Source organism: Mycobacterium sp. E796 (assembly GCF_001672815.1).
Taxonomy (GTDB): domain Bacteria; phylum Actinomycetota; class Actinomycetes; order Mycobacteriales; family Mycobacteriaceae; genus Mycobacterium.
This window is the reverse complement of the sequence record NZ_LZKK01000083.1, coordinates 1-44997: the sequence shown is the minus strand read 5'-3', so window position 1 is coordinate 44997 and position 44997 is coordinate 1. Positions and strand designations below refer to the sequence as shown.

The following is a 44997-nucleotide window of genomic DNA, read 5'->3' as shown; positions in this document are numbered from 1 at the left end:
CGGGCCCCAACCGGCGCCCGGCCAGCCCCAGCAGCCCGCGGGCGCCTCGGCCGGCGGCTTGGGCTGGGCGGCCTGCGCCGGCATCGAGTTGAGCACCGGCCGGATGTACAGCCGCGCGGTCTGCCCGAGGTTGCGGGCCTCGCTGCCGTCACTGCCGGGCACTGTGATGACCAGGTTGTCGCCGTCGACCACGACCTCCGAACCGGAGACGCCCAGCCCGTTGACCCGCGCGCTGATGATCTGCTGCGCCTGCGCCAGCGCCTCCCGGCTCGGGCGCGAGCCGTCGGGGGTGCGCGCGGTCAGGGTGACGCGGGTGCCGCCCTGCAGGTCGATGCCGAGCTTGGGCGCGGCCTTCTTGTCGCCGGTGAGGAACACCAGCAGGTAGACGCCGATCAGCAGCAACAAGAACACCGACAGGTATCGGGCAGGGTGCACCGGCGCCGAAGACGATGCCACTTTCCTCGTATCTCCTTGAGAATCGGTTTCTTGTGCCGGGAGAGCCTAGAAAAGCCTACGTGCCCCTCACCTACCGGCCCGGGTCGGTCAGCCCGTCGGATTCCTCCAAGTCGTCGGCGGCGTCGTCGTCACCGAGCTCCGCCGGGTCCTCGGGCAGGATCTTGTCGCGGATGGCCAGCTTCATCCACGTCGTGACCACGCCGGGCGCAATCTCCAGGTCGACGGTGTCGTCGGTGATGGCGACGACGGTGGCCTGAAGCCCGGACGTGGTGTGCACCCGGTCCCCGGGACGCAACGAGTCGTGCAGGTCGATGGTGGCCTGCATCGCCTTCTTCTGGCGGCGCCCCTGCAAGTAAATGAAGCCGACCATGATGAGCACGAACGGCAAAAACATGACCAAACTATTCATTGCGCCTATCTTTCGTATTCGCCCGTTCCGGGGCTCGAAACGACCAGTAACGGCCAGTCTGCCAGCACCACAGGGGGCCAACGACTGGCCCCGCTGACTCGCGCGGAACCAGATAGGCTTGACGCGCGACGTGACACGCGCGCCGCGGTGAGGAGGACGTCGTGGCCAGCCTCGAGCAGACTCGCCACCTGGTCACCGAAATCCCCGGTCCCACATCGCTGGAACTGAACAAGCGCCGGGCCGCGTCGGTGTCCCACGGCGTCAACGTCTCGCTGCCGGTCTTCGTCGCGCGCGCCGGCGGCGGCATCGTCGAGGACGTCGACGGCAACCGGCTCATCGACCTGGGTTCGGGCATCGCGGTCACCACGATCGGCAATTCGTCGCCCCGGGTCATCGACGCGGTGCGCGCGCAGGTCGCCGACTTCACCCACACCTGCTTCATGGTGACGCCGTACGAGGAGTACGTCGCCGTCGCCGAGGAGCTCAACCGGATCACCCCCGGCTCCGGCGAAAAGCGCTCGGTGCTGTTCAACTCCGGCGCCGAGGCCGTCGAGAACGCCGTCAAGGCCGCGCGCGCCTACACCCGCAAGCCCGCGGTGGTGGCGTTCAACCACGCCTACCACGGGCGCACCAACCTGGCGATGGCGCTCACCGCCAAGTCCATGCCCTACAAGAGCGGCTTCGGGCCGTTCGCGCCGGAGATCTACCGGGCCCCGCTGTCCTATCCCTATCGGGACGGCCTGCTGGACAAGGAGTTGGCCACCGACGGCCAAAAGGCCGCCGAGCGGGCGATCCGGGTCATCGAGAGCCAGGTCGGCGCGGACAGCCTGGCCGCCGTCCTGATCGAGCCGATCGCCGGCGAGGGCGGATTCATCGTCCCGGCCGAAGGATTTTTGCCCGCCCTGCTGGATTGGTGCCGCAAAAACGACGTGGTGTTCATCGCCGACGAGGTGCAGACCGGGTTCGCGCGCACCGGCGCGATGTTCGCCTGCGAGCACGAGGGCCCGGCGGGCCTGCAACCCGACTTGATCTGTACCGCCAAGGGCATCGCCGACGGGCTGCCGCTTTCCGCGGTGACGGGCCGCGCCGAGATCATGGACGCCCCGCACGTCGGGGGTTTGGGCGGCACGTTCGGCGGTAACCCAGTCGCGTGTGCGGCGGCGCTGGCCACCATCGAGACCATCGAGAGTGACGGACTGATCGAGCGGGCCCGGCAGCTGGAACGGCTGATCACCGAACCACTGTTGCGGCTGCAGGCGGCCGACGACCGGATCGGGGACGTTCGTGGCCGCGGCGCAATGATCGCGGTAGAGCTGGTGAAGTCGGGCGGTTCGGAGCCCAATCCCGAACTGACGGAAGCGCTTTCGAAGGCGGCCCACGCGGCCGGGGTCATCGTGTTGACGTGTGGGATGTTCGGCAACGTCATCCGGCTGTTGCCGCCGCTGACCATCAGCGACGAGCTCCTGACCGAGGGCGTCGCCACCCTGACCGGCCTGCTGGGCGAGCTCTAGATCCGGTGTGCAAGATCACACCCACGGCGAGTCCATTGAGGAATACCGTTAGTTTTGCTAACGTTTTTGGCATCAGCGCAACGTCGCGCGACCCATTCATCTAGTGCTTATGCGTTAAAAGGGAATCGTTTATGTCGACTACTACTACTCAGGAACAGTGGCTCGCACGCCGCGTCGACGACCTCACCGCCAACGACGCCCAGTTCGCCGCCGCCCGACCGGACCCGGCCGTCGCCGAGGCCCTTGAGCAGCCTGGACTGCGACTGCCGCAGATCATCCAGACCGTGCTCGAGGGTTACGCCGACCGCCCGGCTCTCGGGCAGCGCGCGGTCGAGTTCGTCAAGGACGCCAAGACCGGCCGCACCGTGCTCGGAGTGCTCCCCCGCTTCGACACGATCACCTACCGTGAGCTGGGCGAACGCGTGGACGCCGTGGCACGCGCGCTGGTCCAGGACGGCGTGCAGATCGGCGACCGCGTGACCGTACTGGGCTTCACCAGCGTCGATTTCACCACCATCGACATCGCCCTCGGGCAGATCGGGGCCGTGGCGGTCCCGCTGCAGACGAGCGCGTCCATTTCCGGGCTGCAGCCGATCGTGGTCGAGACCGAGCCCACCGTCTTCGCGGCCAGCGTCAACCAGCTGCCGGGCGCCGTCGAGCTGATCCGCAGCGCCAAGCACCAGCCCGCCAAGCTGGTGGTATTCGACTACCACCCCGAGGTCGACGACGAGCGCGAGGCCGTGGAGAGCGCCCGGGCGAAGCTCGCCGACGTGCCCGTCGAGTCGCTGGCCGACCTGATCGAGCGCGGCAAAACCCTGCCCGAGGTGCCCGCGGCGGATGTCGCCGACGACGAACTCGCCCTGCTGATCTACACCTCCGGCAGCACCGGCGCCCCCAAGGGCGCGATGTATCCGCGGCGCAGCGTCGGCAAGATGTGGCACCGGTCCAGGCACAACTGGTTCGGCGAGACCGCCGCGTCGATCACCCTCAACTTCATGCCGATGAGCCACGTGATGGGACGCGGCAACCTGTACGGCACGCTCGGCAACGGCGGCACGGCGTACTTCGCCGCCCGCAGCGACCTGTCGACGCTGCTCGAGGACCTCGAGCTGGTCCGGCCCACCGAGATGAACTTCGTGCCGCGCATCTGGGAGACGCTGTACGCCGAATACCTGCGCCAGGTGGATCGCGGCGACGACCCGGTCCGAGTTATGGACGACATGCGCCAGTACCAGCTGGGCGGTCGGTTCATCTTCGCGATGACGGGATCTGCGCCCACCTCCCCCGAGCTGAAGGCCTGGGTCGAGGAGCTGCTCGAGATGCACCTGGTCGACGGGTACGGCTCCACCGAAGCCGGAATGGTGCTGCTCGACGGCGAATTCCAGCGGCCGCCGGTCATCGACTACAGGCTGGTCGACGTCCCGGACCTGGGCTACTTCTCCACCGACCGGCCGTATCCGCGGGGCGAGCTACTGCTCAAGACCGAAAATATGTTCCCCGGCTACTACAAGCGGCCCGAGATCACCGCTGACGTCTTCGACGCCGACGGCTTCTACCGCACCGGAGACGTCGTCGCCGAGGTCGCGCCCAACAAGGTGGTCTACGTCGACCGCCGCAACAACGTGCTGAAGCTGGCGCAGGGCGAGTTCGTCACCGTCGCCAAGCTGGAGGCGGTGTTCGGCAACAGCCCGCTCGTCCGGCAGATCTACGTCTACGGCAACAGCGCGCACCCGTACCTGTTGGCCGTCGTGGTTCCTACCGAAGAGGCGCTGGCGCGTTTCGATTCCGACGCGCTCAAGCCGGCGATCGCCGACTCGCTGCAAGATGTCGCCAAAGCGGCCGGGCTGCAGTCCTACGAGGTGCCGCGCGACTTCCTCATCGAGACAACGCCTTTCACTGTGGAGAACGGTCTGCTCACCGGCATCCGCAAGTTGGCATGGCCGAAGCTGAAGCAGCACTACGGCGAGCGCCTCGAACAGCTCTACGCCGAGCTGAGCGAGGGCCAGGCCAACGAGCTGAGCGAGCTGCGCCGCAGCGGCGCCGACGCGCCGGTGCTGCAGACGCTGAGCCGCGCCGCGGCCGCCCTGCTGGGCACCGCGAGCAGCGAGGTGTCGCCGGACGCACACTTCACCGACCTGGGCGGAGACTCGTTGTCGGCGTTGACATTCGGCAACCTGCTGCACGAGATCTTCGACGTCGATGTGCCGGTGGGCGTGATCGTCAGCCCGGCCAACGACCTGGCCGCTATCGCCACCTACATCGAGGGCGAGCGCAAGGGCACGAAGCGGCCCAGCTTCGCCTCGGTGCACGGGCGCGAAGCGACCGAGGTGCATGCCGCCGAGCTGACGCTGGACAAGTTCCTGGAGGCCTCGACTCTGGAGTCCGCGCCCGAGCTGCCCAAGCCCACCTCCGAGGTGCGCACCGTATTGCTCACCGGCGCAACCGGATTCCTCGGCCGCTACCTGGCCCTGGAATGGCTCGAGCGGATGGACCTGGTCGACGGCAAGGTGATCGCGTTGGTGCGGGCCCGCTCGGATGAAGAGGCCCGCGCGCGGCTCGACAAGACCTTCGACAGCGGGGACCCCAAGCTGCTGGCCCACTACCAGGCGCTGGCCGCCGACCACCTGGAGGTCATCGCCGGCGACAAGGGCGAGGCCGACCTCGGCCTGGACCGGCAGACCTGGCAGCGGCTGGCCGACACCGTCGACCTGATCGTCGACCCCGCGGCGCTGGTCAACCACGTGCTGCCGTACAGCGAGCTGTTCGGGCCGAACGCGCTGGGCACCGCCGAGCTGATCCGGCTCGCGTTGACGACGAAGATCAAGCCGTACACCTACGTTTCGACGATCGGGGTGGGCGACCAGATCCAGCCGGGCAAGTTCACCGAGGACGCCGACATCCGCGAGATCAGCGCGACGCGGGCGATCAACGACAGCTACGCCAATGGCTACGGCAACAGCAAGTGGGCCGGCGAGGTGCTGCTGCGCGAGGCCCACGACCTGTGTGGGCTGCCGGTCGCGGTGTTCCGCTGCGACATGATCCTGGCCGACACCACCTACGCCGGCCAGCTCAATGTCCCGGACATGTTCACCCGGATGATGCTGAGCCTGGCCGCGACCGGGATCGCGCCCGCCTCGTTCTATGAGCTGGACGCCGACGGCAACCGGCAGCGCGCGCACTACGACGGGCTGCCCGTGGAGTTCATCGCCGAGGCGATCTCCACGCTGGGTGCCCAGAGCGCGGACGGCTTCCGCACCTTCCACGTGATGAACCCGTACGACGACGGCATCGGGATGGACCAGTTCGTCGACTGGCTCATCGACGCGGGCTGCGCAATCCGGCGCGTCGACGACTACGGCGACTGGCTGCAGCGGTTCGAAACCAGCCTGCGCGGGCTGCCCGAAAAGCAGCGCAACGCCTCGCTGCTGCCGCTGCTGCACAACTACCAGAAGCCCGAGCGGCCGATCAACGGCTCGATGGCGCCCACCGACCGGTTCCGTGCCGCGGTTCAGGACGCGAAAATCGGCCCGGACAAGGACATTCCGCACATCTCGCCGCGGATCATCGCCAAGTACGTCAGCGACCTGCAACTGCTCGGTTTGCTGTAAGCACGCACAGAAAATCGCCGGCCCCGCGCGGGTCGGCGATTTTCTGCGTCAGCTCTTCCTGCCTCAGCCCTGCGGGTGGGGCCAGCGCAGGTACGCCGCGTTCGGCGAGCCCGCGGCCTCGCGCTGGCGGCGCCAGCCGCGCTCCATCCGGGGCTTGGTCACCGCGCCCGACGACACCGCCGGCGACTCGTCGAGCCCGGACACGTACGCCGGCTCCCCGACCGGCGCAGCTGCCTCGGGACCCGCGTGGCCCAGGGGTGCCACGTCGCGCGCGAGCCGCACCGCCGTACGAGCCAGGACGACTCCGCCGACGAAGATGATCAGCGCGCCGAGGCCGGAGAAATAGGAGACCTCGAGGGCGGCGCGCTTGCGTTCGGTCGCCGCGATGGGGTCGCCGGCAGATCCGATGCCCAGCAGAGGAGCGATTTGGCCGCCGACCACGAACCATGCGCCGGACAGGACCGCGAGCCAGCCGCCCAGCATGGCGGCGATGCGGTTGCCGGCGACGATCAACAGCAGGCCACCCACCACCGTGCCGGCCCCCGGGAGCACCTCGAGCCAGCCGCGCGCCGTCGTCCACGCCCAGTCGCGGTCGGGCGTGTAGGCGAAGTTGAAGCGGGGGCCGACGAACGGGATCAACGCCCCCCAGGCGCCAAGGAGCACCAGGATCAATCCGCTGATCGCGCCGCGCGAGCGCGGCATGGTCAACGCGCCTGGATAGTCCCTATCTGCGTATTTCATTCCATCTCCTCAATTGAAGCCGGGCCCATTTCCGGCCCCCCGGGAGTACCCGACCCGGCCGCGATGTAACACTCGCGGCCGCAAGGAGCGGCTTTCCGTGACCAGTGAGGCTGATGTTGCTGGTGTTACCAGGACAGGCCGAGCACCACCAGCACGATGGCGATCACCGGAAACGTGCCCTGGATGACTGCCGCCCGCGCCTTGTCCCGCGCGGAGAACACCAGCACGATCGCGGCGGCGGCCATGGATCCGACTCCGGCGAGAACGAGCGCGACGCCGACCGCCTTGTCGCCCATGATCACCGGGGGAATGCCGAGCAGGGTGACGATGGCCAGGAACAGGTTGTAGAACCCCTGGTTGAAGGCGAGCAGCCGGGTGGTCTCGGCTTCCTCGGCCGTCATGCCGAAGACGGCGCGGGTGCGCTCCGAGGTCCAGGTCAACGACTCCATCGTGAAGATGTAGACGTGCAGTAGGGCTGCCAGTCCGGCGAACACCAACCCGGCGGTGAGCATCGCTCCTCCTCGGTAAGTCGAACGACCCAAGAACCATACCGAGCGGCGCTTCGCCCGGGCGCGCAACAGCACCGGCGGCCCGCTGGGACTACCGGTGCTCTCGCGCGATCAGGCCAGATGGTGCCGACCCGCGGCGCCCGGCGCCAGCGCCGCGCTTGCGATCGGCACTAGACGCCGGCGTGATGGTGGCGGCGGAACAGGCCGCCCCCGGCGCGCCGGTGGAACAAGCCGCCCCGGGCGCGCTCGTCAGCCCGCACGTCGCGTGGCGATTCGTCGTACATCGCCGGGTCCTGCGCCGGCGTGGCGGCCATCGGCGCCGGTTCGGTTACCACGACGTCGCGGGCGTGTCGCACCGCGACGCGCCCCAGGGCGACGCCGCCGAGGAACACGATCAGCGCACCGAGGCCGGTGAAGTAGCTGACCTCGAGCAGGGCCCGCTTCAGGTCCGTCGCGGCCACCGGCTGGCCGACGTCCCCGATATTCAGCATCGGCGCGAACGCCCGGCCGACCACGAACCAGGCGCCGGCGACGACGGCCAGCCAACCGCCGAGCACCGCGCTGGCGCGATTGCCGGACACGAGCAAGATCAGCCCGCCCACCGCGGCGACGACGCCGGGGAGCACCTCCAGCCAGCCTTTCGCCGTCGTCCACGTCCATGCCGGGTCGGCCATGTATGCCCAGTTGACGTTGGGTCCGAAGAACGGGATCAGCGCGCCCCACGCACCCAAGAGGATCAGCAGCAGCCCGCTCAGCGCGCCGCGGCTGCGAGGCATGTACGCCGCGCGAGCGCGGTCATAGTCGGGGTTGGTTCGCCTCATCAGAATCTCCTTCAACAGTGATTGCTGTTGCAAGGCGGGTACCCGCGGCGCCAGTGACGTAACCCACACCCGGAAGGCGGCGCCGACCGCCCTAGTCGAACAGGCCCGGTTGCCCGAGGCCGGTCGCCCCGGCCGGCGGCGTCAGGCCGAGGTGCGTCCAGGCCTGGGCGGTGGCCACCCGGCCGCGCGGGGTGCGCGCGACCATGCCGGCCCGCACCAGGAACGGCTCGCACACCTCCTCGACGGTCGCCGCCTCCTCGCCCACCGCCACCGCCAGCGTCGAAACCCCGACCGGGCCGCCGCCGAAGCCGCGGGTCAGCGCCGACAGCACCGCCCGGTCCAGGCGGTCCAGCCCCAGCTCGTCGACGTCGTATACCTCCAGCGCGGACTTGGCGACGTCGCGGGTAATCACGCCGTCGGCGCGCACCTCGGCGAAGTCGCGGACCCGGCGCAGCAGCCGGTTGGCGATCCGCGGGGTCCCCCGCGAGCGTCGCGCGATCTCGGCGCCCGCGTCGGCGCCCAGCTCGATGCCCAGGATCCCGGCGGACCGGGCCAGCACCCGCTCCAGCTCGGCGGGCTCGTAGAAGTCCATGTGCGCGGTGAACCCGAACCGGTCGCGTAGCGGGCCGGTCAGCGCGCCGGACCGGGTGGTCGCGCCGACCAGCGTGAAGGGCGCCACCTCCAGCGGGATCGACGTCGCCCCGGGCCCTTTGCCGACGACCACGTCCACCCGGAAGTCCTCCATCGCCAGGTAGAGCATCTCCTCGGCGGGCCGCGCGATGCGGTGGATCTCGTCGATGAACAACACGTCGTGCTCGACCAGGTTGGACAACATCGCGGCCAGGTCGCCGGCGCGTTCCAGCGCCGGACCGGACGTCACCCGCAACGACGACCCGAGCTCCGCCGCGATGATCATCGCCAGCGAGGTCTTGCCCAGGCCCGGCGGACCGGACAGCAGGATGTGATCCGGGGTGCCGCCGCGGTTCTTGGCCCCCTCGATGACCAGCTGCAGCTGCTCGCGCACCCGCGACTGCCCGATGAACTCCCGCAGCGAGCGGGGCCGCAGGCTGACGTCGATGTCGCCCTCGCCGACGGTCAGCGCCGGCGAGACGTCGCGGTCGGAGAAGTCGTCGTCGGTCATCGCGACTTACCCAGCAAGGACAGGGCGGCCCGCAGCGCGCTGGACGTCGTCGCGTCGTGATCGGTGGCCAGCACCTTGTCGGTGGCCTCCTCGGCCTGCTTGGCGGCGAAGCCCAGACCGACCAGCGCCTCCACCACCGGGCTGCGCACCGCGTGGCCGTTGACGAGCGGCGCGCCGTTGGTCGCGGCCACGGCCCCGACCTTGTCGCGCAGCTCCAACACCATCCGCTCGGCACTGCGCTTGCCGATGCCGGGCACGCGGGTCAGCGCCGCGACGTCGCCGTCGTGCAGCACCTGGCGCAACGTGGCGGCGTCGTGCACCGCCAGCGTCGCCATCGCCAGCCGCGGCCCGACGCCCGAGACCGACAGCAGCGTCAGGAACAGGTCGCGGGTCTGCGCGTCGGTGAACCCGTACAGCGTCATCGAGTCCTCGCGCACGATCATCGCGGTGATCAGCCGGGCCTCGCTGCCCTGCCGCAGCGTCGCCAGCGTCGACGGCGTCGCGTTCACCCGGTAGCCGACACCGGCCGCCTCGATCACGACGTGGTCGAGCGCCACCTCGAGCACCTCACCGCGCACCGACGCGATCATCGGGCGACCGCCTTGCGCTTGGCCGCCAGCTTGGCCCGGTAGGCGTGCCGTTGCTGGGCGGCGAGGGCCTCGGCCGCGGCCATCCGGGCGATCATCGGCGCGCGCCAGCTGTGGCAGATCGCCAACGCCAACGCGTCGGCCGCGTCGGCCGGCGTCGGTTTGGCCTGCAGCGCAAGGATTTTGGTGACCATCGTGGTGACCTGCGCCTTGTCGGCGAACCCGTTGCCGGTGACCGCGGCCTTCACCTCCGTGGGGGTGTGGAAGTGCACGTCGATGCCGCGCCTGGCCGCCGCCAGCGCGACCACGCCCCCGGCCTGCGCGGTGCCCATCACGGTCGACACGTTGTGCTGGGAGAACACCCGCTCGATGGCCACCACGTCGGGCCGGTGGGTGTCCAGCCAGTGCTCGACGGCATCGCTGACGGCCAGCAACCGCTTGGTCAGCGGCGCATCCGACCCGGTGCGCACCACGTCGACGTCGAGCGCGACGACCTTGCGCCCCCCGCCGGTCTCCACGACCGCCAGGCCGCATCGGGTCAGCCCGGGATCGACGCCCATCACGCGCATTGCCGGCTCCTTCGTACGAACAGCTGTTCGAGAGCCTAACCGGCGACACCGACGGCGTCCGGTAGGACACGCTGCCGCCGGTGAAATGCTGTTAACTTAAAGCCCACGTTCGCTCTAGCCCTGTGGCAACGGAAGGTTCAGCGTGGGAACAGTCCTGCTCGTCCTGGCGGCGGTGCTGTTCATCGCGTCGATCGTGGTGCTGGTCATCGCTTTGCGGCGGCCCAAGAAGGCGGCCCCGCCGAGCGGGCGTTCCGACCCGCTGTCGTTCAACGCCATGCCGCAGTTCGGGCCCCGCCAACTCGGCCCCGGGGCAATCGTCAGCTACGGCGGCGTCGACCTCGTGGTGCGCGGCTCGGTCACGTTCCGCGAGGGGCCGTTCGTGTGGTGGGAGCACCTCCTGGAGGGCGGTGACCAGCCGATCTGGCTGAGCGTCGAAGAGGACGACGGGCGCCTGGAGCTGGCCATGTGGATCACCCGCAAGGACCTCACTCTGCAGCCCGGTGACCAGTACGTCATCGACGGCGTGGCCTTCCACGAGACGGAGCGCGGCCGGGCGTCCTACACCACCGAGGGCACCACCGGCCTGCCCGCCGGCGGCGAGATGGAATTCCTCGACTGCACCAACGCCGACGAGAGCGCCTTGCTCTCGTTCGAGCGCTGGGCCCCGGACATGCCCTGGGAGGTTTCGACGGGCAAGTCCGTCGTGCCCGGGGAGCTGACCGTCTACCCCGCTCCCCCACCCTCCTCCCCATAGGACCGCCTCGGTGCCCCTCCATCAGCTCGCCGTGACTCCGGCGGACGTGTCCGGGGAACGGCTGGGGCTCGCGCTCAACGCGCCCGCGCCGGCGCCGCTGGCCGCCTGTTCGCTGCAGCATCCCGACGGCGGCGCGCTGCTGCTCGGGGTGCTGGGCGCATCGCACGTGGTCGCGGTCGAGCACGCGAAAGGCCAGTTCTCCGAACAGGTTTCGTGCACCGCCCGCGACATCGGCGGCGACCTGCCGCGGCGCACCGACGCCCCCGGCTACCGGCTGCGCTCCCGCACCGAGACGCACGAGGAGGCGAGCTTCCGCCGGCTGGCCGGCGAGCTGCGCGAACGCTGCGCGCGGCAACCGGGCTGGCTCGGCGGCGCGTTCCCCGGCGACGACGCCGCGCTGACCGCCCTGGCCGCCGAGCCCGACGGCGCCGGATGGCACTGGCAGACCTGGCATCTGTACCCGCTGGAGTCGGGCGGCGTGGTGGTGCACACCGAGAGCCGGTGGCGCCCGTGAGCCGCAACCGCCTGTTCCTGATCTCCGGGGCGCTGGCCGTCGCCGCCGTCGCCTGCCTGGTCTTCGGAATCATCTTGGAGCAGAAGGACATCGGGTCCTACATCGCGAGCCATTATCACGAGTACTCCCGGGACGTGAACGGCACGCGCTACCAGTGCACCGGCTCCCCCGACCAGGTCGCCGACGCGCTGGCCGACTATCAGGCCCCCGAGGCGCGCGCGTCCAACGGCGACAGCGAGTACCTGCGCTACAGCAACAACATCGTGATCGTCGGGCCCGACGGCAACAATCCGTGCAGCATCCGCGTCGAACCCCTGAGCGCCGGATACAGCCACGGCGCGTTCGTCTTCCTGGGCCCCGGCTTCTTCCCCGGCTCCCCGTCGGGCGGCGCCGGCGGCACCCCCGGCGGCCCCGGCGGAACCAAGTGATGGCCTAAGGCAGTAACCACCCCTAGTCCAAGGAGACAACCATGAACCTCGCCGTCGAGATCGGCAACGTCGACGTCAATCCCGTCCTGAAGGGCGCGGTCGCGACGATCCTGTACTTCGCCGTCGGGATGGCGGTGCTGTTCGTCGGCTTCTACATGGTCGACTGGCTGACCCCGGGCAAGCTGCGCCAGCTGGTGTTCATCGACCGCCGCCCCAACGCCGTCGTCGTCGCCGGCGCCATGTACATCTCGCTCACCGTCGTCATCATCACCGCCATCGCCAACAGCTACAGCCAGCTGGGCCAGGGGCTGCTCGGCGTGGCGGTGTACGGGCTGATGGGCGTGATCCTGCTGGGGATCGCGCTGCTGGCAATGCACCTGCTGATCCCCGGCGACTTCCACGAGCACATCGACGAGCCCACGCTGCACCCCGGGTCCTTCGCGGTCGCCTTGATATTGCTGGCCGTGGGAGGGGTGACCGCCGCGGCGGTGTCATGACGTCCCAGGGCCGTTGGCGCGCCGTCTTGTTGGCCGCCGTGGCGGCGTGCGCGGCCTGCGGCATCATCTACGAACTCGCGCTGCTCACGCTGTCGGCCAGCCTCAACGGCGGGGGCATCGTCGCCACGTCGCTGATCGTCGCGGGCTACATCGCGGCGCTGGGCGCGGGCGCGCTGCTGGCCAAGCCGCTGCTGGCGCACGCGGCGATCGCCTTCATCGCCGTCGAGGCGCTGCTGGGAATTGTCGGCGGCCTGTCCGCGGCCGCGCTGTACACGGTGTTCGCGTTCCTGGACGGCTCGGTGGGCTCAACGTGGGTGCTGGCGGCGGGCACGGCCCTGATCGGCGGCCTGGTCGGCGCCGAGGTGCCGCTGCTGATGACGCTGCTGCAACGGGGGCGGACCGCGCGCGCCGCCGATGCCGGCCGGACGCTGGCCAACCTCAACGCCGCCGACTACCTCGGCGCGCTGCTGGGCGGGCTCGTCTGGCCGTTTCTGCTGCTACCGCACCTCGGGATGATCCGCGGCGCGGCGGCCACAGGCATCATCAACCTGGCGGCGGCGGGGATCGTGGCGGTCTTCTTGTTGCGCCGCATCGTTTCCGCGCGGCAACTGGCGACGGCGTTGTGCGCGCTCGCCGCCGCGCTCGGGCTGCTCGCCACGCTGCTGGTGCGCTCGGCAGACATCGAAACCACAAGCAGGCAAAGGCTTTACGCCGACCCGATCATCGCCTACCGGCACACCGCCTATCAGGAGATCGTGGTGACCCGGCGGGGCAACGACATGCGCCTCTACCTCGACGGGGGCCTGCAGTTCTCCACCCGCGACGAATATCGTTACACCGAAAGCCTGGTCTACCCCGCCCTCGGTGCCGGCGCACACTCGGTGCTGGTGCTCGGCGGCGGCGACGGCCTGGCCGCCCGCGAGTTGCTGCGCCAGCCCGGCGTCGGCAAGATCGTGCAGGTCGAGCTCGATCCCGCCGTCATCGAATTGGCGCGCACCACCATGCGCGAGGCCAACGGCGGCGCGCTGGACAACCCGCGCGTCAAGGTCGTGATCGGTGACGCGATGACCTGGCTGCGCGCCGCCTCGGACACCGGATTCGACGCGGTGATCGTCGACCTTCCCGACCCCGACACACCCGTGCTGGGCCGGCTGTACTCGACCGAGTTCTACGCGCTCGCCGCCCGCGCGCTGGCGCCCGGCGGGCTGATGGTCGTGCAGGCGGGCAGCCCGTTTTCCACCCGGACCGCGTTCTGGCGCACGGTCTCGACGATCGGGGCCGCCGGTTATGCCGTCACGCCCTATCACGTGCACGTGCCCACGTTCGGGGACTGGGGGTTCGCGCTTGCGCAACGCGGCGGCGCCGCGCCGGTGCCGCGGGTGCCGGCCGATGCTCCCCCGCTGCGGTTCCTCAACCAGCGGGTGCTCGACGCGGCCACCGTCTTCGCCGGCGACATCGGGGCCCGCCCGCTCGAGCCGTCCACCCTGGACAACCCGCGCGTCGTCGAGGACATGCGGCACGGGTACGACTAAGCACTTGGGCGGCGACCCGCTTCGCCCGGCTCCGCCGCGCTTGCGATCGCCGACTAGGGACTAAGAGGGCTGGTCCGCCCGCACCACCCACACCGCGCCGCGGCCCTTGGGACGCTGGTCCACGCGCACGTCGACCAAGCCCGCCTCCCGGCACTGCGCGGCGAACGACTCGGCCTGCCGCTCGGTCCAGCCGTGACTGGCCAGGCCCGTCGCCCCCGGCTGCACCCGGCGCTCCATCACCAGCAACCGGCCCGACGGCGCGAGCACGCGACGCAGCTCGACGAGCCCGTCGGTGACGTCCTTCCAGTGGTGCACCGTCTTGAGCGACCACGCGACCGTCGCCCAGCCGTCGGAAACGGGCAGCGCCTCGGCGCCACCCTGGGCCCAGGTGACCGCCGGGCGGTCACGCGTCGCGGCGCGCGCCAGGCCCAGCATCACCGGGGACGGGTCCACCCCGACGACCCGCGCACCTCGTCCGGCGGCGGCTCGCGCGGCATTGCCTGGGCCACAACCGATGTCGACGACGCGGTCGGCGCCCGACACCCCGGCCAGGTCGACGGCCAGGCGCGCGTTGCCGCGACCCATGACGAGCATGCCGAGGGCGGTCACCATGCCCATCGGGCCGCCGAAGCCCGGGTGGTCGGCGTGATGGTTGACGACGGGCGGCTCGGTCATCGATCCCCGCCGTTCACTCCTCGTCGAGCGCGGCCAGCACCTCGTCGGAGACGTCGACGTTGGTGTAGACGTTCTGCACGTCGTCGCTGTCCTCCAGCGCATCGACGAGCTTGAACACCTTGCGGGCGCCGTCGAGGTCGACGGGAACGCTGACCGACGGCTGGAAACTGGCCTCCGCCGACTCGTAATCGATGCCGGCGTCCTGCAGCGCGGTGCGCACCGCGACCAGGTCGGTCGGCTCGGAGATGATCTCGAAGCTGTCGCCCAGGTCGTTGACGTCCTCGGCGCCGGCGTCGAGCACGGCGGTCAGCACGTCGTCTTCGGTCAGGCCGTTCTTCTCCAGCGTGACCACGCCCTTGCGGGAGAACAGGTAGGCCACCGAGCCGGGGTCGGCCATGGTGCCGCCGTTGCGCGTCATCGCCACCCGCACCTCGCTGGCGGCGCGGTTGCGGTTGTCGGTCAGGCACTCGATCAGCACCGCCACGCCGTTGGGCGCGTAGCCCTCGTAGGTGATGGTTTGCCAGTCGGCGCCGCCGGCCTCCTCGCCCGCCCCGCGCTTGCGGGCGCGCTCGATGTTGTCGTTGGGCACCGAGGTCTTCTTGGCCTTCTGGATCGCGTCGTAGAGCGTCGGGTTGCCGGCCGGGTCACCGCCGCCGGTACGGGCCGCGACCTCGATGTTCTTGATCAGCCGCGCGAACTCCTTGCCGCGGCGGGCGTCCTTGACGGCCTTCTGATGCTTGGTGGTGGCCCACTTGGAATGGCCGCTCATCGGTGTTGCTACCTCTTCTTTTGCATTCTGGTGCTCGATAACTCGCCCAACGAGTCTACGTGGACGATGGATGCCGATGGCCCCGGTGCTCCCCGCCGTCTCCGCAGTCACAGCCGTCACAAGAAAGCGACCGGCACCCTTGTTGTCCGCCTCATAGCGACAACGGCTGTCGCTGTGAGGTGGACAAAAAGCCTCATGCCACCCGGCGCGGGACGGAAGTGACCGATGGGACTACGCCTCGCCCCTGACGATGTCGACGAACATGTGGTGGATGCGACGGTCGCCGGTCATCTCGGGGTGAAACGCGGTCGCCAGCACCGGGCCCTGCCGGACCGCGACGACGTGCCCGGCCGCGCTGGCCAGCACCTGCACCCCGTCGCCGGTCCGCTCGACCCACGGCGCGCGGATGAACACCGCGCGCACCGGCCCGTCGAGCCCGGCGAACGGAATGTCGCCCTCGAACGAGTCGACCTGTCGCCCAAAAGCGTTGCGCCGCACCGTCATATCGATCGCGCGCAGCGGCAGCGCCTGCCGGCCCCGCGCGCCGGCATCGAGAATGTCGGTGGCCAGCAGGATCATGCCGGCGCACGCGCCGTAGGCGGGTAGCCCCTCGGCCAGCCGCCGCCGCAACGGCTCGAGCAGCTCGAAATCCAGCAACAGGTGGCTCATCGTGGTGGATTCGCCGCCTGGAATGACCAGCCCATCCACCGCATCCAGCTCGCTGCGCCGACGCACCGGCATCGACTCCGCTCCCGCCTCGCGCAGCGCCGCCAGGTGCTCGCGGGTGTCGCCCTGCAGGGCCAGGACCCCGATCTTCGGCGCGCTCACGGGGAAATCATTGCGTGTGCGGCTGGTATCCGCGCGGGAAGCGGGTCAGACCCTCCTGCATCACCGCCGCGACCATCTCGCCGTACTGGTTGAAGATCTTGCCCTGGCACAGCGCGCGACCGCCGCAGGCCGAGGGCGAGGACTGGTCGTAGAGCAGCCACTCGTCGGCCCGGAACACCCGCATGAACCACATCGCATGGTCGAGCGACGCCACCTGCAGGTGCGCGCGTTCGTCGAGGTGGGTGACCTGCGCCGAGCCCAACAACGTGAGGTCGCTCATGTAGGCCAGCGCGCAGATGTGCAGCACCGGGTCGTCGGGCAGCGGGTCGCGGTGGCGAAACCACACCTGCTGCTGCGAGGCCTTGCCGGGCAGCCGCTCCACCCGCTCCCGCGGCACGATGCGGACGTCCCACTCCTCGAACTGGCGGAACCCGGCGTCGTCGAACACCTTCATGGAGCTCAACCCCGGCAGCCCATCCGGCGGCGGTGCCGCGGGCATCGCGTCCTGGTGGTTGATGCCCTCCTGGTCGGTCTGGAATGACGCCGACATGGAAAAGATGGTTTCGCCGTGCTGGATGGCGTTGACGCGGCGGGTGCAGAACGAGCCGCCGTCACGGATGCGCTCGACGATGAAGACCGTCGACGCCGTGGCGTCCCCGGGCCGCAGGAAGTAGCCGTGCAGCGAGTGCACCAGGAAGTGCGGGTCGACGGTGCGCACCGCCGACACCAGCGACTGCCCGGCGACGTGGCCGCCGAAGGTGCGCTGGAAATATCCCGAGTCCGGGCTGAACACGTTCCCGCGATAGATGTTGACCTCGAGTTGTTCGAGATCAAGGATCTTCTCGATCGACACAGGTTGTTCTTACCAGCCGCGTTCGGCCAGGCGGTGCGGCTGCGGGATCTGCTCCACGTTGATGCCCACCATCGCCTCGCCCAGCCCGCGCGACACCTTGGCCAGCACGTCCGGATCGTCGTAAAAGGTGGTGGCCTTCACGATCGCGGCGGCGCGGTGCTCGGGCGCACCGGACTTGAAGATGCCGGAGCCGACGAACACGCCCTCTGCGCCGAGCTGCATCATCATCGCCGCGTCGGCGGGGGTAGCGATGCCTCCGGCGGTGAACAGGGTGACCGGCAGCTTGCCCGCCCGGGCCACTTCGAGGACCAGCTCATAGGGCGCCTGCAATTCCTTTGCGGCGACGTACAATTCGTCCTCGGACAGCGACGTCAGCCGGCGGATCTCGCCGCTGATCGCCCGCATGTGCGTGGTGGCGTTGGAGACGTCGCCGGTGCCGGCCTCGCCCTTGGAGCGGATCATGGCCGCGCCCTCGCCGATGCGCCGCAGCGCCTCGCCGAGATTCGTCGCGCCACACACGAACGGCACGGTGAACTTCCACTTGTCGATGTGGTGGGTGTAGTCGGCCGGGGTCAGCACCTCCGACTCGTCGATGTAGTCCACTCCGAGGCTCTGCAGGATCTGCGCCTCGACGAAGTGCCCGATCCGCACCTTGGCCATGACCGGGATGGTCACGGCGGCGATGATGCCCTCGATCATGTCGGGGTCGCTCATCCGCGACACCCCGCCCTGGGCGCGGATGTCGGCCGGCACCCGTTCCAGCGCCATGACCGCGACGGCGCCGGCGCCCTCGGCGATGCGGGCCTGCTCGGGCGTGACGACGTCCATGATGACGCCGCCCTTGAGCATCTCGGCCATGCCGCGCTTGACGCGCGCGGTGCCGGTCTGGTTGGCCTGGCCACCATTCGCCTGGGCGGTGTCCACGTCTCTCCTTCGCTCCGTCAATGCCTGCACCAGTCTAGTGGTGGCCAACAAACCGGTTTTTCCAGCTCGGGCGCGGGACCTGTCATAGGGTCGGTCACCTAGCCAGAAAGAACGTAGCGATGAATTTCGCCGTGTTACCGCCGGAACTGAACTCCGCGCGCATGTTCGCCGGCCCGGGCCAGGGCCCGATGCTGGCGGTGGCCTCGGCCTGGGACGGGCTGGCCGAGGAATTGCGCGACGCTGCGGGCTCCTTCGCGTCGGTGACCTCCGAGCTGGCGGGCGAGGCCTGGGCCGGCCCGGCGGCGGCGGCGATGGCGAGCGCCGCCGGCCCGTACGCGGCCTGGCTGAGCGCGGCGGCGGGCCAGGCCGAGCAGACCGCCGCCCAGGTCCGGTTCGCCGCCGAGGCCTTCGAGGCGGCGCTGGCGGCCACGGTGCACCCAATTGCGGTGGCCGCCAACAGGAGTCAGCTGATCTCGCTGGTGGGTTACAACCTGCTGGGCCAGAACGCCCCGGCGATCGCGGCGGCCGAGGCCGAATACGAACAGATGTGGGCGCAGGACGCGGCCGCGATGTCGGACTACTACGCCGGCGCCGCGGCGGCGGTCGCGCAACTGGTGCCGTGGCAGGGCCTGCCGCAGAACCTGGGCAGCGGAAACGTCGGCGTCGGCAACGTCGGCATCAACAACGTCGGCAACGGCAACATCGGCATCGGAAACCTCGGCAACGCGAACTTCGGCATCCAGAACACGGGCAACCAGAACATCGGCATCGGGAACACCGGCAATCAGAACATCGGCTTCGGGAACCCGGGCAACGGCAACGTCGGGGCGCTGCTGATCAACGAGAACCAGGTGGGTGCCGGCGGACCGACGGCGCTGATCATGGGCGGCACCGGCCTCGGCCCGCTGCCCCGGCTGCACAACGTGCTGGCTTCGGAGCTCTTCATCAATCCGACTCATCCCGCGTACAACGCGCAGTTCCTGGTGACGCCCGAGAAGTTGTTCCCGTTCACCGGGCTGGACAGCCTGACGCTGGACCAGTCCGTGGCCCAGGGTGTGCAGAACCTGAACACGGCGATCAACACGCAACTCGCGGCGGGAAACCACGTCATCGTCTTCGGCGGCTCGCAAAGCGCCGTGATAGCGACCGTCGAGATGCGCTACCTGGAAACGTTGCCGGCGGGCGTGCGGCCGGCGCTGGACCAGCTGTCGTTCGTGCTGATCGCCAACCCCGACCGGCCCGACGGCGGGCTCTTGGCGCGCATGCCCGGCTTCTCCATACCGGGCCTGGGCTTCACGTTCTACGGCGCGACGCCCACCAACGCGTATCCCACCATCGACTACGCCGTCCAATACGACGGTGCGGCCGACTTCCCGCAGTACCCGATCGACATCCTGGCCGACGCGAACGCCATCGCCGGGTTCCTTTTCGTGCACCCGGCCTACAACACCGTGACCACCGCCCAGCTGGCGTCGGGGGTGGTCCAGCCGGTGTCGCCGGGCGACACCATGACGACCTACATCCTGATTCCCAATCCGAACCTGCCGCTGCTGGACCCGCTGCGCGCCATTCCCCTGGTGGGGAACCCGCTGGCCGACCTGGTCCAGCCGGACCTGCGGGTGCTGGTCGAGCTGGGCTACGACCGCGCCGCCTACCAGGATGTGCCCACGCCGTTCGGGCTGTTCCCCCAGATCGATCCGGCGACGCTCGGCGCCGAGCTGCAGCAGGGGGCGGTGCAGGGAGTCACCAACGCGCTGGCCGACGTGGGGTTGCGGCTTTAGCGACCTCAGAGGATGGGCTGCGGCACCCCGGTCGCGGCGCTGTCGGCGCCGTCCGCCAGCCGGTTGGCGACCGGCAGCAGCTCGCCCAGTTGGCGCGGGTACACCTCCTCGCCCGCGGCGGTCAGCTCGGCGATGTCGTTCGCGTCACACCAACGGGCGCCATGGATGTAGCTGCGTTCCAGCTCGGTCCGCCCCGCCAGGGACGGCGCGAAACGGCGGGTGCGGTGCAGGAGGTAGAACTCCTCGCTCTCGATCAGCGATCCGTTGAACTCGAAGACCTCGTCGCGCCGCCAGACGGGTCCGATCATGTCGGCCGGCTCGACCCGCAGGCCGGTTTCTTCGGCCAGCTCGCGCACGGCGGCCTCGACCAACCGCTCGCCATCGCCCACTTCGCCGCCCACGGTGAACCACCACCGGGGCGCGGCCCCGTCACCGAACGCCGGGTTGGCCGGGTCCGACCCGCACAACAGCAGCACGGCGCCGGACTCGTCGAGCAGCACCACCCGCGCCGACGTGCGGTGGTTGGGCACTCCGCGCTCGGGGTGCGCCAGCGCGTGCGGCCGCTCGAGGATCTCGAAATAGCTTGGCAGCGCGGCGGTTCCGCCGAGCCGAAGGGTGCGGACCAGGAATCGCTCGCGCAGCGCCAGGGTGTCGCGAACGGCGTCGTTGTGGAAGCGGCGGGCCAGCACCACGCGGGCCTCCGCGTCGGCCAGCTCGGCGATCAGACCCGCCGGCAGTGACGCGGGATCGACCATTGCGAGCGCGGCCGACAGCTCGTTCTCCGCGTTCTCGCGGGCCGGGCGGGGCGCGTGTTCGGCCGCGTCGGCCAGCGCGGCCAGCCGCCTGCCCTCGGCGGAACCGCCGTACCCGTCGATCGCCACGGCCCGAGCCACCACCGCGCGCCGGGCCAGCGCGCCGTCGAGCGCCTGCCAGGACAGGTCGTAGCGGACGTGCAGCCGGTCGAGCCGGTGGGCGGTCTGGTATGCCCAGCCGGCAAAGGCGACCAGCGCTACCAACACCACCAACGCCACGACGGCGATGACGAGCCACGTCATCAACTGGCCACCTGGACCTTGGCGCCCGACCCTGCGACCGTCTCGTACACCCGCATGATCTGGCTGGCCACCACCGACCAGTCGTAGCGGCGGACCGCCCTCGAAGCGGCCGCCACGTAGCGTTCGCGCAGCGCGTCGTCGGCCAGCACCTCGACCAGCGCGTCGGCCAGCGCGGCGCCGTCATCGACGGGCACCAGCCGCCCGCAGTCGCCGTCGCACAACACGCGCCGGAAGGCGTCGAGGTCGCTGGCCACCACCGGCGTGCCGGCGGCCATCGCCTCGACCAGGACGATCCCGAAGCTCTCCCCTCCCGTGTTGGGCGCGCAGTAGACATCGGCGCTGCGCATCGCCGACGCCTTTCCGGCGTCGTCGACCTGGCCAAGGAAGCGAATGTGGTCCACCAATTCGCCTGCCTGCTCGCGCAATTCGTCCTCGTCGCCGCGCCCGACGATCAGCAACTGCAGATCCGGGTGGCTCTCGACCACCCGCGGCAGCGCCTCGAGCAGCACCGTCATGCCCTTGCGGGGCTCGCCGTAGCGGCCCAGGAAAAGCACCGTCTTGCCGGGCCGCGGATACCCGTCCAGCCGCGGCGCCGAGGCGAACGAGTCCACGTCGACCCCGTTGGGGATCTCCACCGCGTCCGTGCCCAGCGCCTCCATCTGCCAGCGCCGGGCCAGGTCGGACACCGCGATCCGGCCGACGATCTTCTCGTGCATGGGGCGCAGGATGCCCTGAAAGACCGTCAGGGTCAGGGATTTGGTGGTCGACGTGTGAAACGTCGCGACGATCGGGCCCTCGGCAATGTTCAGGGCCAGCATCGACAGGCTCGGCGCGTTGGGCTCATGCAGGTGCAAAACGTCGAAATCGCCTTCGGCGAGCCACTTTTTCACCTTGCGATGGGTGGCCGGGCCAAACCGCAGCCGGGCCACCGACCCGTTGTAGGGAATCGGGACGGCCTTGCCGGCGGAGACGACGTAGTCGGGCAGCGCGGCGTGCGGGGACACCGGTGCCAGTACGCTGACCTCGTTCCCGCGGGCGCGCATCACCTCGGCCAGCTGCAAGACATGGGACTGCACCCCGCCCGGCACGTCGAACGAATACGGACAGACCATCCCGATTCGCATCAGGCTTCCTTCAGCCTCGCCTGCTTGGCCTCCGACAGATCCGCGAGCCACTGCGGCTGCATCATGTGCCAGTCCTCGGGGTGCGCGGCGATGTTCTCGGCGAACTGGTCGGCCAGCGCCTGAGTGATGGTCCGGACGTCGCCGCTGGAGGTATCCAGCGGCGGGTGTATCGATACGGGCCAGCCGTCGGGCTCGTTCCAGCAGTGCGCGGGCAGCAGGGCCGCCCCGGTTTCGATCGCGAGCTTCGCCGGCCCGGCCGGCATCCGGGTGAGTTCGCCGAAGAATTTCACCTCGACACCCGTGCGGGTCAGGTCGCGCTCGGCCATCAGGCACACCGCCCGGTTGGCCCGCAGCCGCTCGCACAACGTCTCGAACGGCGGCCGTTCGCCGCCGGACAGCGGGATGACTTCGAAGCCAAGCCCTTCCCGGTAGGCGATGAAACGCCGGTACAGCGATTCGGGTTTGAGGCGCTCGGCGACGGTGGTGAAGGTGCCGCGCGTCTGCGCCAGCCAGACCCCGGCCATGTCCCAGTTGCCGCTGTGCGGCAGCGCCATCACCACTCCGCGGCCGGCGGCCAGGGCCGCGTCGATGTGGTCGGCCCCGCGGAACGTCTCATCGATGCGACGGGCCAGCACGCGGTGGTCCATCGTGGGCAGGCGGAAGGCCTCCCGCCAGTAGCGGGCGTACGACGCGAGCGAGGCCCGCATCAGCTGGTCCGGCACCTGATCGGGCGGCACGCCGATCACCCGGGCCAGGTTCTTGCGCAGCTGGTCGGGCCCACCGCCGCGGGCCGCGTAGCGCGCGCCGGCGTCGAATACGTTGCGGGCCGCGAACTCCGGCATCGCTCGCACCGCCATCCACCCGGTCGCGTACGCCCAGTCTGCGGCCGCACCACGGGTCCTTCGCCCCAAGTCCTTGATCACGGCATCGGCTCCGTCGCGCCGCGGGAAGTGCGCACCGTGTGCAACCGCTGCACGCAGGTGACCACGCTGGCCGCCGCCAGCAGCCACATCGCCACCGACAGCGCGGGCGGCCAAGCGATGTAGGGGAAGTCGGAGATGCCGGCGCCGACCAGCACGATGATCAGCCGCTCCGGACGTTCGATGATGCCGCCGTCGCCGCGCAGCCCGCTGGCTTCGGCCCGTGCCTTGATGTAGGAGATCACCTGCGAGGTGACCAGGCAGATCAGGGTCGCCACCACCAAGAGCTTGTCGTGCAGGCCGAAGGCAGCCCACCACAGCAGCCCGCAGAACACGGCGCCGTCGCTGATCCGGTCGCACGTCGCGTCCAGGACCGCGCCGAAACGCGTTCCGCCGCCTCGTTCCCGGGCCATCGCCCCGTCGAGCATGTCGAAGAGCACGAAGAACCAGACCACCAGCGTGCCGGCGAAGAGGCGGCCCGTCGGAAACAGCGTCAGTGCCCCCGCGACCGCGACGACCGTGCCCAGGATGGTGACGGCGTCGGGCGTCAATCCGACTTTCAGGCATGCCCGCGCCGTCGGAGTGGTGAGCCGCGCGAACGCCGCCCGCGACAGGAACGGCACTTTACTCATGCGCGCCGCTCCTCCTCATCGCTGCGCTCTGCATCGTCGCTGGCGCGACTCACTGTCGGGCCCACTCCGTGGCCAGCAGCCGGCGGGTGTCGCGCAGCAGCTGCGGGATCACCTTGGCGCCACCGACGATGGTGATGAAGTTGGCGTCGCCGCCCCAGCGCGGCACGACGTGCACGTGCAGGTGCTCGGCCAGCGAGCCCCCGGCCGACGTGCCCAGGTTCATCCCGACGTTGAAGCCGTGCGGCCGCGACACGTTCTTGATCACGCGAATCGCCTTCTGCGTGAAGGCCATCAGCTCCGCGCTCTCCGCATCGGTCAGGTCCTCGAGCTCCGAGACCCGCCGGTAGGGCACCACCATCAGGTGCCCAGGGTTGTAGGGGTAGAGGTTGAGCACGGCGTAGACGAGTTCGCCGCGCGCGACCACCAGCCCGTCCTCGTCGGGCAGCTGCGGGATGTCGGTGAAGGGCTGCTCGGTCTTGCCGTTGTCGCGCTTCATCGGCGCCTCGGCCAGGTAGGTCATCCGGTACGGCGTCCACAGCCGTTGCAGGTGGTCTTGCTCACCGACGCCCCGGTCCAGGATGGTGTCGTCGCGCTCGGAGTCACTCACCGCCGGTTACCTTCACCAGTTCGGCTGTAGGAGTAGCGTTTTCGCGGTCGGCGATCCACTTCACGATCGCATCGACGGCGCTGTCCCGGCCCACGCCGTTGATCTGCGTGCGGTCGCCGAAGCGGAAGCTCACCGCGCCCGCCTGCACGTCGCGGTCACCGGCCAGCAACATGAACGGCACCTTCTGGTTGGTGTGGTGGACGATCTTCTTGGCCATCCGGTCGTCGCTGGCGTCCACCTCGACCCGCACGCCGTGCGACTTCAGCTGCGCGGCAACGCTTTCCAGATACTCCACGTGCTCGTCGGCGACCGGGATGCCGACCACCTGAACCGGCGCCAGCCACGCCGGGAACGCGCCCGCATAGTGCTCGGTCAGGATGCCGAAGAACCGCTCGATCGACCCGAAGAGCGCGCGGTGGATCATCACCGGGCGCTGCCGGGTCCCGTCCGGGGCGGTGTATTCCAGCTCGAAACGCTCCGGGAAGTTGAAGTCCAGCTGGATGGTCGACATCTGCCAGGTGCGCCCCAGCGCGTCCTTGACCTGGACGGAGATCTTCGGGCCGTAGAACGCCGCGCCGCCCGGGTCGGGCACCAGGTCCAGCCCGGACTCAGCGCCCACCTCGGCCAGCACGTTGGTGGCTTCCTCCCACACCTCGTCGGAGCCGACGAACTTCTCCGGGTCCTTGGTGGACAGCTCGAGGTAGAAGTCGGTGAGGCCGTAGTCGGCGAGCAGGTCGAGCACGAAGCGCAGCAGCGAACGCAGCTCGTCGCGCATCTGTTCGCGGCTGCAGAAGATGTGCGCGTCGTCCATCGTCAGGCCGCGCACCCGGGTCAGCCCGTGGATCACGCCGGACTTCTCGAGGCGATAGACCGTGCCGAACTCGAAGAGCCGCAACGGCAATTCGCGGTAGGACCGCCCGCGCGCCCGGAAGATCAGGCAGTGCATCGGGCAGTTCATCGGCTTGAGGTAGTAGTCCTGCCCCGGTTTGCGCAGCGACCCGTCCTCGTTGTGTTCGGCGTCGATGTGCATCGGCGGGAACATGCCGTCGGCGTACCAGTCCAGGTGCCCCGACGTGTGGAACAGCTGGGCCTTGGTGATGTGCGGGGTGTTGACGAACTCGTAGCCGGCCTCGGCGTGCTTGCGCCGCGAATAGTCCTCGAGCTCGCGGCGCACGATCCCGCCCTTGGGATGGAAAACCGCCAGGCCCGAACCGATTTCGTCGGGAAAGCTGAACAAATCCAGCTCGGCGCCGAGCTTGCGGTGGTCGCGGCGCTGGGCCTCCTCGATCAGCTCCAGGTGCTTCTCGAGCGCCTCCTGCGACTCCCACGCGGTGCCGTAGATGCGTTGCAGGCTTGCGTTTTTCTGGTCGCCGCGCCAATAGGCCGCCGAGCTCCTGGTCAGCTTGAACGCGGGGATGTGCTTGGTGGTGGGGATGTGCGGTCCGCGGCACAGGTCGCCCCAAACGCGTTCGCGGGTACGGGGATTGAGGTTGTCGTACGCGGTGAGCTCGTCGCCACCGACCTCCATTATCTCCGCGTCACCGGACTTGTCGTCGACGAGCTCGAGCTTGTAGGGCTCGTTGGCCAGCTCGGCGCGCGCGGCATCCTTGGATTCGTAGACGCGCCGTTCGAACAGCTGGCCGTCCTTGACGATCTGGCGCATCCGCTTTTCCAGCTTGGCCAGATCCTCCGGCGTGAACGGCTCCGCCACGTCGAAGTCGTAGTAGAAGCCGTCGGTAATCGGCGGCCCGATGCCCAATTTGGCTTGCGGGAAAAGGTCTTGGACGGCCTGGGCCAGCACGTGCGCGGCCGAGTGCCGGAGCACGCTGCGGCCCTCGTCAGTGTTGGCCGCGACCGGGACGACCTCGGCGTCGGCTTCGGGCACCCAGCTCAGATCGCGCAGCTTGCCGTCGGCGTCACGCACCACCACGATCGCGTCGGGCGCGCCGCGCCTGGGCAGCCCGGCCTCACCGACGGCGGCGGCCGCGGTGGTCCCGGCCGGCACCCGGATCGGGTTTGCCGGGGTGGGCTGTGCGGCGGCGCTCATCGGGTTTGGTCTCCAAGGCTGGGGTGCGGTGATTGGTCGTGCCCATGCTATCGGGGCCGAGCAGGCTTAGGGCTGGCCAGGCTTGAGCCGGACGAACAGCGCGTCGGCCTCGGTGAGCAGGGTGTCGCCGTCGCAGAGCCGGCCCGACACGAAGATTTTGCGCCCGTCCACCCGGTCGATGCCGGCCTCGAACTGCAATTCCTTCTCGATCGGCACGATGTGGCGGTAATTGATCTTGAGATAGGCGGTGCGCTGGCGGGGGCCGCCGGTGATCACCGAGGACGTGAGCCCAAGCACGCTGTCGAACAGCATCCCCAAAGCCCCGCCGTGCACGGCGCCGTTGCGCCCTAGGTGAAACCGCGCGAAACGGGCCCAGCCGTGGATGCGCCCGTCGTCGCCCTTGCTCGCCTTCATCGGAATGGACAGGATGTTGCCGCGCATCGGCAGGTCCATCCGGCGCCCGGACGGGGACTCCCACTCGTCGGCGTCGTAGGGGCTCAGCAGCGCGGAGAGCTTCTCCAGCTGGTCCGCGGCCTCGGTGATCACCGCGTCGGGCGCGTCGACGGCGCGGGCGTGGTCCTGCAGCCTGCGCACCGCCTCGATGAACCGGCCATAATCCGGCCCGCCCTTGGTGGTCGGATCCGGGGGGTTGAATCCGCCGCCGGGATGTTGCTGATCTGCACCGGCCACCTGAACACCGTATTCGGCGCCGCCCGCGAGGGTGCAACCACCGACGCGTTCACTCGCGAAACGCGTCGTTAATCGCACTTTCGCGGCGGTTACACGGTCCGCTGGGCTCCCGCGGTCGCGAGCGTCTCGAACTCCTCGTCGGTCAAGGTGATCTCGGCGGCGGCGACGTTCTCCTCCAGGTGCGCGACGCTGGACGTGCCCGGGATCGGCAGCATCACCGGCGAGCGCTTCAGCAGCCAGGCCAGCGCCAGCTGCGACGGGCTCGCGTCGTGCTCGGCGGCGATGCGCTGCAGCGGGCCGTCGGGGGCGGCCAGCGGCCCGGCGGCCAGCGGGAACCACGGGATGAAGCCGATGCCCAGCCTGGTCGCGGCGTCCAGCAGCGGCTCGGCGCCGCGGGAGGCCAGGTTGTACATGTTCTGCACCGACACGATCTCGGTGATCTGCTGGGCGGCGGTGAGCTGGTCGACGTCGATCTCGGACAGGCCGACGTGGCGGATCTTGCCCTCGTTCTTCAGCGCGACCAGCTCGCCGATCTGGTCGGCCATCGGGAATTTCGTGTCGATGCGGTGCAGCTGGAACAGATCGATGGTGTCCACGCCGAGGCGCCGCAGGCTCATCTCGCATTCCTGGCGCAGGTAACTCGGGTAGCCCAGGGGGTCCCAGGCGTCGGGGCCGGTGCGCAGCAGCCCCGCCTTGGTGGCGATCACCAGGCCGTCGTAAGGGTGCAGCGCGTCGTGGATGATCTCCTCGGAAACGTAGGGCCCGTAGGAGTCCGCGGTGTCGATGAAGTTCACCCCGAGCTCGACGGCGCGGCGCAACACCCGCACGCACTCGTCGCGGTCGGCGGGCGGGCCCCACACGCCCTTGCCTGTCAGGCGCATGGCGCCGAAACCGAGCCGGTGGACGGTCAGGTCGCCGCCGAGGGTGAACGTTCCGGATGCTTGGGCAACAGTCTGAGTGGTCACCTCTACGACCGTACGCTGAACCCGTGGACCTACAAGCGCTCGAAGAACTTCCACTCACCTACAAAGAGATAGGCGCCACCGCGGACGGCGAGCTGCCCGACGGCTACGACCACCAGCACAACGAGCGTCAAATCGGCACCGGCCGAACGCGTTTCGATCAGGCCGGCGACGCGGTCATGCGCTGGGGCATGCAACGCGGATCCGGCCTGCGGGTGCAGGCCAGCTCCGAGGTCGCCGAGGTCGACACGGTGTTGGTGGTGCGCCTGGGTTTTCTGCCCGCGCCGTGTCGGGTCGTCTACGTCGTCGACGAGCCCGACATCCGCGGGTTCGCCTACGGCACGCTGCCGGGGCACCCGGAGTCGGGCGAGGAGCGATTCGTCGTGCGCCGCGACCCGGCCACCGACGCGGTGTACGCGGAGGTGTCGGCGTTCTCCCGGCCCGCCGCCTGGTGGAGCAGGGCCGGCGGTCCGGTCGTCAGGGCGGCCCAGCGCGTCATCGCCCGGCGCTATCTGCGCGCCGTGTAGCCGCTACGAGCCCCAACCGGTCAGCAGCTTCTCCGCACCCGCGCACATCTGCGCGATGACGTCACCCACCGGCGCGTCGTCGAGGATCATCCCGACACCCTCGCCGGCGTCGACGGGCGCGACGCGGCGATCGTCGGCGGCGACGGCCGCGGCCAGTTCGTCGCACGCCGACACATCGAGCGCGTCCTCGCGGCCCGTCCAGCGCGCGACGAAGTCGTTGGCCAACACGCGCGACGGGAACTTCGCCGGCCAGGGCAATCCCCCGGCGACGTCGAAGGCCCGGGTGACGGCCGTGTCGGTGGCCCGGGCGGCGATCAGCGCGCGGCGGCTGCCGTCGCCGGGAGCGCCTCCGGACACGCCGCCAGCCGGGTGCCCACCCACGCCCCGCTCGCACCGGCCGCCAACACCGCGGCCAGGCTTCGCACCGAGGCGACGCCACCGCCCGCGAGCACGGGCACCGTGACGGCGTCCAACACCTCGTCGAGCAACGGCAGCGTCGCGAGTTTGATCTCGCCGTGCCCGCCGCCCTCGGACCCCCGCGCGACCAGGATGTCCACGCCGGCGTCGACGGCCTTAACGGCGCCCAGACGGTCGTAAACCTGTGTGGCGGTGGGGATTCCGGCGTCGTGCGCCTTCACGGCCCATGACCAGTCGGTGCCGAAACTGACCGACAACAGCGCGGGCCCGGCAGCCAGCGCATCCTCGAGCAGCCCATCGCGGGTCCGGATCACCCAGTCCACCAGGCCGATTCCGAATCTCCCGCGCGCGTGCGACAACTGGGCTTGCAGCGACTCCCGGCTGCCGTCGCTGCCCATGCCGACCATGCCCAGCCCACCGGCCGCGGTGACGGCAGCGGCCAGCCGGCCACCGGCGACCCCACCCATCGGGGCGTTGACGATCGGTACCCGCAGCCCGAAATCCCTTGACCAGGGTGTGGATAGCATCCGGCTAGTGCGCGCCGGGCTGGCTCTTCAGCACGGTCTGCCGAAGCTCGGCCAGCTTTTCGGAGGCCAGGCCGGTCAACGAGATGGATTCCACAGTCGTCCCCTTCCGTCGTGCACGCCCGCAATCAGACGGTCAGTAGCAGTATCCCCGCCACCAGCAAGGCCACCGCCTTGACCGCCTCCAGGCCGACGTAGGCGTAATGGGCGTGGGACCGCGGACCCTCCGACCCGGCGAGTACCGCATCGGAGCGGCGGGTCAGCGCCGGGCGCACCGCGATCAGCTGGATCGCCAGGGCGGCGACGGCGACGGCGAAAGCCACGGTGGTCCGCGCCGGCGTCGGCTCCGACACCACGATCGCGACGACGACGAGGGCGAAGACGACCTCAACGGTGTTGAGCGCGCGAAAGACCAGGCGCCCGATGCCGAGTCCGATCTGCAGCGTCACGTCGGGCGCGCGAAACTTCAGCGGGGCTTCGAGGAACGAGATGGCCAGCACCATGCCCAGCCAGACGAAGGTGACCGCGACGGCGACCGCCGAGCCGGTGCTCACCGGGCCGAACCGGCCGGCGCGATATGGGCCAGGCACAGATCCGGTTCGACGAACGCGTCGAGGCGATCGACCGAGACCGGTGCCCCCCACGCCTCCAGGGCTCCCTGCATCAGCCCGAGGTGGATGGGGCATACGACCGCACCATGGGTTTCGGCCAGTTCCAGGAAGGGGCAGTGCCGCAGGCCCACCAGTTGCTCCCCGTCCGACGTCCGCCGCTCCGGGGCGAAGCCGAGGTCGTCGAGCACACCGACCAGCCGGTCGACCGCCTCGTCGGCGCCTCGGGCCTTCGGCGCCTTGGCGCGTGATTCCAGGCTTCGCCCCCATTTCCTGCCCGCGGCCACCGCCTTTGCCCGCGGATTCCGCTCGGCGGCCAGCGCCTCGGTCAGGACTTCGGCCAGCGTGCGGTAGTGGCGCGTCCCGCCGCGATCCATCTGCCGCACCGCGGAGAACATCAGGGGCGGGCGCCCGGGGCCCTTGCGGTCGTGCTCGACCTGCTCCACTTGGCTGGCCGCCAGCAGGCTGTCGAGGTGGAAACGCACCGTATTCGGGTGCACGCCAAGCTGTTCGGCGATCGCAACGATGCTCAGCGGATCGGGCGACGACCGCAATAGCCGCAGCACCTCGCGGCGGCGGCGTCCGGTGTTCTCTCCCACTGACGTAATGCCGCTCACGCTCCTTTGGTCTCGTCGGCCCTCGACTGGGCGGCGACCAGCGATGTGTCGACATCGCGGGCCTCATTATCGGCCAGGTGGGGGGCGAGCTCCGCGGGCAGGTCGCACGTCACGTCGCTCGACTTTACACAACAGCTCTTGTGAAAAGATGACGGTCGCCGAAAACTTTTGTGCGCGCGCGGTCTTGTGACAAACGCCCCTGCTGAAAAACACCCGGCCCCGATACGGTCGTGCGTGAACGGCCACGCCGACGAATCGAGGACTGGGAATGTCATCGCAGAACGCACGTTTGGGAATCGTCGTCGGCATCGACGACTCGCCGGCCGCCAGGACAGCGGTGCAGTGGGCTGTGCGCGACGCCGAGCTGCGCAACGTTCCGCTGACCCTCGTGCACGCTGTTTCTCCCGAGGTTCGGTCGTGGCTGAGGACGCCCGTGCCCGCCGGGGTGATGCGCTGGCAGCAGGAGCACGGTCGCCGGCTGGTCGACGAGGCGCTCAAGGTCGTCGAAGCGGCCTCGCGGCGCGGCGGCCCGGCCGGTATCCAGACCGAAATCCTTTCCTCGGCAGCGGTTCCCACGCTGATCGACTTGTCCAAGGAGGCGGACATGCTGGTCACGGGGGCGCTGGGAAGCGGCCGCTGGCCCGGCCGGCTGCTGGGCTCGGTCAGCTCGGCCCTGCTGCGTCACGCGCACTGCCCGGTTGCGATCATCCACGAGGACCCCGCGACCCCGGGCGCCGGTCAAGGCCCGGTGTTGCTCGGCGTCGACGGCTCACCGGCATCCGAGCCCGCAACCGCGATCGCCTTCGATGAGGCCTCCCGCCGCAACGCGGATTTGGTGGCCCTGCACGCGTGGAGTGATCTCGACCGATCGGAGTGGCCCGAAATTGATTGGCCCACAACCCAATCGGCGGCCGAAGAGGTGTTGGCCGAGCGGCTGGCGGGCTGGCAGGAGCAGTACCCCGACGTGAGGGTGACCCGTGCCGTCGTGCAGGCCCAGCCGGCACGACGGCTCGTTGAGCAGTCCGCGGGGGCACAGCTGGTCGTGGTCGGCAGCAGGGGCCGCGGCGGTTTCGCCGGAATGCTGGTGGGATCCGTCGGGGAAGCCGTCGCCCAGATGGCGCAGGCGCCGGTGATCGTGGCGCGGGATGCACTTGCGTAAGTCGATTCAGTTCGGCGGCGACAACACCGGATCCACTGGGCGGGCGCGTCAGGGTGTCCGCTTCGGGCTCGCGCGCAATATCAGCTCGTCGGCGCTCGGGTCGCGACGGACCAAGGCGTCGGCCACGTCGGTCAGTTTGCGGCCGCAACCGTGCGCATACGCCCGCATCAGTCCGAACGCCTCGTCGACCGTGACGTCGGCACGTTCAGCGAGGATCCCTTTGGCTTGCTCGACAGTCAGACGGTGCTTGAGCGTGGTCTGTAGTTGCTCGATCAGCAACTCGCGCTGGCTGATGGCGCGTTCCTGCAGCAGCCCAATGGTGGCCACGTCGGTCAACGCCTGCCCGACGGCGAGCAGGTCGGCATCGAGATCGCCGCGAGTGACGGTAAACAGGTTCATGCCACCAATGACCTGCTCACGCAACCGCATAGGCAACGCATGCACGGCGGCGAACCCGGTATCGAGCGCTTTGGGGACGAAAAGCGGCCAGCGCTCGAATTCACTGGAAAGATCGGGACAGCTGACGGGCCGCCCCGTTCGGTAGCAGTCCAGGCACGGGCCTTCCGCGTGTTGCAGCTGAAACAACTCGAGCACGCGGGCCTGTTCGCTGGATGCGGCGACGACGTTGAGGCCACCGTGATTGTCGGCCAGCAGGAGCCCGACCGCCTCGACGCCGAGCGTCTGCTGGGCACGCACCGTTACCAAGTGCAAAAAATCAACCAGGTCGAAGTCGTCGACCAGCGAGTCGACCAGTTCGACAAACGATTTGGCGACAACGGGCTGCGGGCTGTTCATCGCCGTCCCCTTCCAACGTGGTCTGCCGCGGGTTCCGCGTCATCCGGATGGAATCGCAGCCGTCGTTCCACCACGGCACGTGCGACATCCGTGAGTGGCCTGTCATGGGAATAGGCGTACGCGCGCAGACGGACCAATGCGTCCAGCGCCGAGACTCCCAGTTGCACCGAGATCATGCCGGCGGCCTGATGAACCTCCGCATGCCAAAGCACTGGACCGAGTCCGTCGGGGCCATCACCATCCGCCGACGTGGCGATGCCACTTTGGACGTCGAGCACCAGCAGCAACGCGGTGTCTGCATAGATCAGTGCGTCCATCAGCTGGCTCTCGTCGAGGTGGCCGGGGGTGTCTTGGTAGAGGTCTAGCACCCCTACGCGGATCGCGCCCAGCGCCAGCGGAAGGCTGTACATGGCGCATACCCCGAGTCGACCTGCCTCGGGCGCGAACATCGGCCAACGACGGTTGCTGATCGGTGCGGCCAAATCCCCGACGAGGGTCGGCCGGCCCGACTCCAGCGCATCGATACCCGGCCCCTCGCCCACCGTAGCTTGCAGTTCTTCCACCTCACCGGCGTGCGAATCCGTGACGAACACCGGCTCGAGCGACCCCATATGGTCGGCCAGAAGGAGGCCGGCACCACGGACGCCCACCGCCTCCGTGCAAGCCAAACATGCATGTCTCGGCGACATCGATGCCCCTTCGCGCCGCGCGAGCAACGCGATCGATGTCCATATCCGGGAGGTACGGCCACCGCTCACCGCTGATAACTCTCTCTGATAGGGCACGCTGGTACCCGGTGATCATTGCCTCGTGACGGGCGGGGCGTAAGTGCCAAACGTCACCTCCTGCGAGCACATTATGACGTTTGCTAGCGCACGACGAGCACCGAGCACTCGGGGTGGTGGAATAGGGGGTGCCCGTGCGGCCCGACCAGCCGCGCCAACTGGCCGGCCTCGCCGCCGCTGATGACCGCGAGCAGAACTCGCTCGTCGTGGGAGGCCAGGAAATCGGCGATGGCTTCCCTGGTGGTGATCGGGTAGACGCGCACCTCAGGGTGACGCTGGCGCCAGTCCTGCACCCGGTGTTGGAACCGGCAGTCAGCGTGGTCGGTGAGGTCCTCCGGTCGTCCGCCCAGGACGAGCATGGGCGCCCGACGCAATTTCGCCTCTCCCACAGCGTGTTTCAAGACGACATCGGCATCGGGTGCGTCGGTCATCCGGACCACGATCCAGTTGATGTCCGGCGGTGGCTGGTCGACATCCGTACGCAGGATCGCCACCGGGCAATGCGCCTTCTCGGCCAGCTCGGTTGCCGTCGAACCCAGGATCGAGCGGGCGTAGCGCCCGATTCCGGTGGACCCGGCGCAGATCATCTCGGCATCGGAGGACGCCTCGACCAGCAGCGCGCCGGCCGGTCCGCGACCGATTTCGGTTTCAACGGCGACGGGTTTTCCGCTGGCCTCGATCGCCGATCGGGCCGCCCGAAGCGAATTCTCGGCATGGGTGAGGTCACGGGCGTAGTCGTCCGGGGATAGATGCGTCGGCTTCATGACCGCGACGAGGCGCAGCGGCACGTGGCGGCTGATGGCCTCGTCGACGCCCCACAGCGCGGCCCCGACCGCCGCCGGCGAGCCGTCGATCCCCACGATGATCGATTTCATAATCTCCCAACACCTTTCGGCCGCTAGACGGGAGACGTCACGGCCGGTCCACGGTGGGCGAGCCGGTAGACGTCCATCAGCCGGGTGAGGTCGCTCGGCGTGACGATGCCGACCACCTTGCCGCCGTCGGTCACCAGGGCACGACTGCGCGGACCGACCGGTGCCATTCGCTCGAGCAGCGTGGTCAGCGGTTCCTGTGGTGCGGCGGTGGGCACCGCGTGCATGGGGAGGGCGATGTCGGCCACCCGGGTGCTGCCGCGCGCTTCCGGCGCGACGTCGCGCAGCTGGGTCAGCGTCACCAGGCCCACGATCGATCCGTCCGGATCGGCGACGGGGTACGCCGAGTGACGGTCGCCCAGGACATAGCGCTGGATGAAATCCTCGACCGTGAGCCAGCTGGGCGCGGTGTGCGGGTGCGCGGTCATCGCGTCGGAGACGCTCACTCCGGCGAAGAGCTGCTGGGTCGTAATCCGGGCCTCTTCCTCGCGGCTGGCGGCGAAGATGAACCAGCCGATGAAGGCCAGCCAGACGCCACCGACCACGCCGCCCGCGACGAATTCGGCCAGGCCCAAACCGATCAGGACGAACGCGACCACCCGTCCGGCATGCGCCGCTCCGATGCCGGCGCGCACGATGTCGCCGTGGCGCCGCCACAGGTAGGCACGCAGGACGCGGCCGCCGTCGAGCGGTGCGCCGGGCAACAGGTTGAACAGGCCCAGCAGCAGATTGATGCCGGCCAGCCACGAGGCGACGCCGACGACCATGGGGGCGGCATGCAGGGCGCGCAGCGCCGCGACCAGGCCGCCGAACGTCGCCGCCAGGGCCAGGCTGGTGGCCGGGCCGGCGATCGCGATCCGAAAGGCCGCCTTGGGGGTCTTGGCCTCGCCCTCGAGGCTGGTCACTCCGCCGAACAGCCACAGCGTGACGCTCTCCACTGCCACCCCGGCCCGGCGGGCGACGACCGCATGGGCGAGCTCGTGCGCCAGCAGCGACGCCAGCAGCACCAGCGCGCCGCACGCTCCGGCGAGCCAATAGGCCAGGGACGTATGCCCTTTGACGGTGCCTGGCAGCGTGCTGGCGAGGCTCCACGTGAACAACCAAAGGATGACCAGGACGCTCCAGTGCACCTTCACCGGAAAACCGGCGACCCGTCCTAACGGGATCGCATCGCGCACTCTTCAACCTCCAAAGTCGCGGGCCGACAACGCCTGCTGCCGAAATTAGGACCGCACCGTGCCCCGCCACTAGGGTCGTTGGACCTCCCCTGGCGGCCAATGGACCTGCCCTACGGAGTCTGCTGAGTAACCAGGTTGTTCACCCAAATTCAGCTTCGAGAAATCCGATGGGGACTTGAGTCCCTATCGCCGCAACGGGCTTGGTGGTCGGATTTAAGCGTCGTTTCAACAACTCACAACACTTCAGGAGAGCACAATGACCACCACCCTTCCCGCGCCCCAGAAACCGCAGCATTCGCTGTTTCCCGAGTTTGCCGAATTCTTCGCGGGGTTCCCGTCGTTCGCCGGGATCCGCCCGATGTTCGACACCCGGCTGATGCGGCTGGAGGACGAGATGACCGACGGTCGTTACGAGGTTCGCGCCGAGATCCCCGGCATCGACCCGGCCAAAGATGTCGACATCACGGTCCGTGACGGGCAGCTCACCATCAAGGCCGAACGCAGCGAGAAAAAGGAATTCGACGGCCGTTCGGAGTTCTCGTATGGCTCGTTTGTCCGCACCGTCTCGCTGCCGACCGGCGCCGACGAGGACGACATCAAGGCCACCTACGACAAGGGCATCCTGACCGTCTCCGTGGGAGTTTCGAAACCCGCACCCGCCGAAAAGCATGTGCCGGTTGCGACCAGCTAAGGCCGAATCCCAATAGCTACGGGTCCGGGGATCTCGATCCCGGGCCCGTTTGCTTAACCGTGTTCGACGGCCGACGGCGTCGGCGTCGTCAGCTGAGACCGCTCGACGCGATGCTTGACGCCCAGCAAAAAAGCCCGTGTTCCCAAGGCAATCACCGGCCTGAGGAGTTCCATGGCGAACACCTCGCCGGGGTAGCGCAAGGCGATCCTGGCGCGGGTGAGGAGCCTTACCCGGTCTTCCCAGTGCGGCTGAATGTGGAAGGACCACACCGCATTCCAGCGCAGATCCGCTCTGGTGCCGCGGAGCGCGATGTACTTTTCTCCGACGAGCTCGGCGACGCTCAGCCTGACCCCCTCGGGCAGGCCCATCCAGCCTTCGGGTGCCAGGCGTAGGACGTCGCCGACGGCAAGTTGTTGTGATTCCGGCGGGCCCTGATCGGCATCGCGGCGCCGCTGACCCGACTGCAACAGCTCGGACCAGACGGCAGACACCGGCGCATCGATGTACACCGCCTCCGTCGTCTGAATGGCAGGATCCGTCACCGACCCGTCTCCGGGCAGCGCCATCCGGCACTCCGCCTTCGTCGCACCCCAATTGCGGTAGTACCGCCGCGCGGCATAAAGCAGCCCGAGCAGCGCCGCCGCCTCGCTGGTCCGTCTCATCGCATTGGCCATGAGGCCAGTCTTCGTGGGCGGCCGCGCCGTCCGACAGGGTCAATGGTCCTTGTAGCGACGCCAATGTGCTCCGCTGCCGCCGCGCCCCGACCGAGGACTTTGGGCCCTATCCGCAACATGCGCGTGACTCAACAATGACTGTGTCTGACGTAACTTGGCTGCGGCGGTTGCGGCTGAACAAAGGAGCATCGCGGCTATGGGTCCCAACCCACCGTTGTTATTGACCGATTCTGACGTTGATGCCCTCGCGCGGGAATTCTTGCACTCGAGCTACCACGGGCCGATTTATGCCGACTGGTCACCCGATCGACGGCTGGACACCTTCCTGCGGCGCCGAGGCCTGTCCCGTGTAGCCAACGACGGCGACCTGTCCACGATCGTTCTGGACCGGGTCATGGCCAACGTGAGCGTCGCGCCCCGCAGGTAGCCGGGACCACCGGCAGCACCGGTTCGGGACCAACGCCACTACCGATGCTCGCGTCGCCGGACGCACAGTGGTGCGGACTAATGCTGTTCTTCTGAAGGCAGATAACGCTTTTCGACCGCCTGCACAAGTTGGTCGCGAATGCGCTCCACATCGGCCGCGCGATGAGCTTCCATCTCGTCCTCCCAGGCCGCCACCCGCACCGCGAGGTCCTTATCGGCGATCGTGCCTTCGAGCCAGTGCGAGAAGTCACCTCGCTCGAGATGATATTCGAGGGCCTGCTGGTCGAGGTGCCTTACCGCGCTGCAGAAGTCATGCATACTTGCGGCCGCCGCGATGGATTCGCCGTTGGTGGTGTGAAAGTAGAACCGCCGTTCGGGTGGAAGCCGGACGTCGGCATATTTGTGCCGATGACGTACGTGTGCGGTATGGCGCTCCGCGATGTTAAAACCGCGGGACGGCCCCGATCCGAAACGGATGGTGGCCCGCCGTCGTGCGGCGATGTCTGCCGCGATGTCGGTACAGGCGAGAGTTATCGCGACGTCGCTGTTGTCGATCTCGTGCGCGGGAAGCGCCGCCGGAGCAAACGAACACAACACGTAACCGCCGCGGCGCGCCCAATGCGCTTCCTCATCGCCGCCGAGGAGATGGGCCTCGTCGTAGATCACCCAGTGCGGAAACCCATGCTGCTCGCGGTGCGCCTCGGCGGTCGACCGGAGTCGCCGCACATACTCGCTCTTGCTCGGCTCAGCCAGTCCCGACAAATCCACCACCACACTGGAGCTCGGATGCAGGGCATTGACGACCTCGGCCGGTTCGGGGAGGCGGTGACCACCGTCGAGGACCTGCACCTGGTTGAGCTGCTGCAATTGCAGGTGATCGCCTTCAGGGTCGATGACCAGCACGCAGTAATCGGCAAGGATCCATTGTTCGGCCAACAGGCCTAGCAAATAGCTTTTTCCCGACGCGGCCGGCCCGGTAACGAGAATGCGGCCCTGACTTCCCGGCAGTCGCGCCGTGGCGCCATCGTCAAACGTTCCGACACCGACCCAGCGGCGCGGCGGGCACCAGCGTTGCGCCCCGGATAGATACGGCTGATTGAGCAGCGCGGCGACACCGGCCCCATCCGGTTGGTCGAGGACGACATCGGCAATTCGCCGGACTGACGACACCGCGTTGGCGACGGCGGCACCGACCTCGGCAAGATTGAGTAAGGACAAGTCGTTTTCGGCGTCGCCCACGGCCACGGTGTTGTGCGGGGAGAGGTTCATTTTTGCCAACAGGGCGCCCAGCCCGGTTCCCTTGGTGATGCCTGCCGGCACCACCATGAGCGCGGATCGGTTCCGGATGATCTGGTAATCCATCCCGAGCTCACCGATCACCTCGACGACGGTCGCGGCGTGCTCACCGTCAACGGCCACCAGCACTTCGCCGCGCCGGTACGGGACGTTCCGGGTGGCGAGCGCCTGATCGAGCCCTTGATCCACCGGTCCTGCCAGCGCGTGTGTCTGTCCGTCGATGACGACTACCGCGCCGTTTTCCAGTACCAGCGCATCGACGTGATCGGCTATTTGTGGGAACTCGGCATGCAATTCCGCCCCGATGCGGCCCGTCACGAGCACCATTGCCAGGCCGTCGCGCCGCGCCCGATCGATCGCCTCCACGGCTTCCGGGGCCAGGTTCCCACCCGATGTAAGGGTGCCGTCGAAATCGACTGCGACGACCTTGAAAAATGCCACAGCCTTTCCCATCTGCCTTCGGGAATGTCCACGGACCCGGGATCTGTCCCATCCGACACTGAACCTATGGCTGACGGCACCGACGTTTGTAGGGCCGTTTGGCCTCGGTCGGAGGCTCTCAAACCACCTTCATGACGTATTCGAGCTCGGTCAGGCACTCCTCGGTGAGGGGAATCAGTGTGTCGATGTCGGGCACCGCATCGGCACCCGCGACGTAACCGAATCCGATGCGGTCGGCGTATGAACACGTCGTCACGTTGAGTGCCATCCCGTCGTAGACAGTGGACACCGGGTAGATCTCCTCCAGACGCGCGCCGTTCCAATACATTTCGCTGCGTGGGCCGGGAACGTGCGAGATGGGCAGGTTGTACCCGGTGCGGATCTTCGGCGTGAGCGGCAGCAGCGGGAGAATCACTGTCGCGGCGATGTTTCCCGCGGCGGTTAGCAGGGATGCCGCCGATCCGCGCTTGGCGACCCATTGCTTCCCTTCCGCCATCGACCGGTGAATCAGGTTCAGCCGCGCGCCAGGATCATCGAGATCGGTGCCCAGAGGGCACGGCCATAGGCCAAACATGTTGCCGTGCTGGTCATTTGCCGCGTCATGCTCGCGGTCGCGCACCGTGATCGGGCAGGCGGCCACCAGCGACCGTTCCGGCAGTTCACCGCGCTCCAACAGCCAGCGGCGCACCGCGCCGGCCACCATCGCGGTCACGACGTCATTGCCGGTGACGCCGGCCGCCCGTTCCACCACGCGGATGCGATCCCTCGACCAGCTCCCGGCCGCGACGGCACGTTCGCGTCCGAGGTGACCGTTGAACCTCATGTAGGGCGCCCCGAACGGCAGCACGGTCGTGTGGCCCACCAGGCTGTCGACCACGGTCGACAGCTCGCCCGTGACGGCCCGCCCGATCAGCCCGACGCTCGACGTCGCCGCGCCGAGCAGCGATCGCACGGGCGCGACAAGCCGCGACGCCAGGCCGGCCGCCTCCGACTGCGGCGCTTCCGGACGGTGGTCGGCGTAGAACGGCGGCATCGACCGGCACTGCGGGTCCGGGCTCAGTGCATCGGAGATCATCCGGAAGCCCGCGACACCGTCGATGACGGTGTGGTGCACCTTGATGTAGAACGCGAATCGGCCGCCATCGAGGCCGTCGATCAGATACGACATCCACATAGGCCGGGAGCGATCGAGGCGCTCCGCGTCCAGCTCGCCGATGAGCCGCCAGAACTCGCCAAGGTCCCCGGACACGGTGCGGCGCTGGCAGTGTCGGCTCAGATCGACGTCGCGCATTTCCCGCCACACCCACACTCCCCCGGTGTCCACGCCACTGTGCGGATACCTGCGCAGCCGCGGATCGATCGGATGATCACCGGCGAGCGTCTCGCGATACAGCTTGTCGACGAAGTCCGGGCCCGCGTCCTCCGGCGGCGACAGGATCAGCACCGCACCGACATGCATCGGGCTGGCCACCAGCTCCGCGGCCATCATCGCCACGTCAAGCGGGTCCATGGGAGCCATCGCGGCCACCTAGGCGGGGCGGTCGCGCTGGGTCGGCGGCGCGTCGAGGAGCCCCGATTGCCGCAACGCGTCCCAGACGAATTTCTGCACCGGCCGCGACCGGAAGAATCCGGTGTGACCGCCCGGATACCAGACGATTTCGGGTTTACCCCAGTGCTCCCAGAGGCGGACCACCTGCTCGCGCGGGTGCACGACCCGATCGGCGACGCCGGCGTAGATGAAACGGCCCGGCATCGGCACCAGCGGATCGAGCGACAGCGGCGACGTCATCCGGCCGATGGGTTCGGCGAGTTCCATCGTGCGCCGGCGCGGGTCGTCGTGGCCCAGCCCGGAGTGGCGCCCCAGCAACTGCACCAGATCGGCCACCGGAACACCCAGGATGGCACAGGTGAGGCCCTTTTCGAGGCTGGCGACCAGTGCCGCGATGTAGCCGCCGAGCGAAAGGCTGTTCAACCCGATGAGCGACTCGGGCTCCTGCAGCCTTATCCAGGACAGCAGCCGGCGAATGTCCCACACCGCCTGACCCGTCGCATGCACGTCGTCGAGTATGTCCTCGCCTGGAAAGACCACTCCCTTCGGCAGGCCACGGGCCCTCGGGCCGTGCAGCGGCAGGACCGGCATGACGACATTAAGACCGAGCTCGTCATGCAGTTTCCAGGCGCGAAACAACGCCAAATCGAGTGGGGCCCGGCCCATTTCGGTTCCGTGCACGCACACCAGCCAGGGCCGCGGTTGCGGGTGGCGGAGAACCAGGGCGTACTCGCGCTTGCTGGCGGTGTAGCTCATCCACCGCTGGCCGCCCGGCTCACCGGGCCGCGGCCGATACCCGCTGTCGAAGGAGATGCGATACAGAGAGCGTGTGCGCCCCTTGACCTTTTGGATCCTGACGTCGGAAAGCGGCGGTGGTGCGCCGAAGAATCTCTTCGGGTGATCGAGCCATCCCCGCTTTCCGTAGAACTCCAGCGCCGCGTCCGCTTCGCGCGTGATGCGCTCGAAAAGCTCGGGCCGGCTGACCGGACGTCGCGCCTTCAATCCGACCAAGACGACCTCGTCGCGCAAGGCCTGCGCCGCCAGAGCCAGAGTGGGCCGAGCGATCGGTAGCTCGCCGGGCGCCTGGCCCAGGTAATCGCGCCACGACTCCGCCAGGTATGCGCCCGTGCGAAGCAACGGGCCCACGGCGCCGCCCAAAACGGCGGGTGCGTTCACACGGAAAGCCCCGGAGCGTTGACCGGGATCGTCGCCGCTGGGAACTGCCATGGTGGCAAAAGCTAACAACATCCGAGGCGGTGTGTTAGGGACTTACGTCCCGGTGAAGGCCCCGAAAGTCCTTGAGTGCGAAGTGGCCGCGTCCGGATCGAAACGCGTCAATAGGGCGACCGGCCGCTGCCGATGACGGCAAGTGATAATCACCAGCTCGGGCGATACCCCGGTTTCCGCGACGCCATATCAGCAATGAAAGACCGTTGTGCTGAAAGCGAATTGGATTCCCCGCCAGGCCAGACAACACGGCCGGCGACCGGTGCCGCCGTAGCATGGTCGGTAGCCAGGGTGTGATCGTCATCGGCGTGCGCAACTGACTCGATCAAGATTGGAGTCCCATCAGGTCGGGTGACCCCCCGGATGTCAACACCGTCATCGGCGGCAGTTGCGCGTGCTCGCGCTCACCGCCGCGGACGGGACCGTCGTCCAATAGAGCCCCCCAGGCCTGGTTCGCGGCCGCAATAACCGTGTCATCGACGTCGCGGCGCGTGTCGTTCTCGGCGATCGCCACCAGCGCGCCGGCCAATCCCAACGTTGAGACGCTGTGCTGTTTGGCGGTTTGGAGGATGTCGATGAACGCCTCGTCGAGGCTGCAGCGACGTAGCGCGACCAATATGCCCTGGGCGGCGCCGATATTGCGCCGGCCGCTGCGGCGAGGACTGCGGCGAGGACGATCGGCCTCTGTTGTCGGGTTCACGGTGAGCTCTCCCTTGCCTCGCAATGGTTCGCGTGCGGCGTCGCCATCTTCTGGATCTTTCGGGGGTACGTGGTCTACCGGTAGGGACCGAAGTCCCATCCCCGATGGCCGTAGGTCGTTGCGGACCGGTGTTGAACCACTTCTCGGCTCGCGATGGACCATTCGTTGACCGGTCGCCCCGGGCAGAAACCGTTATGCAGAGGGACTTTAGGCACTCGTGTGGATGACTCGTCAGTCGTAACGTCGGGGCGTCGGCAATAAGCCGAAAGACCCTAATACATAAGGAGTTCACAATGACAGCACCCGAGAAGTCCGAGCCGCGGTGGGCAGAGCTTTCCGACGACGTGCTCGAATCCGTCGAAAGCGGCCGTAAGCAGGCCATCGATGCAGTGCGCAAGTTCGTCGATCAGATCAGTCCCGTGCTTCCCGAGCAGTCACGACGCAAGACCGTCGTGGACGCCGCGCTGAACTTGGCCGAGGAGTTGGGCGCCGCGCGGATCGAGTTCTTCCGCAGCGTCGTGCACAGCGCCGGTCAGGCGGTAAACAAGCACAGCGAGTGAGCCGGCGTTCTGGCGAGAGAGGCTGACCATGGCCGGGCGGGTTGCGACGAGGCACCGCCCGGTCATCTGCTTTTTATTACCTCAAGAAGCAGCATTACCTCATGAAGCGGCCTGGGAGCGCTCGACGCGTTCGCGAAGGCGCGCCGCGACTTCCGCGGCGCGGTCGAGGTCGCGGTCGTCGGGCCGCCCCCTGTTGATGCCGCCGATCAAACCGAACGGCCCAACCGTGTCAAAACCGCGGCAGGAAAACGAACCAATCACCTCAAAGCCCTTCTCTTCCAAATGCTTCCGAACCGGCTTGTTGTAGTCCAGCAGCGGAACCGCCCGGGCGCCGCTGGTGAAGAAGGTGAACGCGCGAACGTGGTCAACGCGTGGCGTGCGACGGATCAAGTTCCGTAGCCTCTCGTCCACCGCCATGTAGTAGATGCCGGATCCGAAGCCGACGAGGTCGTACTGGCGGAGCGATTCGGGGTCCACCGATTCGGGGTCGACGACCTCGGCGCCAAGCACCTCAGCCATCCGGTCGGCCACGCGCCGGGTGTTGCCGTGCGATTTCGATGTGCAGACGACGAGCGACTTCATTGCCCAACTCCTTTAGAACTTGACCCGGGAGGGTCCATGTTGGGCGCCCAGCCCGCCACTGGATAAGGGCGCAAAGGCACGATGCCGGGGGGCATAAGTCACTTCGAAAGCCGTCTGACGGCGTCAGTCGAAAGCCTGGATCACCTGGCGGGCCACCATTCGGATCTGCGTAAGGGTTTCCGGATCGAGGGGCAGGTCATCGGGGTCCGGGATGTCCCCCGTCGTGGCAAGGACGCCGGGTTCCTCGTGCTCCCACCGCGCGTTGACCGTGTCGCCCAGCACGCGCGCGGGCGGGTTGTCGGCAAGCACCCGGGCGTGAAAGCGTTTGATGCCGTCGACACGGGCGGCGACCGCCAGCGCGCCGAGCAACAGGGTGCCGATCCCACGATTCTGATAGGCGTCCGCGACCGTGAGCGCGACCTCTGCCGAGGCCGGGTCGTCTTGATCGCGGATGAAACGGGCGTCCGCGATCACCGGCCCGCCCTCATGGTCGGTTATCACCCAGACGAAGTGGTCAACGTAGTCGACTTCGAACAGGTAAGCCAACTGAGCCTCGGTCGGAGCACCACCCTGGTACCGCCGGTACAGCGTCTCGCGCGAAAAGGATCCGCTGCTCTTGAACCGCTCGGCATCACCGGGCAACACCGGGCGCAGCACGAACTCGGCACCGTCCTTGGCCGACACGGTGATCGGGTCGACGTAGGCGACCAGCCGCTGCCTCGCGGTGCGCACCATCCGTTCGGCGACGACGGGCGAAGCCAACATGCACTCGAAGGCGTCGTTGTATCCGACGTAGCCGCTTACGTCATCTTTGGCGATCACGGTCGCCGTTCTGGGTTCGCCTCGCAGCAAGGCGATTTCACCGACAATCGTGCCCGGTGACAACTCGGTCACCGTTACCTGGCCGTCCGCGGCGAGGTGCCGGATCTCCACCCGACCCGATGTGATGATCGAGAACGACAACGCCTTTTCACCCTGGCGCATCAGGACCTCGCCGGCGGCCGCGTGCAGGGGCTTCAAGTGGGCGGTCAAGGCCGCAAGGTCCCGCACCGGCACGCCGGCGAACACATCCAGCGCCGACAACTCCTCGATGCTGACTGTCACCCCGAAGTACGGTACGCGCCCGTCGCTGCCTTCGCCGGGGTAGTTCGCGGGCAAGTGCAGTGACAAAGGGCCCCGTCGCGCTGGGGACTTCGGCAGGTCCAACGTGAGACCAATGAATCGCGGCAATCGTGCTGTTCGCCTCTACGGCGCAGCCCCTCCGCGGTGGTCGGATGGACCGGGTCAGGTTAACCGGGAGACAACGATGTACTCAACGACATGGCGGCCGCATTGGCCACAGCGCAGGCCGACCCCCGCGATCTATCAGTTGACCGATTGCCTGCACGATGGGCATACGGAACGGGTGGCGGCTCATGAGATCAG

General features: G+C 68.6%; 46 protein-coding genes and 2 pseudogenes. 13 read left to right on the top strand and 35 right to left on the bottom strand.

What is annotated here, in order from left to right; genetic code table 11:
* Positions 1 to 456, bottom strand: a pseudogene (locus tag A5706_RS07315) (protein translocase subunit SecD); the annotation flags it as partial.
* Between the two features lie 70 nt (positions 457 to 526).
* On the bottom strand, positions 527 to 865 hold the full coding sequence (gene yajC, locus A5706_RS07310) for a preprotein translocase subunit YajC (protein ID WP_068128647.1): 339 nt from the start codon (positions 863 to 865) through the stop codon (positions 527 to 529).
* A 161-nt stretch (positions 866 to 1026) separates the two neighbouring features.
* Here yajC and gabT point away from each other — a divergent pair, with 161 nt between their 5' ends.
* Both gabT and car read left to right on the top strand, forming a co-directional pair.
* On the top strand, positions 1027 to 2376 hold the full coding sequence (gene gabT / locus A5706_RS07305) for a 4-aminobutyrate--2-oxoglutarate transaminase (protein WP_068128645.1): 1350 nt from the start codon (positions 1027 to 1029) through the stop codon (positions 2374 to 2376).
* A gap of 131 nt (positions 2377 to 2507) precedes the next feature.
* Entirely contained in the window at positions 2508 to 5984 is a 3477-nt protein-coding gene (gene car, locus A5706_RS07300; RefSeq protein ID WP_068128643.1) for a carboxylic acid reductase, read from the top strand.
* A 63-nt stretch (positions 5985 to 6047) separates the two neighbouring features.
* Here the strand turns inward: car and A5706_RS07295 are convergent, their stop codons facing one another.
* The 6 genes from A5706_RS07295 to ruvC form a co-directional block, all read right to left on the bottom strand.
* Entirely contained in the window at positions 6048 to 6725 is a 678-nt protein-coding gene (locus A5706_RS07295; protein WP_068128641.1) for a hypothetical protein, read from the bottom strand.
* Between the two features lie 125 nt (positions 6726 to 6850).
* Positions 6851 to 7237, bottom strand: coding sequence for a DUF1304 domain-containing protein (locus A5706_RS07290; protein ID WP_068128638.1), 387 nt, complete (start codon positions 7235 to 7237; stop codon positions 6851 to 6853).
* Between the two features lie 167 nt (positions 7238 to 7404).
* Positions 7405 to 8055 (bottom strand): hypothetical protein, encoded by a 651-nt coding sequence (locus A5706_RS07285; protein ID WP_068128658.1) that lies wholly within the window; start codon positions 8053 to 8055, stop codon positions 7405 to 7407.
* Between the two features lie 91 nt (positions 8056 to 8146).
* Entirely contained in the window at positions 8147 to 9196 is a 1050-nt protein-coding gene (ruvB, locus tag A5706_RS07280) for a Holliday junction branch migration DNA helicase RuvB (RefSeq protein ID WP_068128636.1), read from the bottom strand.
* Positions 9193 to 9786, bottom strand: a complete 594-nt coding sequence (gene ruvA, locus A5706_RS07275) for a Holliday junction branch migration protein RuvA (RefSeq protein WP_068128634.1) — start codon at positions 9784 to 9786, stop codon at positions 9193 to 9195. The genes ruvB and ruvA overlap by 4 nt, the downstream gene beginning before the upstream one ends.
* The gene (gene ruvC, locus A5706_RS07270; protein WP_068128632.1) at positions 9783 to 10352 is read right to left on the bottom strand and encodes a crossover junction endodeoxyribonuclease RuvC; all 570 of its coding nucleotides are present in this window, start codon (positions 10350 to 10352) and stop codon (positions 9783 to 9785) included. Before ruvC ends, ruvA begins: the two co-directional genes overlap by 4 nt.
* A gap of 142 nt (positions 10353 to 10494) precedes the next feature.
* Here ruvC and A5706_RS07265 point away from each other — a divergent pair, with 142 nt between their 5' ends.
* Genes A5706_RS07265 through A5706_RS07245 form a run of 5 tightly spaced genes read left to right on the top strand, consistent with a single transcriptional unit; the run spans position 10495 to position 14077 of the window.
* The gene (locus A5706_RS07265) at positions 10495 to 11106 is read left to right on the top strand and encodes a DUF4178 domain-containing protein (RefSeq protein ID WP_068128630.1); all 612 of its coding nucleotides are present in this window, start codon (positions 10495 to 10497) and stop codon (positions 11104 to 11106) included.
* Between the two features lie 10 nt (positions 11107 to 11116).
* A complete protein-coding gene (locus A5706_RS07260) occupies positions 11117 to 11620 on the top strand; it encodes a DUF2617 family protein (protein ID WP_068128628.1) in 504 nt (167 codons plus the stop codon).
* On the top strand, positions 11617 to 12048 hold the full coding sequence (locus A5706_RS07255) for a DUF4247 domain-containing protein (protein ID WP_068128655.1): 432 nt from the start codon (positions 11617 to 11619) through the stop codon (positions 12046 to 12048). Before A5706_RS07260 ends, A5706_RS07255 begins: the two co-directional genes overlap by 4 nt.
* A 41-nt stretch (positions 12049 to 12089) precedes the next feature.
* Positions 12090 to 12545, top strand: coding sequence for a DUF350 domain-containing protein (locus A5706_RS07250; protein ID WP_068128626.1), 456 nt, complete (start codon positions 12090 to 12092; stop codon positions 12543 to 12545).
* Complete coding sequence (locus A5706_RS07245) at positions 12542 to 14077, top strand: polyamine aminopropyltransferase (protein ID WP_068128623.1); 1536 nt, start codon at positions 12542 to 12544, stop codon at positions 14075 to 14077. Before A5706_RS07250 ends, A5706_RS07245 begins: the two co-directional genes overlap by 4 nt.
* 60 nt (positions 14078 to 14137) lie before the next feature.
* On the opposite strand, the gene A5706_RS07240 is transcribed toward A5706_RS07245, so the two are convergent.
* The 5 genes from A5706_RS07240 to pdxS form a co-directional block, all read right to left on the bottom strand.
* Positions 14138 to 14752 (bottom strand): class I SAM-dependent methyltransferase, encoded by a 615-nt coding sequence (locus A5706_RS07240; protein ID WP_068128621.1) that lies wholly within the window; start codon positions 14750 to 14752, stop codon positions 14138 to 14140.
* Positions 14753 to 14765: 13 nt separating this feature from the next.
* Positions 14766 to 15521, bottom strand: coding sequence for a YebC/PmpR family DNA-binding transcriptional regulator (locus A5706_RS07235; protein ID WP_068101572.1), 756 nt, complete (start codon positions 15519 to 15521; stop codon positions 14766 to 14768).
* A 231-nt stretch (positions 15522 to 15752) separates the two neighbouring features.
* Entirely contained in the window at positions 15753 to 16349 is a 597-nt protein-coding gene (pdxT, locus tag A5706_RS07230; protein WP_068128619.1) for a pyridoxal 5'-phosphate synthase glutaminase subunit PdxT, read from the bottom strand.
* 7 nt (positions 16350 to 16356) lie between these two features.
* Positions 16357 to 17202, bottom strand: coding sequence for an acyl-CoA thioesterase II (tesB, locus tag A5706_RS07225; RefSeq protein WP_068128617.1), 846 nt, complete (start codon positions 17200 to 17202; stop codon positions 16357 to 16359).
* Positions 17203 to 17211: 9 nt separating this feature from the next.
* Entirely contained in the window at positions 17212 to 18126 is a 915-nt protein-coding gene (pdxS, locus tag A5706_RS07220; RefSeq protein WP_068128615.1) for a pyridoxal 5'-phosphate synthase lyase subunit PdxS, read from the bottom strand.
* 119 nt (positions 18127 to 18245) lie between these two features.
* Between pdxS and A5706_RS07215 the strand changes: the two genes are divergently transcribed.
* On the top strand, positions 18246 to 19907 hold the full coding sequence (locus A5706_RS07215) for a PE-PPE domain-containing protein (RefSeq protein WP_068128613.1): 1662 nt from the start codon (positions 18246 to 18248) through the stop codon (positions 19905 to 19907).
* A gap of 5 nt (positions 19908 to 19912) precedes the next feature.
* Here the strand turns inward: A5706_RS07215 and A5706_RS07210 are convergent, their stop codons facing one another.
* The 8 genes from A5706_RS07210 to A5706_RS07175 form a co-directional block, all read right to left on the bottom strand.
* Complete coding sequence (locus A5706_RS07210; protein ID WP_068128610.1) at positions 19913 to 20962, bottom strand: NUDIX domain-containing protein; 1050 nt, start codon at positions 20960 to 20962, stop codon at positions 19913 to 19915.
* Positions 20962 to 22086 carry a glycosyltransferase family 4 protein gene (locus tag A5706_RS07205; protein WP_068128608.1) on the bottom strand — a complete coding sequence of 375 codons (1125 nt, stop codon included), beginning with the start codon at positions 22084 to 22086 and terminating at the stop codon, positions 20962 to 20964. Before A5706_RS07205 ends, A5706_RS07210 begins: the two co-directional genes overlap by 1 nt.
* Positions 22086 to 23009, bottom strand: coding sequence for a phosphatidylinositol mannoside acyltransferase (locus A5706_RS07200; RefSeq protein WP_068128605.1), 924 nt, complete (start codon positions 23007 to 23009; stop codon positions 22086 to 22088). Before A5706_RS07200 ends, A5706_RS07205 begins: the two co-directional genes overlap by 1 nt.
* On the bottom strand, positions 23006 to 23638 hold the full coding sequence (pgsA, locus tag A5706_RS07195; protein WP_068128603.1) for a phosphatidylinositol phosphate synthase: 633 nt from the start codon (positions 23636 to 23638) through the stop codon (positions 23006 to 23008). Before pgsA ends, A5706_RS07200 begins: the two co-directional genes overlap by 4 nt.
* A 49-nt stretch (positions 23639 to 23687) precedes the next feature.
* The gene (locus tag A5706_RS07190; protein ID WP_068128601.1) at positions 23688 to 24245 is read right to left on the bottom strand and encodes an HIT domain-containing protein; all 558 of its coding nucleotides are present in this window, start codon (positions 24243 to 24245) and stop codon (positions 23688 to 23690) included.
* Positions 24238 to 26292 (bottom strand): threonine--tRNA ligase, encoded by a 2055-nt coding sequence (thrS, locus tag A5706_RS07185; protein ID WP_068128599.1) that lies wholly within the window; start codon positions 26290 to 26292, stop codon positions 24238 to 24240. Before thrS ends, A5706_RS07190 begins: the two co-directional genes overlap by 8 nt.
* Positions 26293 to 26358: 66 nt before the next feature.
* The gene (locus A5706_RS07180) at positions 26359 to 26982 is read right to left on the bottom strand and encodes a PaaI family thioesterase (protein ID WP_068128598.1); all 624 of its coding nucleotides are present in this window, start codon (positions 26980 to 26982) and stop codon (positions 26359 to 26361) included.
* Between the two features lie 89 nt (positions 26983 to 27071).
* Positions 27072 to 27947: an aldo/keto reductase gene (locus A5706_RS07175; RefSeq protein ID WP_068128596.1), complete on the bottom strand. Its 876-nt coding sequence runs from the start codon at positions 27945 to 27947 to the stop codon at positions 27072 to 27074.
* A 23-nt stretch (positions 27948 to 27970) separates the two neighbouring features.
* Between A5706_RS07175 and A5706_RS07170 the strand changes: the two genes are divergently transcribed.
* A complete protein-coding gene (locus tag A5706_RS07170; RefSeq protein ID WP_068128594.1) occupies positions 27971 to 28471 on the top strand; it encodes a DUF1990 family protein in 501 nt (166 codons plus the stop codon).
* A 3-nt stretch (positions 28472 to 28474) separates the two neighbouring features.
* Here the strand turns inward: A5706_RS07170 and A5706_RS07165 are convergent.
* The 3 genes and pseudogenes from A5706_RS07165 to A5706_RS07155 form a co-directional block, all read right to left on the bottom strand.
* A pseudogene (locus tag A5706_RS07165) lies at positions 28475 to 29415 on the bottom strand (NAD(P)H-dependent flavin oxidoreductase).
* Positions 29416 to 29540: 125 nt separating this feature from the next.
* Positions 29541 to 29966, bottom strand: a complete 426-nt coding sequence (locus A5706_RS07160; protein WP_068128593.1) for a hypothetical protein — start codon at positions 29964 to 29966, stop codon at positions 29541 to 29543.
* Entirely contained in the window at positions 29963 to 30637 is a 675-nt protein-coding gene (locus A5706_RS07155; RefSeq protein ID WP_068128590.1) for a metalloregulator ArsR/SmtB family transcription factor, read from the bottom strand. Before A5706_RS07155 ends, A5706_RS07160 begins: the two co-directional genes overlap by 4 nt.
* A 268-nt stretch (positions 30638 to 30905) precedes the next feature.
* On the opposite strand from A5706_RS07155, the gene A5706_RS07150 reads away from it, so the two are divergent.
* A complete protein-coding gene (locus tag A5706_RS07150) occupies positions 30906 to 31796 on the top strand; it encodes a universal stress protein (RefSeq protein WP_068128588.1) in 891 nt (296 codons plus the stop codon).
* A 48-nt stretch (positions 31797 to 31844) separates the two neighbouring features.
* Here the strand turns inward: A5706_RS07150 and A5706_RS07145 are convergent, their stop codons facing one another.
* From A5706_RS07145 to A5706_RS07130, 4 genes are all read right to left on the bottom strand, one after another.
* A complete protein-coding gene (locus tag A5706_RS07145; protein ID WP_068128587.1) occupies positions 31845 to 32591 on the bottom strand; it encodes a GAF and ANTAR domain-containing protein in 747 nt (248 codons plus the stop codon).
* Positions 32588 to 33280 (bottom strand): GAF and ANTAR domain-containing protein, encoded by a 693-nt coding sequence (locus A5706_RS07140; protein WP_369831817.1) that lies wholly within the window; start codon positions 33278 to 33280, stop codon positions 32588 to 32590. The genes A5706_RS07145 and A5706_RS07140 overlap by 4 nt, the downstream gene beginning before the upstream one ends.
* A 179-nt stretch (positions 33281 to 33459) precedes the next feature.
* Positions 33460 to 34251, bottom strand: a complete 792-nt coding sequence (locus A5706_RS07135; protein WP_068128584.1) for a universal stress protein — start codon at positions 34249 to 34251, stop codon at positions 33460 to 33462.
* A 23-nt stretch (positions 34252 to 34274) separates the two neighbouring features.
* Positions 34275 to 35426: a site-2 protease family protein gene (locus tag A5706_RS07130; protein ID WP_068128582.1), complete on the bottom strand. Its 1152-nt coding sequence runs from the start codon at positions 35424 to 35426 to the stop codon at positions 34275 to 34277.
* Between the two features lie 256 nt (positions 35427 to 35682).
* Here A5706_RS07130 and A5706_RS07125 point away from each other — a divergent pair, with 256 nt between their 5' ends.
* Entirely contained in the window at positions 35683 to 36117 is a 435-nt protein-coding gene (locus tag A5706_RS07125; RefSeq protein WP_068128581.1) for an Hsp20/alpha crystallin family protein, read from the top strand.
* Between the two features lie 53 nt (positions 36118 to 36170).
* On the opposite strand, the gene A5706_RS07120 is transcribed toward A5706_RS07125, so the two are convergent.
* Positions 36171 to 36791, bottom strand: coding sequence for a hypothetical protein (locus tag A5706_RS07120; RefSeq protein WP_068128578.1), 621 nt, complete (start codon positions 36789 to 36791; stop codon positions 36171 to 36173).
* A 196-nt stretch (positions 36792 to 36987) separates the two neighbouring features.
* Here A5706_RS07120 and A5706_RS07115 point away from each other — a divergent pair, with 196 nt between their 5' ends.
* Positions 36988 to 37218, top strand: coding sequence for a hypothetical protein (locus A5706_RS07115; RefSeq protein ID WP_068128576.1), 231 nt, complete (start codon positions 36988 to 36990; stop codon positions 37216 to 37218).
* Positions 37219 to 37295: 77 nt separating this feature from the next.
* Here the strand turns inward: A5706_RS07115 and A5706_RS07110 are convergent, their stop codons facing one another.
* From A5706_RS07110 to A5706_RS07095, 4 genes are all read right to left on the bottom strand, one after another.
* Positions 37296 to 38954 carry an HAD family hydrolase gene (locus A5706_RS07110; RefSeq protein ID WP_068128653.1) on the bottom strand — a complete coding sequence of 553 codons (1659 nt, stop codon included), beginning with the start codon at positions 38952 to 38954 and terminating at the stop codon, positions 37296 to 37298.
* A 118-nt stretch (positions 38955 to 39072) separates the two neighbouring features.
* On the bottom strand, positions 39073 to 40473 hold the full coding sequence (locus A5706_RS07105) for a wax ester/triacylglycerol synthase family O-acyltransferase (protein WP_068128651.1): 1401 nt from the start codon (positions 40471 to 40473) through the stop codon (positions 39073 to 39075).
* 9 nt (positions 40474 to 40482) lie between these two features.
* Positions 40483 to 41730, bottom strand: a complete 1248-nt coding sequence (locus tag A5706_RS07100) for a S9 family peptidase (protein WP_082964234.1) — start codon at positions 41728 to 41730, stop codon at positions 40483 to 40485.
* A gap of 325 nt (positions 41731 to 42055) precedes the next feature.
* Positions 42056 to 42430, bottom strand: coding sequence for an ANTAR domain-containing protein (locus A5706_RS07095; RefSeq protein WP_156766994.1), 375 nt, complete (start codon positions 42428 to 42430; stop codon positions 42056 to 42058).
* Between the two features lie 293 nt (positions 42431 to 42723).
* On the opposite strand from A5706_RS07095, the gene A5706_RS07090 reads away from it, so the two are divergent.
* Positions 42724 to 42990, top strand: coding sequence for a hypothetical protein (locus A5706_RS07090; protein ID WP_068128571.1), 267 nt, complete (start codon positions 42724 to 42726; stop codon positions 42988 to 42990).
* Positions 42991 to 43089: 99 nt separating this feature from the next.
* On the opposite strand, the gene A5706_RS07085 is transcribed toward A5706_RS07090, so the two are convergent.
* Positions 43090 to 43572, bottom strand: a complete 483-nt coding sequence (locus tag A5706_RS07085) for a flavodoxin family protein (protein ID WP_068128569.1) — start codon at positions 43570 to 43572, stop codon at positions 43090 to 43092.
* A gap of 123 nt (positions 43573 to 43695) precedes the next feature.
* Entirely contained in the window at positions 43696 to 44676 is a 981-nt protein-coding gene (locus tag A5706_RS07080) for a GNAT family N-acetyltransferase (RefSeq protein WP_068128649.1), read from the bottom strand.
* Positions 44677 to 44997 lie beyond the last annotated feature (321 nt).

Coding starts and splice junctions, on each gene's coding strand:
- A5706_RS07085 (WP_068128569.1), bottom strand. CDS start 43,572: ATGAAGTCGCTCGTCGTCTGCACATCGAAATCGCACGGCAACACCCGG.
- ruvC (WP_068128632.1), bottom strand. CDS start 10,352: ATGCGCGTGATGGGCGTCGATCCCGGGCTGACCCGATGCGGCCTGGCG.
- A5706_RS07210 (WP_068128610.1), bottom strand. CDS start 20,962: ATGACGTGGCTCGTCATCGCCGTCGTGGCGTTGGTGGTGTTGGTAGCG.
- A5706_RS07215 (WP_068128613.1), top strand. CDS start 18,246: ATGAATTTCGCCGTGTTACCGCCGGAACTGAACTCCGCGCGCATGTTC.
- A5706_RS07105 (WP_068128651.1), bottom strand. CDS start 40,473: ATGGCTCCCATGGACCCGCTTGACGTGGCGATGATGGCCGCGGAGCTG.
- A5706_RS07150 (WP_068128588.1), top strand. CDS start 30,906: ATGTCATCGCAGAACGCACGTTTGGGAATCGTCGTCGGCATCGACGAC.
- A5706_RS07125 (WP_068128581.1), top strand. CDS start 35,683: ATGACCACCACCCTTCCCGCGCCCCAGAAACCGCAGCATTCGCTGTTT.
- yajC (WP_068128647.1), bottom strand. CDS start 865: ATGAATAGTTTGGTCATGTTTTTGCCGTTCGTGCTCATCATGGTCGGC.
- A5706_RS07240 (WP_068128621.1), bottom strand. CDS start 14,752: ATGACCGAGCCGCCCGTCGTCAACCATCACGCCGACCACCCGGGCTTC.
- ruvA (WP_068128634.1), bottom strand. CDS start 9,786: ATGATCGCGTCGGTGCGCGGTGAGGTGCTCGAGGTGGCGCTCGACCAC.
- A5706_RS07100 (WP_082964234.1), bottom strand. CDS start 41,730: ATGGCAGTTCCCAGCGGCGACGATCCCGGTCAACGCTCCGGGGCTTTC.
- A5706_RS07295 (WP_068128641.1), bottom strand. CDS start 6,725: ATGAAATACGCAGATAGGGACTATCCAGGCGCGTTGACCATGCCGCGC.
- A5706_RS07205 (WP_068128608.1), bottom strand. CDS start 22,086: ATGCGAATCGGGATGGTCTGTCCGTATTCGTTCGACGTGCCGGGCGGG.
- A5706_RS07120 (WP_068128578.1), bottom strand. CDS start 36,791: ATGGCCAATGCGATGAGACGGACCAGCGAGGCGGCGGCGCTGCTCGGG.
- ruvB (WP_068128636.1), bottom strand. CDS start 9,196: ATGACCGACGACGACTTCTCCGACCGCGACGTCTCGCCGGCGCTGACC.
- thrS (WP_068128599.1), bottom strand. CDS start 26,292: ATGAGCGCCGCCGCACAGCCCACCCCGGCAAACCCGATCCGGGTGCCG.
- A5706_RS07235 (WP_068101572.1), bottom strand. CDS start 15,521: ATGAGCGGCCATTCCAAGTGGGCCACCACCAAGCATCAGAAGGCCGTC.
- A5706_RS07145 (WP_068128587.1), bottom strand. CDS start 32,591: ATGAACAGCCCGCAGCCCGTTGTCGCCAAATCGTTTGTCGAACTGGTC.
- A5706_RS07140 (WP_369831817.1), bottom strand. CDS start 33,280: ATGTCGCCGAGACATGCATGTTTGGCTTGCACGGAGGCGGTGGGCGTC.
- A5706_RS07245 (WP_068128623.1), top strand. CDS start 12,542: ATGACGTCCCAGGGCCGTTGGCGCGCCGTCTTGTTGGCCGCCGTGGCG.
- A5706_RS07285 (WP_068128658.1), bottom strand. CDS start 8,055: ATGAGGCGAACCAACCCCGACTATGACCGCGCTCGCGCGGCGTACATG.
- A5706_RS07115 (WP_068128576.1), top strand. CDS start 36,988: ATGGGTCCCAACCCACCGTTGTTATTGACCGATTCTGACGTTGATGCC.
- car (WP_068128643.1), top strand. CDS start 2,508: ATGTCGACTACTACTACTCAGGAACAGTGGCTCGCACGCCGCGTCGAC.
- A5706_RS07090 (WP_068128571.1), top strand. CDS start 42,724: ATGACAGCACCCGAGAAGTCCGAGCCGCGGTGGGCAGAGCTTTCCGAC.
- A5706_RS07135 (WP_068128584.1), bottom strand. CDS start 34,251: ATGAAATCGATCATCGTGGGGATCGACGGCTCGCCGGCGGCGGTCGGG.
- pgsA (WP_068128603.1), bottom strand. CDS start 23,638: ATGAGTAAAGTGCCGTTCCTGTCGCGGGCGGCGTTCGCGCGGCTCACC.
- A5706_RS07290 (WP_068128638.1), bottom strand. CDS start 7,237: ATGCTCACCGCCGGGTTGGTGTTCGCCGGACTGGCAGCCCTACTGCAC.
- A5706_RS07250 (WP_068128626.1), top strand. CDS start 12,090: ATGAACCTCGCCGTCGAGATCGGCAACGTCGACGTCAATCCCGTCCTG.